This window comes from Pseudomonas sp. B392_1p (assembly GCF_052245235.1).
In the GTDB taxonomy this organism is placed as follows: domain Bacteria; phylum Pseudomonadota; class Gammaproteobacteria; order Pseudomonadales; family Pseudomonadaceae; genus Serpens; species Serpens gallinarum.
This window is the reverse complement of sequence record NZ_JBQPXM010000002.1, coordinates 113,234-168,858: the sequence shown is the minus strand read 5'-3', so window position 1 is coordinate 168,858 and position 55,625 is coordinate 113,234. Positions and strand designations below refer to the sequence as shown.

Genomic DNA, 55,625 nt, shown 5'->3' with positions numbered 1-55,625 from the left:
ATGGCGCGTCCTTGTTCAGGCGATTGGCGGCCCAGGTGAACACCAGCACGAAGAAGAAGTAGGAGATCACCAGCGCGCTGTTGAAGTGGCCACTGCTGTTGCGCATGTTGTTCAGGTACACCTGCAGGGTTTCGTAACGGGTACCCACCAGCAGGTTGGCAAACACGAATTCGCCGAACAAGAAGGAAAACGACAGGAACAGCGCGACCATCACGCCTTTGCGCAGATTCGGTAGCACCACCAGCAATGCGGCTTGCCAGGTGCTGGCACCCAGCATGCGGGCAGCGTCCATCAAGTCGGGCAGGTTCAGCGCCTGCAGGTTATTGGTGATCGCCCGGTACATGAACGGTAGCGCCACGGTGAAATAGCAGCCGATCAGAATCCAGGGCGTACCGACCAGGGGCAGGGGATCGGAACCGTAGATCTGCAGCAGGCCCACCGAGGACACTACCGGTGGGACGGCGAAGGGCAGCAGGATGAGGATGTTCATCAGCCCGTCGAGGCGGGGAAAGTAGTAGTGCACCACGAATAGCAGCGGCAGGATCAGCACCACCGAGAGCAGCAGGGCGCCAAAACACACCAGCAGCGATTGGCCGAACGCGATCAGGAAACGTTGCTCGCTCCACAGTGCGTGGTACCACTTGAGCGTGAACCCGTCGGGCAAAATGGTCGCCGACCAGCTGCTGGCCAGGGAATAGACCAGCGTGCCGGCCAGCGGCATCAGCAAAATTAGAAACAGCAGCCACACCACCAGCCGGTGGTAGAGCCGCGCAGGCCGGCGCTCAGCGCGTGACATGATAACTCCGGCGCAACAGCCATTGGTGGACCATAGTGATCAATGCCATCAGCCCCACCAGCAGAATGGCCAGGGCGCTGGCCATAGAGGGGTTGAGCACGATATCGCCGGCCACCAGCGCGGCGATGCGGATCGGCATGATGTTGAAGTTTCCGGTGGTCAGCGCATAGACAGTGGCATAGGCGCCGAGGGCGTTGGCCAGCAAGATGACGAACGTGCCAAGCAGCGCTGGGGTCAGCACCGGCAGGCCGATATACCGCCAGAACTGCCAGGGACCGGCGCCAAGCAGGGCGGCCGACTCGCGCCAGTCCTCACGCAAGGCGTCGAAGGCTGGATAAAGCAGTAGCACGCCGAGGGGAATCTGGAAGTAGGTGTAGATCAGGATCAACCCGGTCTTGGAGTAGATGTTGAAATCCTCGATCCAGCCCAGCTGCTTGAGCAGCAGGGTGAAGGCGCCATTGAAACCGAGCAGGATGATGAAGGCGAAGGCCAGCGGTACGCCGGCGAAGTTGCTGGTCATGGTGGTAAAGGCGCTGACAAAGTCGCGCAGGCGCGAGTCCACCTGATGCAGGGAGTAGCTGCCAAGCACAGCAATGGCCAGGCCGAAGATGCTCGACCAGAACGCCACTTGCAGGCTGTGCTTGATGGCCTGCAGGTAGAACTTCGAGGCGAAGATCTTGCTGAAATTCTCCAGGCTCCAGCCGTCGGCGCTGTGCAGGCTGTTGACCGCCACCCACAGCAACGGGGCGATCTGGAAGGCGAAGAAAAATACCGCGAACGGCAGCAGGCACATCGCTGCCAGCCATTTTCCACGCGGTGCGCTGCTCATTTGAACAGCTCCCGGCACACCGGTTTGTCATGGGGTACGCCGAGCAGCTCGCAGATGCTGCCGCATAGCTCGGTCTGCCGTGGCCTGGCCTGAGCGTTGAGGCTGAAGGCATCACCCATCACGAACAGCGGCACCTCGCGTTCTTCGGGCAGCAGACCATTGTGAGAGCGGTCGCGGGTCATGCCGTGGTCGGCGGTGACCAGCACTTGGTAGCCGACATCCAGCCAGCCTTGCAGGTAATTTCCCAGAAGAATATCGGCGCGGCGGGCGCGGTTGCGGTACTGCGTCGAGTCCAGCCCGTGCTGGTGGCCGGCATCGTCGATGTTCATTGGATGCACCAGCAGGAAATCCGGGGCGTGGCGACGGCGCAGGTGTTCCGCGTCGGCGAACAGGTGCGAGTCGGGATAGTGATCCTCGTAATAGAAGTGGCCGTACTGAATGGGCAGCTCCGGCGCCTCAGTGTGGCGATCCCGCGCGGCGTCGAAGGGTGTTCGGTTGTACAGCTCGCTGACCCAGTGATAGGCCGCTGCCGCGGTGCTGCGCCCGGCGGCGCGGGCGTAGTGGAAGATGCTGCGCTGATTGGACAGGCGCGCTACCTCGTTGTTGACGATGCCGCTGTCCAGCGGTGGCACGCCAGTGAGAATGCATTCGTAAAGCGGACGAGAGAGCGCCGGCAGCTCGCAGTCCAGCTTGTAGAGCGTTGCACGGCCGGCCGCGCAGCACGCCTGCAGGAGGCCCAGGGTGTAGCGGGCCACCTCGAAGTTGAGGCCGTCAAGCACCACCAGAATGACCTTCGAGTTCATTGGGAAATTCTCTACGCCACAGTGCGCACCGAAACGCTGAGCCAAGCAGGGTGGGCAAACGCCCACCCTGCGGTTTCCTTATTGCATCTCGATGATCACGTGTTCCTGCCACAGCTGCGGCAGCGCCTTGGAAGTTGCTTCCCAGGCGTCGGGCTCCTTGATCGGCTGCACCTTGGCGTATTGCTCGTTGGGCAGCAGCTTGGCCTGCACGTCCGCCGGCAGGGTCAGGTGTTCGGCGCGGATCGGCCGGGCGTTCCCCTTGGCCAGGTTGATTTGTCCGGCGTCGCTCAGGATGTATTCACGGGCCAGCTTGGCGGCATTGGGATGCTTGGCGTACTTGTTGATGATGGTGCTGTAGCCGGAGATCACCGAGCCGTCGGAGGGAATCAGTACCTCGAAGCGACTGGGATCGATCTGCTCGCGATAGCCCAGACCGTTGAAATCCCAGACCACGCCGACTTCCACTTCACCTCGTTCGAGGGTCTGGATGGTCGGGTTGGCCAGCGAGAGGCGACCCTGCTTGGCGATGTCGGCGAAGAAGTCCAGGCCGGGCTGGATGTTCTTTTCGTCGCCGCCGTTGGCAATGGCCGCGGCCAGCACGCCGTTGACGGCCTGGGCGGCGGTGCCGACGTCACCGATGGCGACTTTGTAGGTGCCTTTTTTGAGGTCGGCCCAAGATGTGGGGGCTTCCTTGACCAGCTGCTTGTTGACGATGAAAGCGATGGAGCCGGTGTAGGCGAGCATCCAGTGGCCGTCGTCGTCCTTGGCCCAGTCCGGAATCTCGTCCCAGGTGGTGGGTTTGTACGCTTGGGTGACGCCCTGCTGCACGGCGATGGGCCCAAAGGCTGCGCCGACGTCGCCGATGTCGGCGGTGGCGTTGGATTTTTCGGCGGCGAACTTGGCGATTTCCTGCGCCGAGCTCATGTCGGTGTCGCTGTGCTTGAGGCCGTACAAACGCTGCAAATCGGCCCAGGTGTCTTTCCAGTTGGCCCAGCTGTCGGGCATGCCCACGCTGTTCACCTCACCTTCAGCCCGCGCCGCCTGCTCCAGGCTTTTTACATCCTGAGCCATGGCCTGACCGGCCAGGGTGATGGCCGTTCCCAACAGTGAAACCAGTAGCAGTCGTTTCATGTGCAGCTCCTTGGCGAAGTAGTCCGGGTCGTCGCGTCCTTACCCAGACTGCAGGGATTCAATGACAGGCAGATGGCACAGGCGTCGTTGATCGGTGAGCTGCGCCGCATTTCAGCGTAGACCAAGGCCGTGTTGGGTGATTGTTCAAGCGGGAGGGGCTGGTTTGCGTTCATCCTGCCGGCCGCGCATCGCGGACAAGTCCGCTCCTGCAAGACCGCAAGACCGCAAGCCCCGCAAAAGCTGGCCAAAAGCACCCTGTAGGCGCGAATTTAGTCGCCATTGCACGGCCCATCCGACAGCAAATACGCTGCGACGAACGCCTGCGGTTCAGCGGAATTCGCACCACCATGCCTGTCACTGCACCGGAGTAGCACTGCCGCTACAGTGCCAGGCGAATGAATTCGCCCCTACTCGAATTGGCGTCATCCTGCCGGCCGCGCATCGCGGACAAGTCCGCTCCTACAAGACCGCAAGCCCCGCAAAAGCTGGCCAAAAGCACCCTGTAGGGGCGAATTTATTCGCCATTGCACGGCCATCCGACAGCAAATACGCTTCGACGAACCCTGCGGGTCAGTTGAATTCGCACCCGCCGGTTTGCCGGCAAACGGCGGGCTGCCCGATAAACACCGAGCCAACGTCTCGATACCGTCAATGGGCGAGGCCGCCCTACATGGCTTTTGTTAGGCCAGCTGCACGCGATCTTTATCGCCAGCGCTGAATATCCCATCCCTGCGCTTCGGCATGGGCAATCAACACGGCATCCGGATTGATGGCGTGGGGATGGTCGACGGCTTGCAGCAGCGGCAGGTCGTTGCGCGAGTCGGAATAGAAGTGGGTTTCGCCTAGCGCCACGCCGTGACGGGTGCGCCAGTCGGCCAGGGCAGCGATCTTGCCTTCGCGATAGGAGAGGATGCCGCGAGTCTGGCCGGTCAGGCGACCATCGCGTGCTTCCAGTTCGACGCCCACGGCGTGTTCGAGATCCAGCAGTGCGGCCGCGGCCTGCACCAGAAAGCGCGGCGACGCCGATAGCACCAACAGGCGGTCGCCCGCGGCGCGATGTTCGGCCACACAGCGCCGGGCATCCTCGAAGATCAGCGGCTCGATCTTGGCCGCAACAAATGCTTCGGCGACCCCACGCACCTCGTGCAGGGTACGTCCGATCAGCGGCTGCAGGGTGAAGGCCAGGTAGGCCTCCAGCGTCAGGCGCCCGGCTGCGTATACGCGCACGAGATGTTGTTCATGGGCCATGAACGCGTCGCGATCTAGCCAGCCCAGCTCACCCAAGAACTCGCCCCAGAGGCTGGGGCTGTTACCGTCGATCAGGGTGTCGTCGAGGTCGAATACCGCCAGTGCCATCAGGCCAGCTCAGCGCTGGAATAGAAGGCAGTGAGCACCTTGACCAGATGGGTCAGGTCCTGGCTGCCGGCCAATTCGCGGATCGAGTGCATGGCAAACGTCGGCAGGCCGATGTCCACTGTGGGCACGCCGAGGCGGCTGGCGGTGATCGGGCCAATGGTCGAGCCGCAGCCCATGTCGCTGCGGGTGACGAAGCTCTGCACCGGCACTTCGTTGGCCAGGCACAGATGGCGAAAGAACCCGGCGGTTTCGCTGGTGGTGGCGTAGCGCTGGTTGCTGTTGAGCTTGATCACCGGGCCGGCGTTGAGTTTTGGGCCGTGATTGCCGTCGTGCCTGTCCGCATAGTTCGGGTGCACGGCGTGAGCGTTGTCGGCGGAGACCAGCAACGAGCGCTGGATGATGCGCACGAAGTCTTCGCCGGCCGGCAGGGCGCGTTGCAGGACCTGCTCTAGGAACGGGCCGTCCGCGCCGCAGGCCGAGGTGGAGCCGACTTCTTCATGGTCGGTGCATACCAGTACGCAGCTTTCCTCATCGCCGGCGGCCAGCAGCGCTTCCAGCCCGGCGTAGCAGGACAGCAGGTTGTCCAGTCGCGCGCCAGCGATGAACTGGCCGTCCAGGCCGATCACGGCCGCGCTCTGGGTGTCGTAGAAGCTCAGCTCGAAATCCAGGATCACGTCGGGGCTCAAACCGTGTTCGCGGTTCAGCTGCTCGGCGAGCAGGGCGCGGAAGTCGTAAGGTTCGTCGCTGGCGACCTGGGCGAGGATCGGTGGCAGTTCGTTCTGCGCGTTGATCGGCCAGCCCTGGTTGGCCTCGCGGTTGAGGTGGATGGCCAGGTTGGGAATCACGGCGATGGGTTCGCGAAAATCAATCAGCTGGCTTTCCACCTTGCCGTCGCGACGGAACGTCACGCGGCCGGCCAGCGACAGGTCGCGGTCGAACCAGGGTGCCAGCAGAGCACCGCCGTAGACTTCCACGCCCAGTTGCAGGAAGCCTTGGCGCTGCAGTTCCGGCTGTGGCTTGACGCGCAAGCACGGGCTGTCGGTATGCGCGCCGACCAGGCGCAGGCCGCCGTCCAGGGGCAAGCGCTGGCCGAGCTTGAACGCAATCAGCGAGGAATCGTTGCGGGTTACGTAGTAACGGCCGCCAGCTTCGCAGTTCCACGGCTGGCGCTCATCAAGAGGTTCGAAACCGGCCGCTTCGAGGCGTTGGGCAAGGGTGGCGGTGGCGTGGAACGGGGTGGGCGAAGCCTTGAGGAAATCGATCAGACCTTGATTGAGCTCAGCGTACATAAGGGACTCCAGACAGCGATGGGCGGAGTCTATCGGATTTGCGCGGCAGTGGCAGGCGGCAAATGCTCGAGGCGGCGCTGGGCCTGGTGCTTCGGGCCGATCAACCTTTCCCCGGGTCTTCCTCGCGACTGTCTGCCTCGGCCTCGTCTTGCCGGTCGGCCTCGCCCGTCTGCTGGGGTGGGTCCGTCACTTCCGGCATCATTTCCAGTACGGTCTGGCTGGTGCGCAGCATGGTGACGTGGGGGGTATGGCTCTTGGCGTGTTCGCGAACTTGCCCAATGCGTACAAAGGTAAACAGGGTGAGGATGCCCAGCGTAATGGCATGAAACAACGGCAAGCCCTGGGGGCCGAGCCAGCCCATCACCGCACCGGCCACCACGGGGCCAATGGCGGCTCCGAAACCATTGATCACCAGCAGTCCTGTGGTTCCAGACAGCACGTCTTCAGGTGGCAGGCGGTCGATCATGTGCGTGACAGTGACGGAGTACAGCGAAAACGTCAGCCCGCCCCAGATAAAGGCGGCTATCCACAAGGCCGTGGAGGCGGGTAACTGGCTCATGACCAGTGAAACCAGCGTGGCCAGCCCTGCGATCCAGAGCAAGACGACCGGGCGTTCGTGGGTATCGGAAAACAGCCCGATGGGCCACTGCAGCAGCGCGCCGCCTAGAATGGTCACGCTCATCAGACTGGCCACCTCAGAAGCATCAAAGCCACGGTGGCTGGCATACAGCGGTGCCAATCCCCAAAAGGCACTCAGCGCCAGGCCTGCCAGTGCGGCCGAGACGACGGCCAGCCGAGACACCCGAAACAATTGCGGCACATGGATATGGGGCACCTCCGGCAGCGTGGGCTGGGCCTGGCGGGTGAGGGTAATCGGCACCGCCGCCGCGCAGATCAGCATCGCCGCCAGCGCGAACAGTAGGAATGACTGCGCGCTTTCCAAGTGCAGCAGCTGCTGGGCTACGGTCAGCGCGCCCAGGTTGACGAACATGTACACGGCGAATACCTGCCCGCGCTTATCGCCGGTGGCCTTGGCGTTCAGCCAGCTCTCGATAACCATGTACAGCGTGACGACCACGATGCCGAACAGCAGGCGCAGCCCCAGCCAGACCCACGGATTGACCAGCACCACGTGCAACAGGGTGACGATGGTGGCGAGGGCGGCGCAGAGCGCAAAAGCGCGGATGTGCCCGATGCGCCGGATCAGCGGCACCGTCACCCAGGAACCGAGCAGGTAGCCGGCGAAATACCCTGACGTCAGTAAGCCGATCACCGTATCGGAAAACCCCTCCGTTATCGCTCGCAGGGTGATCAGGGTATTGAACAGTCCCGTGCCAAGCAGCAGCAGAGCCACGCCATTGAGCAATGAAAGCAGAGGAGGCAACGTCGCACGCATGGGCAGTACTCCTGGCTAACTAACGAAGGGCCAAAGGAACAGCTTAGACGTGCAACCTGCGCAGGTCGGAAAGGGAGCCGGTTGCATCGGGCAAATGTCGGCGGTCGAGAGGACGCGCCGGAACCGAGCCAATTAATCCTCGGTGGGGCCCCTTCGCCTCCCTTTTTTGAGGTAGGGCGCTAAGATGGCCGATTAAATCTTGCCTGGCATCGTGCCGGGCTCGAAGAGACGGACCTTTCGTAACGCTTTGCGTGGCACATCGCGGGCCGGGTTCGCATTGTTTTAGGATTTCTTGATGTCACATCGAATTGTTGTTGTAGGTGGCGGAGCCGGCGGTCTGGAGCTGGTTACCCGGTTGGGCCGCTCCTTGGGTAAAAAGGGCAAGGCCCGGATCACGCTGGTAGATGCAAACCTCACGCATATCTGGAAGCCGCTGTTACACGAAGTGGCAACAGGTTCGCTGAACAGTACCGATAACGAGCTGAATTACGTAGCCCAGGCTAAGTGGAACCATTTCGAGTTCCAGATCGGCCGGCTGTGCGGCCTGGACCGCCAGGCCCGGCAAATCGAACTGGCAGCCACGCTGGACGAGCAGGGTCAGGTTCTGGTTCCCGCCCGTACTCTGGCCTACGATACCCTGGTGTTGGCAGTGGGCAGTGTCTCGAATGATTTCGGCACGCCAGGCGCCGCGCAGCACTGCATTTTTCTCGACAGTCCTCAGCAGGCGTTGCGTTTTCATCGCCAACTGCTCAGCCATTATCTGAGTGCCCATGCCGGCCAGCGGGACAGCGGGCAGGTGGATGTCGCCATTGTCGGCGCGGGTGCGACGGGCGTGGAGTTGGCGGCCGAGCTGCACAACGCGGCGGCGCAACTGGCGGCCTATGGCCTGACCGGCATCCAGCCGCAGAACATGCGCATCAACCTGATCGAGGCCGGACCCCGTGTCTTGCCGGCGCTGCCCGAGCGCATCGGCACGGCGGTACGCAGCCAGCTGGAAAAGCTCGGCGTAAGCGTGCATACCGGGGTTGCGGTCAGGGAGGTGACCGCCGATGGCATGGTGACCGCCGATGGTCAGCTGATTCCGGCCAGTCTCAAGGTCTGGGCGGCCGGTATTCGGGCGGCGGATTTTCTGCACGAGCTGGATGGCCTGGAAAACAACCGCATCAATCAACTGGTGGTACGCACCACCCTGCAAACCACGCGCGACGACAACGTGTTTGCCTTCGGCGACTGTGCGGCGTGCCCGATGGGAGACGGAAAAAATGTGCCGCCCCGTGCGCAATCAGCCCATCAACAGGCCTCGATGCTGGTGACGGCGATGAAAAGCCGTCTGGAGGGCAAGCCTTTGCCTGAGTTCAGCTACCGGGATTACGGCTCGCTGGTTTCGCTGTCGAAGTACACCGCCGTTGGCAACCTGATGGGCAGCGTCATGCGTGGCAGCATCAAGGTCGAAGGCTGGTTGGCACGGATGTTTTATATCTCGCTGTACCGCATGCACCAGGTGGCGCTGTATGGCGTGATACGCACGGGGTTATTAGTGCTGACCGACCGTATCGGCCGACGCTTGAACCCCCGTATGAAGTTGCATTGATGGTCAGGGTCGTCAGGGCTGCGCGATTTGTTGCATCAGCGCCTGCAGCCTGGTGAAGCAAGCGAGAGGCTTGGAGGCGGGCCAGTAAGCGCCGCCTCGTTGCACATCACGCTTCGGTCTTAGTCAATCCTCGCGCCTTTTTCGATCCAGTCGCCAAGCAAGTCGCGTTCTTCCTGGGTCATTTGCGTCAGGTTGCCCAGCGGCATGACCTGGGTTGCAACGGCCTGCGCATAAATTTTTTCGCTCATCTGCTGGATCTGTTCAGGGGTGTCGAACATGGCGCCCAGCGGCGCACTGGTGAAGATCGGGCTGCTGGGGGTGGCCGAGTGGCATTCCAGACAACGGTCCTCGATGATCTGCTGCACCAAGGCGAGTTCACGGGCAGTTTCCAACGGCGCAACGGGCTCGGTGGGTTCAGCGGGCAGTTCAGGCTCGGTTACCGGCGTCTCTGGCAGGTATTCATCCTGCACGGTAGCCGATGTCTGGGAGGATTCAGCCGTCTTTGCAGGCTCGCGGGTGCTCGTGGGCGCCGGCGTTTGCGTTGCCACGGGCTGGGTTGGGCGAGGGGCGATAGTCGGTGCACTGACGTAGGCCAGGCAGACCATGCCCAGCGCGGCGGCCGGCAAGGCCCAGGCGAACGTCTGGCTGGCGTGGCGGGTATTGAAATAATGACGCACCAGCACGCCAAACGCGGCGATGGCGGCGAGGATCAGCCAGTTGTACGGGGTGCCGTAGGTGCTCGGGAAGTGGTTGCTGATCATGGTGAACAGCACCGGTAGGGTGAAATAATTGTTGTGTCGCGAGCGCAGCAGCCCCTTGGCCGGCAAGGCCGGGTCGGGTTCGCGGCCTTCCTGGATGGCCGCGACCAAGGCACGCTGGGCCGGGATGATGACGCGAAAGACGTTGCCGACCATCAGGGTGCCAATCAAGGCGCCGACGTGAATATAGGCGGCGCGGCCGCTGAACAGCTGGGCATAGCCCCAGGCGGCGTACACCAGCAGAACGAAGAGCACCAGGCCCAGTAAGGCGGGCCTTTTGCCCAGCGCAGAGTCGCACAGCGATTCGTAGATGATCCAACCGGCCAACAACGAGCCTAGGCCGATGCCCACAGCCACGGCAGGATGCAGCGCACTACCTGGCGCAATGAGGTAGTACGTGGGGTTGAGGTAGTACACGAGAGTCAGCAAGGCCACGCCGGACAGCCAGGTGGAATACGCCTCCCACTTAAACCAGTGGAGTTTTTCCGGCATCTGCGGCGGGGCCAGCTGGTATTTTTCCAGGTGGTAGATGCCGCCACCGTGGATCGCCCAAAGATCCCCCGACAGCCCTTCGCGCGGGTTGCCGCGCTCCAAGTTGTTCTCCAGCCAGACGAAATAGAACGAGGCGCCGATCCAGGCGATGCCGACGATCATGTGTATCCAGCGAATACTCAGGTTCAGCCATTCGGTCAGGTGTGCTTCCACGGGTATTCCTCACGCCAGTCGGCTGGCGGGCAGTGATCAGGGGTAAGTGAGTAGAAGCTGTTCTTCCTCGGCAAAGACGTGCTCGTCGCAGTTGTTGCCAGCACCACTGCGGTCGATGACCAGAAAATCGTCCTCGGCCTCGATGCACAGCACCGGGTGGTGCCACACGCCGCGGTGATAGTTCACGCCCTGACGGCCATTGCTGATAAAGGCGCGCACCGCGGCGCTGTCCGGGCTTTCCGCTGGCGGAGCGACGACGATCAGAAAGTGCTTTTCGCGCAACGGCATGAAGGCCTGGCTGCCCAGCGGATGGCGTTCCAGTTGGGTGATGGTCAACGGGCGCGGCAGCGCGGTGGCGCGGAAGATGCTAATGATCGCCTCATCCTCCGGCTGTGCGGTTTGCACAGTGGCAAGCCGGTGGTAGCGGCGCGTTGAGCCGTTGTTGATCAGGAAGAACTCACTGCCGTCGGCTTCGATCACCTCACCAAAGAGGGCGAAGGCGGCTTTGGTCAGCGGCTCGAGGGTCAGGGTGCGCATGGGACTTCCAATCGTGCTGTAGAGCCTGTTGGCTGGCGATCCAGATCTGATCGCCAGCCCGCTGGCTCCTTCAAGATTTATAGAGATTGCCTGGCCAAGGTGCCGAACAGCCGCAGGCGACTCACGCCGCCGTCCGGAAAGATGTTCAGGCGCACGTGGGTGATCGGGCCAAGGTCCTTGATCTGCTCGATGAACGTATGTTCCTGATGCATGGCCAACGTCTGGCTGGGCAGCAGTTCGCGCCAGAACAGGCTCTGGGTTTCGATCTGGCTGTCGGTGCCGCCTTTCACGTAGGCGGCCTGGATGGAGCAGCTGTCCGGGTAGTTGCCCTTGAAGTGCAGGGTGTCGACGACGATGCGCTCGATCTGGCCGGGATGGCCGAGGGCGATAATCACCCAGTCGTTGCCGGGAGTACGGCGCCGGGCGGTTTCCCAGCCGTCGCCCATGTTCTCGCCGCGACCGGGATTGAGCAGATTGCTGATGCTGCCGTAATGCTCGTCGGAACAGGCCAGGGCCCGCCCGCCATTGAGTGCGGCAGCCAGGTCGAGGGATTCCTCGCTGCTGACCGTGGCCCAGTCGCGGTACGGGATGCCGTGCACGCGCAGGCGCGCCACGCCGCCATCCGGGTAGATATTGAATCGCAGGTGCGACACCGGCTGGGTGTAATCAAGCGCGTGGTAGTGGTGGCTGTTGCCCTGTAGGGCGACGGCTGGCAGCACCTCTGTCCAGGCGGTGCTGTCATCCGGATCGCCTTCGGCCAGAAAGCAGGCTTCCAGCGAGGCGGATGGCGGGTAGTTGCCGGTGAAGTAGCGGGTGTCGATATCCACGCCCTTCAGTACACCGGGTACGCCGAGGCGGATCACCGCATGGTCGTAGCCTTCGAACCGCTTGCGGCGCGATTCCCAGCCGTCCATCCACTTGCCGTTGTCGTCGAACACGCCTTCTTTCCACACCGGCTCGCCGGGCTGGAGCATGCGATCGGCGGCGGCGAACCAGTCGTCGGTGACCGAGAGGATCCTGCTGCCGAGGCGGGCGTCGGCCAGGTTGACGTATTTCTCGAAAGGCGCGGCGTAGGTTTTCATGGAAAGTCCTTCCTTGAGGGTCAGAGGGCGTCGAGGCGAAACAGGGCGATCCGGTTGATTTCCGCCAGGGCACGGGCGAACTCTTGCTCGGGCGTGTTGCGCAGGCGTTCTTCAAACGCGGCGAGAATTTGCTGCCGGGTGCTGCCCTTTACCGCCATGATGAACACGAAGCCGAACCGTGCCCTGTAGGCCTCGTTGAGGGCGGTGAAGCGGGCAAATTCTGCCGGGGTGCACGCCTGAATGCCGGCGCCGGCTTGCTCTGATGTCGAGGCAACGGTCAACTCGCCGCGCACAGCAGCCTTGCCGGCCAGATCCGGGTGGGCGTTGATCAGGGTCAGTTGGCGCTCATGGTCGACATTCAGCACAACGGTCGCCATGCGCGCATGCAGATGCTCGATGTGATCGTCGGCAGCAAAGATGCCTTGCTCGAATACGTGCTCCGCCACCCACGGCGAGTGTTCGTAAACCTCGGCGAAGGCCTGCACGAAGCCGGCGCGATCCAGGGCCGAGGGCGTGAGCGTGGCAAAGAGGGTCATTGCCCGGCTCCCGTCAGCGGGTGGATGGCGTGCCAATGGCGGGCGATGTCTACGCGACGGGCGAACCAGACTTTGTCGTGGCTTTTTGCGTAGTCGATGAAGCGGCGCAGCGCGGCCAGACGTGCCGGGCGACCCAGCAGCCGGCAGTGCATGCCGATGCTGAGCATCTTTGGCGCGCCGGCCGCGCCTTCGGCGTAGAGCACATCGAAGGCGTCTTTCAGGTAGGTGAAAAAGTCATCACCGCTGTTAAAGCCCTGTGCCTGGGTGAAGCGCATGTCATTGGTGTCCAAGGTGTAGGGAATCACCAGGTGCGGTTTTTCCGGCGTGGACTGCGGGTCCCAGTAGGGCAGGTCGTCATCGTAGGTGTCCGAGTCGTAGAGGAAACCGCCGTCCTCGCGCACCAGGCGCCGGGTATTCGGCCCGGTGCGCCCGGTGTACCAGCCCAGCGGGCGCTGGCCGGTCAGTTCGGTAAGAATGGCGAGGGCCTTGTCCATGTGTTCGCGCTCTTCGGCTTCGTCCATGTGCTGGTAGTCGATCCAACGATAGCCGTGGCTGCAGATTTCGTGGTCGTCGGCGACCATCGCTCGAATGACGTCCGGGTTGCGCTGGGCCGCCATCGCCACGGCGAACACGGTCAGCGGAATTTGCTGTTCGCGAAACAGCGCAAGCAAACGCCAGACACCGGCCCGGCTGCCGTATTCATACAGCGACTCCATGCTCATGTGCCGCACGCCGGGCAGGGGCTGAGCTGCAACCATCTCTGAAAGAAAGGCCTCGGATTCCGTGTCGCCATGCAGAATGCAGCGCTCGCCGCCTTCCTCGTAATTGAGCACAAAGGACAGCGCGATATTCGCCTCGCCCGGCCAGTGCGGATGGGGCGGATGGTTGGCGTAGCCGATCAGGTCTCTGGGGTAGTCGGGGCGCACGGAGGGTTTCCTGTTGAACGTTCGGTCTCCTACAGCGTAGGGCAGCCCGGCGAATAGGAACGGTAGTGAGCATTCGTTAAAACCGTGCTCATAGGCATCTGTAGGGGCGATTCGCCTGGCACCGAGTGTTCCCTCATCAGCATGGATTCGACGAACTACAGGGGTGGGAGCTCTGGATGGCTGTGTCAGCGGCGGTGTGGTCTGAAGGTCCTGAACCCAGGCGAATGAATTCGCCCCTACCGGAGCGCAGGCTGCGCCATTTATGCCACGAGGCAAGGTCGGGTGAAACTGCCACGCAAGGCAGAAGTGGTGGGGTGGCCCCGTCCGCATGACTAAACCGTGACTTCATCTGTAGGAGCGCAGGCCGCGCCATTTATGCCGCGAGGCAAGGCCGGATGAAACTGCCACGCAAGGCAGCAACGGTGGGTAATCCCGTCCGCATGATTAAACCGTGACTTCATCTGTAGGGGCGAATTTATTCGCCTGGCACCGAGTGTTCCCTCATCAGCGTGGATTCGACGAACTACACGGGTGGGAGCTCTAGATGGCTGTGTCAGGGGCGGTGTGGTCTGAAGTCCTGCGCCAGGCGAATGAATTCGCCCCTACCGGAGCGCAGGCCGCGCCATTTATGCCGCGAGGCAAGGTCGGGTGTAACCGCCACGCAAGGCAGCAACGGTGGGTGGCCCCGTCCGCATGACTAAACTTTGACTTCATCTGTAGGGGCGAATTTATTCGCCTGGCACCGAGTGTCCCCTCAACAACGGGGATTCGACGAACTACACGGGTGGGAGCTCTAGATGGTTGTGTCAGCGGCGGTGTGATCTGAAGGGCCTGCGCCAGGCGAATGAATTCGCCCCTACCGGAGCGCAGACCGCGCCATTTATGCCGCGAGGCAAGGCCGGGTGAAACTGCCACGCAAGGCAGCAGTGGTGGGTGGCCCCGTCCGCATGACTAAACCGTGACTTCACCTGTAGGGGCAAATTTATTCGCCTGGCACGGAGTGTTCCCTCATCAGCATGGATCGACGAACTACACGAGTCGGGTGCTCTTGATGGCTGTGTCAGCGGCGGTGTGGTCTGAAAGTCCTGCGCCAGGCGAATAAATTCGCCCCTACCGGAGCGCAGGCTGCGCCATTTATGCCGCGAGGCAAGGTCTCGCAAGGCAGCAACGGTGGGTAATCCCGTCCGCATGAAGCCGTGACTTCATCTGTAGGGGCGAATTTATTCGCCTGGCACCGAACGTCCCCTCAACAGCGGGGGTTCGACGAACTACAGGGGTGGGAGCTCTTGATGGCTGTGTCATCGACGGTGTGGTCTGAAGGTCCTGCGCCAGGCGAATGAATTCGCCCCTACCGGAGCGCAGGCCGCGCTATTTATGCCGCGAGGCAAGGTCGGGTGACGCTGCCACGCAAGGCAGCAGTGGTGGGGTTGCAGGCGAATGATTTCACGCCTACCGGAACGCACCTACCCTATATTCAGGCTCGCCGCGAGCCGCGACTTGTCCACACACAGCCCAAAAGCTGCTCGGGCTGGATTCATTCAACAACGGAGAGGGCATCATGGGACGTTTGACCACCCATGTGCTGGACACCACCCATGGTTGTCCGGGCAGAGGGATTAACGTGGAGTTGTACCGACTTGAGAATGGGCAGCTCTCGCTGATAGCCGGTGCGCAGACCAACGAGGACGGCCGCTGCAATGCGCCGTTGCTGGAGGGCGAGGGCTATCGCAGCGGGGTTTACCAGTTGCACTTTCATGCCGGCGACTACTTCCGTGCCCGCGGCTTTGGCCTGGGCGAGCCGCCTTTTTTCGATGTCGTCGTGCTGCGCTTCGGTATCGACGGCGCGCAGGATCACTACCATGTGCCGCTGCTGATTTCGCCGTACAGCTATTCGACTTATCGCGGCAGCTAGGTGATCGTCGTTTTCACCTGGCCCCACCCGGTGGATCGCCACCCAGTGGATCGATGAAGCGCGATCCATCCTACGGTTAGCACCGCCACTGCACGTCAATTCACCAGACGCGCCATGCCCATTGTCAGGGAGACCATGCCAATCCCCACCAAGACGAAGCCCGGCAGCAGGTCAAGCAATCGCGACAATCCCAGAGAGCCGGCAATTCGTCTGGCGATCAGACTGTAGGCGATCAGAATGGTGATATCGATGGCCGCCCAGATCAGCAACAGCGCGAGGGCTTGGGGCGCGAAGGGGGCTGAGGGCTGGATGAAGCCGGGAAGAAAAGCCAGAAAGAACAGGATGTCCTTGGGGTTGGATAACCCCACGCCCATCGCTTTCCAGAAGCTATGGGCATTGCGGGTGCGCACTTCGCGTTGTTCAGAGTTGCTGCCCAGGGTCTTGAGACCCAGCAACGTGAGATAAAAGCCCCCCAGCACCTGTCCCCAATTAAGTACTGAAGGGCTGAAGTCCAGGGCCAGGTAAATGGCTATCAGGGCCGCGACCAACAGCAGTTGTGCAGATAGCACGCCGCCGGCAATGGTCCACGCGGGCCAGGCCCGTCTGCCTTCGGCCAGGACCAGCGCGATAACCGGGCCGGGCGATGCGATCAGCACCGCCACAGCCGCTGCGAACGAGAGATACGCAGCAATCACAAGGCAGTGACCAGGTCGAATACGCGGGATTGCTTGCCGAGCTTGGCGGTATAGAAGCGCTGATTGCTGATGGCGAAGGCTCGCTGGATCCAGCGATCAGTACCGTCGAACCGGGCGGTGAAGGGGCTGCGCGCATGGGCCGTTTTACGGTTATCGATGATCAGCATGTCCCGCGCTTTGAGCAGCACCGGCTGTGCGACATCCCAGGCAATCGTCCGGAGTTTGTCCAGCTGCGCCTGACCCCGAGCACTGCTGGCCACCATGAAATAAGGATCGAAGCGGAACATGGGTGCTGATCTGTCGCCATACAGGACCGTCTGTTCCTGGCCCACATCGATCCGGCAGTTTTTCTCGGTATGGCTGTAGTCGGACAGGAAGTTGTACGGCTCGGTAAAGAAGAAGGAAATATCATCATCGGTCAGGTGGGGCAGAATCCTGTCGATCGATGTGATGTAGGTCACGGCTTCCTTGAGCGGGTCCTGCCGAAGGCAGAGCAGAACCAGGTGTTCAGGCTGAACCGCATGGAAGGCATTTTCCGTGTGCAGGTCCAGTTCAGTGTCATAGCTGTCGGAAGTGGCCGACTTCGACTGGCTTTGATGGGGAAAGAAATTATTGATCAGATCGCCATTGGATTCCTGGGTGTATCCGATGGGTTCGCCCAGCAGTGAAGTCGTTTGTAGCAGCAGCTTTTCACTGGTGATGTCGCGCTTTAACAGCTGATTTCGGCTGATGGGCGTCGAGGGGATCTGGCCGATGCGCAAATTTTCAAAATGCAAAAAACCATTTTTATTGCCGAAAATTCTGAACATCACGATCTGGGCAATCTGTTTTTGATTCAGGCCACCCTTGGTGACTGCTTCGGCCAACAGGTGTTCGATGATTTCCGACATCTTGTTTTCCTTCCTGGGGTGATTATTCCGAGGCGCGAAAAAGGCCTGTGTGCATTGATTGCGAAAAATCATGGTGGTGTGGGCAGACCTGGAAGCAAAACAGAAAAACATGCTATGAAGGATGACTATTACTCATGATAAGGATGGCTGTTCGCCGTGCGCTTACCCCCTCTTTATGCGTTGCGCGCCTTTGAAGTCGCTGCGCGCCATGGCTCTTTCACTCAGGCCGCCAAATCGCTGTGCATCACGCAAAGCGCGGTCAGCCGCCACGTCAAGACGCTTGAGGAGCACCTGGGCTGCACGCTTTTCGAGCGCAAAGGACCCCGGCTGTCATTGACCGATGCCGGGCAGTTGCTGGCCCAGGAATTGGAGCGGGGGTTCGCCACCATCGAGCACGCCTGCAGCGCCATCTTTTGTCAGAAAGGCGTACTCCGTCTCAAAGCGCCTTCAACGCTGACCATGCGCTGGTTGTTGCATGCCTTGGAAGAATTTCAGGGCAAAGAACAGGGCCCGCGGGTGCAATTGACCAGTGCCTGGATGGACGTGGATTTTGTCGACTTTCGTACCGAGCCGTTCGACTGCGCCGTGTTGCTGAGCCGAGGCAATTTCCCGGCGCAGTGGAACAGCATCAAGCTGTTTGACGAATGGCTGGTGCCCGTTTGCTCACCGGAGCTGTTGGGCAAGCCCACCTGGCCTCTCGACAAGCTGGCGGCCAACAAGCTGATCCATCCCTCGCGGGACTGCCGGGACTGGCGGCGCTGGTTGGAGCGACAGGGGCTGCAGGATGCTGTTGCGTGGCGAGAGGGCAAGCGTTTCGACACCCTCGAACTGGGAATTTCGGCCGCCGCGCAAGGGTTCGGCGTATCCATCGGCGATCTCGCCCTGGTTGAAAAGGAGCTGCGCAAGGGCACCTTGACCGTACCGTTCAAGACTGCCGTCAGGTCCGGAGACAGCTATTTTCTGGTCTGGCCGCAGAACGGCGCCAAGCACAGGATGCTGGCCTCCATGCAGGAATTTCTGCTCGAGCATCTGCCGGTTATTCAGAGACGGGATCTGACGTTTCTGGAGTGAGCGCAAGGGCCAACAAGCCGCGCCGAGTAATTAGGCGTCGGCTTGCACATGCCCGGTAGGGACGTTATTGATCCACAAGCATCTCGAAGCCGCCATAGATCATGCGCTGCCCATCGAACGGCATCGGATTCTGATCGGGCTGCACACGTGGGTCGGCCATGACTTTCTGCATGCCGCTGTCACGCACCTGTCGCGAAGGCCAGATGATCCAGGAAACCACCACGGTTTCATCGGGCTTGCACTTCACCGCCATGGGGAATGAAGTGACCTTTCCTTCCGGCACATCATCGCCCCAGCACTCGACCAGCTTTATGGCGCCATGCTCCTTGAACACAGCGGCGGCGGATTCTGCGTGTTGTCTGTACGCTTCCTTGTTAGCAGTTGGCACGGCAACGACAAACCCATCGACATAAGACATTTCAGTTCTCCTCTGGCTGTGGAGCCTTGATTGCTGCGGGACATGCAGCTTAGGTCGATGCCTGCGCTTGGCGCAAAGCGCAGCCGGGATGGCTTGGCAGACCGTTGAACTGTTACGCCCCTTTGGTTGAGGGCAAAAGGATCGTCAGCAAGCCGAGCAGCGGCAGGTAGGAGCATATTTTGTACACCTGCTCGATGCCCTGGATGTCCGCCAGGTAACCCAGCAAGGCACCGCCAATACCGCCAAAGCCGAACATGAGGCCGAAGAACACGCCGGCGATCATGCCCACGTTGCCCGGGACCAGCTCCTGGGCGAAAACCACGATGGCAGAAAACGCCGAGGCGAGGATAAAGCCGATGATCATGCTCAGCACGCCCGTCCAGAACAGGTCGACGTAGGGCAATGCCAGGGTGAAGGGCGCGACGCCGAGGATGGAGAACCAGATGACTGTCCTGCGGCCGATCTTGTCGCCGATCGGGCCACCCAGGAACGTGCCTGCGGCGACGGCGCCAAGGAATAGGAACAGATGCACTTGTGAGCTGGCAACCGAGAGGTCGAATTTCTCCATCAGGTAAAAGGTGAAATAGCTGGTAATGCTGGTCATGTAGAAATATTTCGAAAAAACCAGCAGTGCCAGCACCGCCAGGGCAAAGGTCACGCGCCTGCGGGACAGTCCGTGGGTGGCTTGGCTACCCTGCTTGAGCGTGAACAGGCTCAGATGGTTGCGGTACCAGCGGCTCAGGCCATACAGCACACCAATGGCAAATACCGCGAACAGGCCGAACCAGGCGACGTTGCCCTGACCGTACGGAATGACGATGGCCGCCGCCAGCAGCGGGCCGAAGGCGCTGCCGGCATTGCCACCGACCTGGAAGGTCGATTGCGCCAAGCCGTAGCGACCGCCCGAGGCCAGGCGCGCGACGCGTGAGGTTTCCGGGTGGAAGGTTGACGAGCCGATGCCCACGAGCGCCGACGCGATGAGGATCGCCGAAAAACTGCCGACGAAGGCCAGCATGAAGATGCCGAGCAGGGTGCAGACCATGCCGGCCGGCAGTAGCCAGGGCTTGGGATGGCGGTCGGTGTAGTAGCCGACCCAGGGCTGCAGCAGCGAGGCGGTGAGCTGGTAGGTCAGGGTGATCATGCCGACTTGAGTGAACGTCAGGCCGTAATTGGCCTTGAGCATGGGGTAAATCGCCGGTATCACGGCCTGGATCAGATCGTTGACCAGGTGCGCCAACGCGCAGGCACCAATCACGCGCATGACCAAGGGACTGGCTTGGCGGGCAGTCGAAGCGATGGCTGAGGGCGAATGGGTAGAGCTGATAGACATGACTGACATCCCGGGCAGAAACAGCATGCGCACCCGGACAACTCGTCCTTGCTTGAGCAATGCGCGCCAACGTACGGCGCTATCCTAGATCCCGCAGAGGGCTTTGTCTCGCAAGCTGCCTGGATAGACAACGGCGGGGATTACGTAGGAGCGGACTCGTCCGCGGTCAAAGCCATACGATGCTGCGATTCGATCGCGGTCAAGACCGTCCTACGGTGCGTTGAGTTGGCACGCGCCTTGTGTGTTTCCCTGGCGATTTATCCTGGGCTCGTAGTTTCGGAAGGCGACTTGATTGCAGCCTCGGTGCCCACACGCGGTCGGCTGTCGCCGAACAAGGTTTGCAGGTACGCCTCCTGCTGGCGCAGACCATGGTTGACCAGATACTCACGACCCTTAGGCAGACAGCGCAACAGGGTCTGCCAGGCAAAGCGCGGCGGTGCGGTGAACAGGGGATACCAAGGCAGTGTCCCACGCGGCAGGCCCAGCGCCTCTCGGCCGTTGCGGTCGATAAAGGTGCGCGCAATGCTCAGGTGAATCGCCCTGTTCAGGCGCCCACGCAACCAGGGCAGATTGCGGTAGTGGCGCTGCAGCGGCTCATCGATCAGGGCCATGCCCAGGCGGCGACTGCTTTCATCGGCGGGCGCCTGAGCCAGGAGATTGTGGTACAGCGCCCGACGCCCCTGGTTTTCGTCAGCGTGCAACCAGCGCTCGTCGACACCCATCAGCCAGGCGATATACCGCCAGAGGTGGGTGATGGCCGCGCTTTCGCGGCGAGAGAGCGGTACGCCGAGCATGCGCTGGCCGATCAAAAAGATTGTGGAAAACGCCAGGTAGGTGGCGTGCATGTCGCCCTGGTTAATGGGCAGGCCGTAGTAACTCGCGTCCCAGTTTTCCATGGCCGCGACATGGCGGCGCACCAGGCCGTGGATCAGGCGTACCTGAAGCGTGCCGCAATAGCCGGGAGCCCCGCGTTGCATCCCGCCAGGACGGGTGCAGTCAATCCACCATTTGGTGGTTTCCGCCACCCGCCGTTGCGCCCCTTCTTCCAGGGCGCCAGTAACCACCAGCGTGCGGTTGATGGCCGAGGCCTGATAACCGGCCAGCAGGCCCAGGTCACGCAGGACACGCATGCCCGTCAGTCCGGACAGCCCACAGGCGCGAGCGCCTTCCTGAGCCCGTTCGGCGTCGAACCAGTCGGGCGCTGTTTCGATGCGGGAGAAGAACGTTCGCAATGGCTGCGGGGCGCCTTCCACGGCGTTGATTCCATGGCGCACCGCGCGCTCGTAAAGTGGCCGGGTTCGAGACAGACCGCTTTTCATCATCCAGCCGATCAGCTCGTCCATCGGCGCATCGCCCACCAGCAGGGATTCGCCAATCGCCTGCCATTCCTCGGCGCTGGGCTCCGCCGTACCACGCACCCAGAGGCGGATGGGCGCGGCGGTGCGTCGTGCGCGCACCGGGTCGACACCGTGGCGATCGGGAATACGAACGGGGCGTGTCAGCATGTTCATACCTCGGTTGGGCTGTGCGGCAGGCGGGTGTCACTAGACTATTGCGAGTAATTACTCGCAAACAACTCGTATGGATGGAGCCGATATGAGGAAGCAGCCGAGACAGAAGCGTTCAGGGAAGATGGTCGCGGCACTGTTGGAGGCCACAGCGCTGGAGCTGGGCGATCGCGGCCTGGATGGGCTTACCACCAACCATGTGGCCAGGCGTGCCGGGGCCAGCATTGGCTCGCTTTATCAGTATTTCGACAGCAAGGAAGCGCTGATCGAGGCGCTGCTGCAACAGCAGGGCGGACGTCTGATGGCCGTGGTCCACGAGCGCCTGCTGCCGCTGCTGGATGCGGATATCAAAACGGTCACGCGGGCGATCCTGCAAGGCATTTTCGAGCAGGTTGAGCAGGACAAGGGACAGCGCGAGTTGGTGCGCAATTGGCATCGGCTGCGTTCGGAACAACTGTTCCAGACACTGGAGCGGGATATGAGCGAGGTGTGCCAGCAGTATCTGCTGCGCCATGTGGACGAATACCGCTTGGACAACCTGCCGGCCACCTTGTTCGTGCTGATCAATTCGGTGCAGTTCACCACAGCGCGTTATTTCAGTCAGGACTCGGTGCTGTTCAGCCGCGATGAGGTAATCGAGGCCCTGGCCAAGATGGTCGAATCGTTCTGCTTGCCGCAGGACAGTCGAGACAATCATCACCAGCGGTAGAAAGTCGCCAAGTGTTTCCACCTGGCGTTCCGCCAACCCAGCTAGCCTGCAGCGCCCTCCGGCAGCTTGGCGATCACCTTGATCTCGAACTCAAAGCCATACAGCCAGGTCACGCCCACGCCAGTCAACGTCGGGTGCGGTGCCTCGCCCCAGTACTCGGGAATGATCTTCCAGATGGTCTCGAATTTGGATTCCGGATCGACGATGAACACGGTCACGTCGATCACGTCCTCGAAGCTGCAGCCGGCTTCCGCCAAGATCGCGTTGAGGTTGTCGAAAGCGCGACGCACCTGCATTTCCAGGTCAGGCTCCGGCGAGCCGTCTTCGCGACTGCCGACTTGCCCCGACACGAATAGAAAACCATTGGAACGGATTGCCGGTGAGTAGCGATTGCGTTCGTACAGCGCCTGGCGTCCGGGCGGGAAAACAACGTCACGTGTGGCCATAACTACCTCTTCTAAGGGCCGGTACCGACCCGTAATCAAGTTGAAGACACTCTAGAAAGACACGCGCTGCGGATAAACCAGCAACGCTGGTCAGCATTGTTTGTAAAATCCGAACAATCCCGACTAGCTGGAGCTGAGATGGACCGTTTCGATGCAATGCAGGCGTTTGCCCGAGTCGTGGAAACCGGCAGCTTCACCAAGGCGGCCGAGACCCTGCACATGAGCAAGACCAGCGTGACGCAGCTCGTGCAGCAGCTAGAGGCGCGGCTGCGGGTCAGACTGCTCAACCGCACCACGCGCAAGGTCAATGTCACCGCCGACGGCGCCGCCTATTACGAGCGCGTCCTACGCCTGCTGGCCGACATGGACGACGCCGAGACCAGCCTGTCCAACGCTTCGACCGCGCCCCGAGGGCGGCTGCGGGTGGACGTTCCCAGCCCGCTGGCGCGTCTGATCCTTATTCCGGCATTACCGGCTTTTCATGCCCGCTACCCCGAAATCCAACTTGACATGGGCGTCAGCGACCGCGTCGTCGACATCATCGACGAGAGCGTGGACTGCGTAGTGCGTGGCGGCCCAATCACCGACTTGTCGCTGGTGGCGCGCCACGTGGGGGATTTGCCGTTCGGCGTATATGCGGCGCCCAGCTATCTGCAGCGCGCCGGCATTCCCACGCACCCGAGTGAAGTAGAAGACAGCCACCACCGTGTCGTGAATTACATCGGCTCGCGCACTCGCAAGGTATTGCCCTATCAGATGCGACGTGGAGCAGAGCAGATCAACCTGCAGGGCCGCCATGTATTGGCAGTCGATGACGGCAACGCCTACCTCGCGGCTGGCCTGGCCGGCCTGGGCATACTCGGGCTGCCGGACTATATGGCCCGGATGCACCTGGCCAGTGGCGAACTGGTGCGCCTGTTCGAGGATTGGCAATTCGAACCGATGCCGCTTTCCGTGGCCTTTCCGCCGAATCGGCATGTGAGCGCCAAGCTGCGAGTATTTATTGAGTGGATCGTGGAGTTGATGGCGCAGCATGCGCCGGTAGAAAGTAGAAAGTGATGCGGCTAGGCGACCGATGCGCAAGCGCGATCAGAGCGTGACGACAGGGCCGGGATGGCTGGCCGAGCGGATTGGCGAGTCAGTACACTCTGTGCATCGTCATCAGCAGTACACGAGAGCCGCCATGACAGCCTATCCCGCAGCGAACCGCCGTCTCGCACGCGCCCGGAGTTGAGTACATGATCGAAGTCACCGAAGTTTCCATCGCCGAGCTGCGTGCTGCGCTCGAAACCGGCCGGACCACTGCCGTAGAGCTGGTGCGTGCCTATCTGGCCCGCATCGATGCTTATGATGGCCCTGAGACGCCGACCCGGCTCAATGCCGTGGTGGTGCACAATCCCGATGCGCTCAAGGAGGCCGAGGCCTCCGACGCCCGCCGCGCCCGGGGCGAGACGCTGGGTCCGCTGGACGGCATTCCTTACACGGCCAAGGACAGTTACCTGGTCAAGGGACTCACCGCCGCCTCCGGCAGCCCGGCATTCAAGGACCTGATCGCTTATCGCGACGCCTTTACCATCGAGCGCTTGCGTGCCGCTGGTGCCATCTGCCTGGGCAAGACCAATATGCCGCCCATGGCCAACGGCGGCATGCAGCGCGGCGTTTACGGTCGCGCCGAAAGCCCCTACAACGCCGACTACCTGACCGCGCCCTTTGCCTCTGGCTCCTCCAATGGCGCCGGCACCGCCACCGCTGCCAGCTTTGCGGCGTTCGGCCTGGCCGAGGAAACCTGGTCCAGCGGCCGTGGCCCGGCCTCCAACAATGGCTTGTGCGCTTACACGCCGTCGCGTGGGGTGATTTCGGTGCGCGGCAACTGGCCGCTGACGCCGACCATGGACGTGGTGGTGCCCTTTGCACGCACCATGGCCGATCTGCTTGAAGTGCTCGACGTGGTGGTGGCCGACGATCCCGATACACGCGGCGATCTCTGGCGCCTGCAGCCCTGGGTGCCGATCCCGAAGGCCTCCGACGTGCGTCCGGCGTCCTATGCGGCCCTCGCCGCCCAGGCCGATGCGCTCAAGGGCAAACGCTTCGGCGTGCCGCGCATGTTCATCAACAAAGACCCGGACATGGGGACCAGTGATAAGCCCGGTATCGGGGGGCCGACGGGCCAGCGTATCCAGACGCGGGACTCGGTGATCGCGCTCTGGGAGCAGACGCGTCTGGCTCTGGAAGCGGCTGGCGCCGAGGTGGTGGAGGTGGATTTCCCGCTGGTGTCCAACTGCGAAGGCGACCGTCCTGGCGCGCCGACCGTGTTCAATCGCGGCATCGTGTCGCCGGAATTTCTCCACGATGAGTTGTGGGAGCTCAGTGGCTGGGCCTTCGACGATTTTCTGCGTGCCAACGGCGACCCCACGCTGAACCGCCTGGCCGATGTCGATGGATCGCTGATCTTCCCCCATGACCCCGGCACCCTGCCGAACCGGGAAGACGACCTCGCCGCCGGCATGGACGAGTACGTGAACATGGCCAAGCGCGGCATCAAGTCCTGGGACCAGATCGCCACGCCGCCCGATGGCCTGCGCGGCCTGGAGAAGACCCGCAAGTTGGACCTTGAAGACTGGATGGATCAGTTGGGCCTGGACGCCGTGATTTTCCCCACCGTGGCCGACGTCGCGCCGGCCGATGCCGATATCAACCCGGCCTCGGCGGACATCGCCTGGAGCAACGGCATCTGGGTGGCCAACGGCAACCTCGCCATTCGCCACCTCGGCGTGCCCACCGTCACCGTGCCCATGGGTGTGATGGCGGATATCGGCATGCCCGTGGGGCTGACCTTCGCCGGTCGCGCCTACGACGACTCCAACCTGCTGCGCCTGGCTTCGGCCTATGAGTCCACCGACAGCAAGCGCCGTGTTCCGCCGCGCACGCCACCGTTGGCGCGCTGACGGTCATACAAAAAGGCGCCGCTGGCGCCTTTTTTGTACCTGCCCATCGGCCCGTTTGGGCTGCGGTGCCTGCCGGTAAAGTAGGATGGCTGGAGCACAGCGATACCCATGCCGCCCGGCCAAACACGTGGCTTCACCTGAAAACACGATGGGTATCGTTTCACTCAACCCATCCTACGAGTCAGCGTGCTGCCTCTGGGGTTCACTGTGCGGAGGAGGGTGCCTGCGCCGGCGGCGTCTGCGCAGGGCTGGGACGCTCCCGCTGCTCCACACCCGCGCTACTGCGCCCGGCCTGAAAGGCCGCCAGCATGTTAGAAGTCAGGGCGGAGTTGAATGAGGCGATGCCGAAGACAATGGCCAGGACCGTGCTGATCGCAGTGACGATCATGGTGGTCTTGATGGCATTGAGGCTGGCCTTGAGCTCCGCCGTGGACCTTTCCAGCCGCTGGATGGACGTCTCAAAGCCGGAATTGCGAATGCCCTGGGCCGAATCCCGGGCCGCCTGAGACGCAAGAAAAGCGTCGATCTTGCTCTCGATCGCGGCGACACGCGCATCCATGCGGGTCTCGAGGAGTTCCAGCTTTGCGTCCAGTTCGGGGCGGGGCATGTCGTCGTTCATGGTCTGAGTATGGAAGCAGAACACGGATTGTCAGTGGTACACGACAGGTGTTTTTTTCGCTTGCGCGGGGAGCAAGCGCACCTGCCCCACGATGCGTTGACGCAGGTATCACATGAGCGTTGCGCCATCGAATACGTCAAACGGAAGAGCGAAGGTATCAACGCCCTCCAGACAACCCAGGTTGATGCGATAGTGCCCTGGCTTTACGACTGTTTGGTGGAAGGGATAGATACCGCACTGGCTGCAAAAGTGGTGCTTGGCAGTACCGCTCCCAAACTCGTACGTGGAGAGGGCGCCATCCGCGGCAACGATGGTCAGGTCTGATGGGGCGACGGTGAAGACACTCATCAGTGCGCCTTTTCGTGCACAGATCGAGCAGTTGCAACGCATGCCCCTATCGATGGCAGGGCCCTGAAATTGGAACTGTATCGCTCCGCAATGGCAGCTTCCTTTGTGCTCGAGCATATAGCCTCCGGTTAATGGTTAACCCCAAGGTAGCTCAAGTCCTGCGTATCAGTCGGCGGCGTGGATATCTCGCTTTTAATCTCCACCATGGCCCCGCCTGGTGGATCGATAGAACGCGATTCACCCCAGGTTTCGGGGTGCTCGTTAGGTAGGGTATTAGTTTTACGCCGGTTAGGATGGCGCTGTTGGAGCGCCAGGCTATCTGTAGGGTGGATGTCGTATTTTTACATCCACCAGGGCCCCGCTTGGTGGGCCGCCGCTTGGTGGGCCGCCGCTCGGTGGATCGCCACCCGGAGGATCGCCCCCCGGTGGATTGATGAAGCGCGTGTCGGCGATGCCGCACTGTGTAGGGCGGCGTCGCTCATTGCAGGTTACTGGGATAGCGCAGGCATGTCTTTTTACACGCCCCGTTCGTTGTTCCAGATCAGCACGTGCAGCTGCGGCAGCACGCGGGGCCGGTACCAGCGGTCGGCGGAGATGCACTCGACCAGCCAACGCAATTGCGCATTGAGTGTCTGGATATCGGCCTCGCGCTCCGGCTGCTCGGGCGTGGCCGGCGTCGGGTTGCAGGGTTGCAGGAACAGCGGCAGGTCGGGGTAGTCGGCGGCGAGGGTTTTGGCCCATTGGTAATCCGCTTCATCGGCGATCACCAGCTTGAGGCTGACCTGGGTATCGGCCCCAGCAGCGGCCAGGCAGGCCTCAAAACGCTCGCGGCGAAACGGCATGCGCGAAGACGGCGGCTTGGGGCTGAGGGTCAGGTAGTCCAGCTCGGCAAACCACGGCTGGGCCGTGCTGCCCTGGGTTTCCATGGCGAAGCGGTGGCCTTGCGCGTGGCCAAGCTTGAGCAGATCTTCGAGCGGCTGCAGCGCCGGGTTGCCACCGGACAGCGTGACCAGAATCGGCTCGCCGCCGCTCAGCCGGTTCACCTCGACGAGGATCGCCTCGGCGTCCATGGCCTGCCAATCAGCGCGAAAGGCGGGGTCCACCGCGTAGCGCGTATCGCACCAGCTGCAGCGAAAGTCGCAGCCGCCGGTGCGCACGAACACGGTGGGCATGCCGATCAATGCGCCCTCGCCCTGGATGGTGGGGCCGAAGATTTCGCTGATGGCGATCATGGCCGGTACTCCGCCCAGGTCTTGGACGTTTCCGACACCGACACCGCGCTCACCTCGGGCCAACGGGCCTGGGCCCACTCGTACAGGTGGCGGGCCAGGCGCTCGGCGGTGGTGCACGCGTCGCCCAGCACCTCGTTGAGATGACGGTGATCCAGCTCGACGTCGATGTAGTCCTTGAACGCCTTGAGCTCCAGGTAATCACGCACGAAACCGTACTGATCGAGACCCTCGCTCTGCAATTCGATTTCCACCACATAGTTATGACCATGCAGACGGGCACAGGGGTGCCAGTCGGGCATTTGCTTGAGCTGGTGGGAGGCGGAAAAGTGAAACTCTTTTCTTATCGTGTACATGCGTTCGCCCTCGCCACCGCGTCGCGCCAGTACTGCTGGTCCTGGTAGGGCGTGGGGTCGGGTACACCGGCCAGGGCCATGGCTTCGATGCGCTCCACGCAGGTACCGCAGCGGCCGCAGTGAGTCTCGCCACCCTCGTAGCAGGACCAGGTATCGGCCACCGGCACGCCAAACCGCGCCGCGTCGCGGGCGATTTCGGTCTTGTCGGTGTTCACGTAGGGCGCCATCAGCGCCACTTCGGCCACGCCGTCCAGCGCCTTGGCCTGCATCTGGGCGAACAGGTCGATAAAGTCCGGGCGGCAGTCAGGGTAGATGAAGTGATCGCCGCCGTGGACCGCCAGCGCCACGGTGTCGAGGCTGCGGGCAGCGGCCACGCCGAAGGCAATGGTGAGCATGATGGCGTTGCGGTTAGGCACCACCGTCACCTTCATGTTCTCTTCGCTGTAGTGGCCGTGGGGCACAGCGATGTCGTCGGTCAGGGCCGAGCCTGACAGCTGGCGGCCAATCTGGCCGATGTCCATCACCAGGTGGGGAACGGCGAGCCGTTGGGCGGTAAGGCGGGCGGCATCGATTTCTTTGCGATGGCGCTGACCGTAGTCGAAGGTCAGCAGGGCGCCGAGGGAGTGCTCCGCCGCCAGCCGGTAGGCCAGGGTCACGGAGTCGAATCCGCCGGAGCAGATCAACAGAGCTTTCATAAAGTGTCCTTGTTTTGTCCGGGTAGGCTGCGACCGGGTAACGCGGCGGCCATTTTAACGACCGGGGCCGCCTTGTCCAACAACAAGGTGCGGAGCCAGTGTGGCGGCTTTATCGGGTAGCGCAGGCCGCTGAACACATGTCATGCCGGATCAGTCTCAACTTCACGCTCCGCGTGGATTTTCGCCATGTACCTGATCCAGCTCCTCCTGCCGCTCTACGACAACCACGGCCAAGGCTTTCCTGGCCACTTCTTTCGCGAGGTCGGCGAGACCCTGATCACCCGCTTCGGCGGGCTCACCGCCTTTACACGCGCCCCGGCCACCGGACTCTGGCGGGAGGATGGGGTGCATACCGAGCGCGACGAGGTGGTCGTCTACGAAGTGATGACCGAGACGCTGGACCGCAACTGGTGGGCCGACTACCGCAGCATGCTGGAAGCGCGCTTCGAGCAGGATGAACTGGTGGTGCGTGCCTGGCCGATCGAGAAGCTCTAAATGCCCAATCCCGACGCGGTGATCGTCGGCGCCGGAATTGCCGGGCTGTCGTGTGCCGTGCGGTTGGCGGAGGCCGGGCTAGCGCGACGCATGCTGGCGCGCTGATAGCAGCCAGCGTAATCGGCTATTCAGCAGGCCTGTCTCGGCTTCACCCTGTATCGTGGAGGGCCTGTTTTGCCAGTAATTAATTGACCGAGCGTTACAGAACGATTATTGTCCGGCTTTGATTCATTCAAGAGCCCCAAAATATGCGTAAGGAGAAGCTGCCAAGCCAAGGTCGCCCTCGGCAATTCGAGGATGAAGAAGTCATCGATGCTGCTGTGGCGGTTTTCAGTGAGAATGGCTTTGCTGGCACCTCTGCTCAGGACTTATGCGATGGTACCGGTTTAGGTCGGGGCAGCCTCTATAACGCCTTTGGTAGTAAACAAGGGTTATACGAGCAAGCATTATTGCGTAGCCATGAAAAAAGCATGTCTGCACAGTTGACCATTCTAAGAAAACCAGGCTCTGCTAAAGAGCGGCTGCGCACCTTGTTGCTTTGGGGGATTGCTGAAGATCTGGAGCAAGCAGAACAACATAATGCAATGGTTCTGTTCTCTGCCTTGGAGCGCGGTAGTAAAGATGAAGCCGTAGCAAGGCTGAATAAGGAATATAGAGAGCGCTTGGAAAACGCCCTGGTTTCTGTATTTGAAGAAGGCCAGAAAAATAAAGAATTTGGCAAGAAGGCTTCCGCTATTGAAATGGCAAGAGGTTTTTTGGCTGGATACTATGGATTGCGTGTTCTGAATAAAAACATCACGGATAAGAGTGTCCTTGATGATGTTGTGGCTGGACTGCTGGCTAACTTCTAGGCTCTCAATCATCGTTACTTCGTTTTTGTAATAAACATACCTGTAAATAGATAACGCATCATGAGGCGGTCAGATGATGCGTGCTTCTTTATCCGTTTTTGTAATGTTTGTTAAATAATTGAGGAAAGTAAGGAATGCCTTTGGTTGTGTATATTCTAGGATTGGCCATCTTCTCGATTGGTACCTCTGAGCTTATGGTGGCAGGGATGATGACCACCCTGTCGGACGATTTTGATATCACCATTGGTGAGGTTGGTCATCTGATTTCATACTTTGCTTTTGGAGTAATGCTGGGAGGCCCGGTGCTCACCTATGCGTTTCTCAAACTGAAAATACCTTACCGTCCAAGCCTGTTGGTATTACTCGCATTGTATGTGGTGGTCCAAGGTTTCAGTGCCTTTATTTCGGAACACTCCATTTTAATTGCTGTGCGCGTAATTACCGGTGTGCTATGTGCCGGTTGTCTCAGTTTGTCATTGGCGACCAGTATGGCGCTGGTGTCCGCTGAAAACAGGCCCCGTGCTGCTGCCGTGATTATTGGTGGCTTCATGGTTTCCACCGTGTTTGGTGTCCCGCTGGCGACGATCATCAACCAGCACTGGGGCTGGCGTATCAGTTTTGGGCTGGTCGCGGTGTTGGTACTGCTCTGTTTGCTGGTGTTGATTCGTGTACTGCCAAACTCGGGTGACCAGAGCAGTCTGAAAATGAAGGAAGAGTTCAAGGCATTTAAAAATATGGCGTACTGGAAGGCCTGCGCAACCAGTTGTTTGATTTTAGGTGCCAGTTTTGCGGCCTTCAGTTACTTTGTGCCGGTTTTAACCACAGTGACTGGTATGACGATGGGGGTAATTCCCTTCATATTGATGCTCTATGGAGCGGCAAACATAATAGGGAACATCGTCACCGGGTATTTTGCCTTTCGGCATAGTTTAATCATTATGGTTGTCGGGCTAACGGTGCTGAGCATGTCATTAACTGGTATGGCATTGCTGGCGCAATATCAGTGGTTCGCTGTGGCCTTTGTCATTTTGATTGGGTTGTCCGGTGTGCCCATGAACCCTGCGATGATGGCACGCATCATTAGTGTGGCCCACCCCGGTCCCATGGTAAATGCTGTACATACCTCCGTTATCAATATCGGCCTGGGCGGAGGGACTTTTCTTGCCGGCTTGGCGATCTCCGCAGGCTATGATGTTCGTGCTGCATTATGGATAGGTGCCGGCCTGGCCGTGCTGGGGTTATGCTCCGTGCTGCCTTACCTGCGACGTGGAAGAATAGGTTGGAATTGAAGTCAGCCGGCTCCGGTCCCTACCGGTAATATTTATTGCAGTGAAACCGGATATCTCCTGAGAGGTCGCGCGGGGGCGTCACACTCTTTGCGGCTTACCTTCGGTACCGACTCAAGGACGAGTGAGCATCGAGCGTGAACTGGAACGGCAGGGCAAAGCCGACGCCGGTTGATTTCCGTTTCGATCACCGCGATCTCGAACTCGAAGCCAGGATTTATTTGAGTAAATAAATCTGTTCGGAAGTAGTCGCACTGAGAAGCTAGAAAAGCCAGGCATTGCCTGGCTTTTCTTTTTGGCCGTTCAGCCAGAAGCCGTAAACGGTTCCGATAGCGACCGGGCCAGCGCGGCGCCGGGCTCGTTTCCACTGGCCTGATGAGCCTGATTTCCCTGCTCGGCCTTCAGTACCCGGTCGAGCCTGAATGACTGGGCCAGCTCGAGATAAGCGCGTTCCCTGAAGTGTTCTTCATCCAGGCCATCACCGCTGCCACCAGCGGCTCGCGCTGCGCTGCAGCGATTGCCGATTGCCAAGGCCTTCTAGACGTGGCGTCGAAGTTACGGGGATGTCCGCTCTGGCTGCTCGCAGATCTGTGCGTCTGCGTAAAACCGGTCGTTCCTCAGGTTGGGTTTCCTCTTCAACGCAAGAAACATAAGCGCCATGAATGGCCGCTCATCAGTTGACATTAAGATTATCCCCGGAGCAGTCGATAGCTGATTGATATATAGGACAAGTTCAGAGGCAGGAGCCACCAAAGGAATCGGTTTGTATGCGGGGGTCCCACTCATGTTCAGTCGTCTCAAGTTCAGCCAGAAAATCCTTCTGGCGGCGTGCCTGGTCGTAACCACCGCATTCGCGTTGTTCACGCTCTACAACGACTACCAGCAGCGCAATACCATTCGTGCAGGTCTTCAGAGTGACCTGAAGGCGATGGGCGAAATCACTGCCGATAACATCCAAAATTGGCTAAGCGGCCGCATCCTGCTGATCGAGGGTGCGGCGCAAGCTGTCGGTAATGACAGTGACCCTGAGCGTGTACTCCGCCTGCTGCAGCAGAAAGTCTTCGCCGAAACCTTCATGTTCACCTACTACGGCAGTGCCGACGGTACCTACCTGCTCTATCCGCCGGACGACATGCCGGACGATTACGATGCCCGAACCCGCCCCTGGTATCAGGATGCGGTCGCAGCGGGTGGCTCGACCCTGACCGAGCCGTACCTCGATGTGGGCGCGGGTGGGCTGGTCATGACGCTGGCCACGCCGGTGCGCGGCAATGGCCGGACGCAGGGCGTGGTAGGGGGTGATTTGGCCCTGGGTGTACTGATCGAAATCATCAACTCACTGGATTTCGGCGGTCTGGGTCATGCGTTTCTCATCAGTGCCGACGGGAAGGTTCTGGTGCACCCTGACCAAGACAGGGTGGGCAAGAGCCTGAGCGAACTGTATCCGCGCAACACGCCGAGGCTGGACAGCCGCTACAGCGAAGCCAGTCTGGACGGAAACACCCGTATTCTCAGCTTCAGTCCGATCACCGGCCTGCCATCGGTGAGGTGGCATGTCGGTATTTCTCTGGATCGCGACAAGGCCTACGCCAGCTTGACGAGTTTTCGCACCTCGGCGCTGATCGTGACCGTGATGGCCGTGGTCTTCATCCTGATACTGCTGGGCATGCTCATCCGTGTGCTGATGCGCCCGCTCACCGATATGGGCCGGGCGATGGCCAATATCGCCGAAGGCGAGGGCGACCTCACCCGCCGGCTCGATGTGCAAACGCGCGATGAATTCGGCGAACTGGCGACCTCTTTCAATCGTTTCGTCGAGCGGATTCACGGCTCGATTCGCGAGGTTTCGTCCGCGACCGAGGCGGCTCATGAAGTGGCGCAGCGCGTGCTGAACGCCTCCAACGCCTCCATGATCAACTCCGACGAACAGGCCAGCCGCACCAACAGCGTGGCGGCGGCCATCAACGAGTTGGGCGCCGCCGCCCAGGAAATCGCGCGTAACGCGGCCGACGCTTCGGATCAGGCCAGCGGCGCACGGAACGATGCGGAGGGCGCGCGCGCGGTCGTTCAGCAGAATATCGCCGCAATGCGCGAGCTGTCCGAGAAGATCCAGGCCTCCAGCGCCGAGCTTGAAAAGCTGGATGCCAGGACCGTGGGCATTGGCCACATTCTCGAAGTCATCCAGGGGATCTCCGAGCAGACCAATCTGTTGGCCCTGAACGCCGCCATCGAAGCCGCACGGGCAGGTGAAGCCGGCCGGGGCTTCGCGGTAGTGGCGGACGAAGTGCGCAACCTTGCCCATCGGACCCAAAGTTCGGCGCAGGACATCCACCAGATGATCGAAGAGCTGCAGGCCGGCGCACGCGCCTCGGTGGAACACATGGCCGCCAGCCAGCGGCAGAGCGAGGACAGCGTGACCATTGCCGATCAGGCCGGCGATCGCCTGGGCGAAGTCACCCAGCGAATCGGCGAAATCGACGGCATGAACCAGTCGGTGGCGACGGCAACCGAAGAGCAGACCTCGGTGATCGAGTCGTTGAACATGGACATCACCGAGATCAACACCCTCAACCAGGAAGGCGTAGAGAATCTGCAATCCACCCTGCGTGCCTGCAGCGATCTGGAGCAACAGGCCGAGCGGCTCAAGCAACTGGTGGGCAGCTTCCGCATCTGAGTGCGGCCGCATTAAGGAGCTGCAGCCTTTTCAGGGGATGTTGACCGCTGAGCATTGCGTGCGTGGCGGACCGTCGCCTGCGCCGGAGAGCATGCCCCGCGCCTCGGCGTGGCACTGTGCAGCGGGATGTTGCCTTTGCCATGGGCAGGATAGGGGAGCGGCGCCTCTAAAGTTAGACGCCGTTCGTTGCGGCGCCCCCAGTGTTCCGATACATCTACGGCCCCGTTGGAAGAATCAAGAGAAGGACTCTCGATGTCAGGCAAACGCGCTGCTCGCCAGGGCGACCCCACCACCTGCCCCCTACCGGGACATGGCAAACCGCCTATCCAGTCCGGTTCCCCCGATGTGCAGATCAACAGCCTACCCGCGGCGCGCGTGGGAGACCCCGCCAGCTGCGGTCAGGCTATCAGCGGTGCTTACTCCAGCACTGTATTCATCAACGGCAAGAATGCCGCCACGCTCGGCAGCACCCTGAGCCATGGCGGGGTGATCGTCGGGGGATCGGGCGATGTGCTGATCGGCGACACGGTTGTTGCGGCACCCTGACGAACTCGAGGAATTCTCCAAGTGGGACGTGTTTTGACGCACGATGAGCGCATTCGGTTGTGGTCAGCGCTATCGGATGTCTTCGTCGACAACCACGTCGACTACGCAGCCATCGCTCGACAGTTGGTGGGTCTCGATAGCGCTACGGTAAAGGCTACGTTCTTCGAGGAAGTGGCTCCCGTTTGCTATTCAAACCTGCAAGCACCCATCCCGCCGATCTGGACGGCTTTCGACACCACCTGGCTCGCCGAAACGATCAGAAGCACCCAGGAAGCCCGCCGTACCTCGGCCTTTCGCCGCCTACGCGACCAGGCCTTCGTGGCTTACCTTCGTTATCGACTCAAGGATGAGTGGCAGTGCATCGAGCGCGAACTGGAACGGCAGAGAGACGCCGACGCCGGTTGAGGAAATGAATAAATCCGTCCCCTTTTACAGTTAGGGCAGAATGAGGCTGAGGGCTGCATCGGGTAGGGTGGATGTCGTTTTTTTAACATCCACCATGGCCCCGCTCGGTGGGGCGCCACCCGGTGGATCGCCACCCGGTGGATCGATGAAGCGCGATCCACCCTACGTTCACGGAAGCCTGCCGGACAGGCATGGGTATCACGCCATCCTGCGAGCGTGATTAGTCCGGCAACTTGGCGATCACCTTGATCTCGAACTCAAAGCCATACAGCCAGGTCACGCCCACAGCGGTCAACGTCGGGTGCGGGGCCTCGCCCCAGTACTCGGGGACGACGTTCCAGATGGTCTCGAACTTGGATTCTGGGTCGACGATGAACACCGTTACGTCGATCACATCATCGAAGCTGCAGCCGGCTTCCGCGAGGATCGCGTTGAGGTTGTCGAACGCGCGGCGCACCTGGGTTTGCAGATCGGGCTCCGGCGAGCCGTCTTCGCGACTGCCGACTTGCCCCGAGACGAACAAAAAGCCGTTGGAACGAATCGCCGGCGAATAGCGGTTGCGCTCGTACAGCGCCTGGCGTCCGGGTGGGAAAACAACGTCACGTGTGGTCATTTCAATCTCCATCAGGGGCCGCTGCCGGCCCGTCATCAACGATGGAGACACTCTAGAAAGGCGCGCGATTCGGATAAACCAGCAACTCTGGCCATGACTGTTTGTAGAATCCAAACAATCACACGCCGCTGGAGTCACGATGGACCGTTTCGATGCAATGCAGGCCTTTGCCCGAGTGGTGGAAACCGGCAGCTTCACCAAGGCCGCCGACACCTTGCACATGAGCAAAACCACCGTGACGCAGCTCGTGCAGCAGTTGGAGGCGCGGCTGCGCGTCAGGCTGCTCAACCGCACAACGCGCAAGGTCAACGTCACGGCCGATGGCGCGGCTTACTACGAGCGCGTCATACGCCTGCTGGCCGACCTGGACGACGCCGAGACCAGCCTGTCCAACGCCTCGACCTCGCCCCGAGGGCGGCTGCGGGTGGACGTTCCCAGCCCGCTGGCGCGCCTGATCATGATCCCGGCACTGCCGGCCTTCTATGCGCGTTATCCCGAAATCCAGCTCGACATGGGCGTCAGCGACCGCGTCGTCGACATCATCGACGAGAACGTGGATTGCGTAGTGCGCGGCGGCGAAATCACCGACCTGTCGCTGGTGGCACGGCACGTCGGCGACCTGACGATCAGCGTCTACGCCGCGCCCAGCTACCTGCAGCGCGCCGGTATTCCCGCACACCCGAGCGAGGTGGAAGACAGCCAGCACCGCGTCGTGAGCTTCATTGGGCGCACTCGCACGGTGATGCCCTACGAGCTGCAGCGTGGGGGAGAGGAGATCAACATCTAGGGCCGTCATGCGCTGGCGGTCGACGATGGCAACGCCTTGGCCGGCCTGGGCATACTCCCGCTACCCGATTACATGGCCAACGCCCACCTGGCCAGCGGCGAACTGGTGCGCCTGTTCGATGGCTAACGACTGGAACCGATGCCGCTCTACCTAGCCTTCCCGCCGAACCGGCATGTCAGCGCCAAGCTGCGGGTGTTTATGGAGTGGGTTGTGGGGTTGATGGAGGTGCATGCGCCGGTGGGGAAGAGGGGGTAATTTGAAGTTGATTACGACCCGAGACGCCGGTTACGAACGGCAGAAAACGGCCAAAAGCGGCCAACTATAATTAGCCGTATCGTAGTCTGCTCCAAATGGTTACAAACCACGCACTCTGCCAGCCAACTAGGTTTCAACTGCCGTTTTGTCGATAGGCTCTCCTGACTCATTAGTTTCAGGCAGACCTTCCTGCAACTCGCCCTCCTGCGTTTCCTTGGACGGCGGCTTGCCTAGCCACTCATTGGTTGACTGCTGTACTTCATTCAGTTGCTTATTGAGTTGTTGCAGGGTCCCATCGACCGTTTCGCGGGCTACGTCTTGCATTGCCTGCTCAGCCTTCTCGGCCAGTTTCTGCGCCGATTGCTCGGCTGCGTCGCAGCCGGCCAAGCCCACCAGTAACAGCCCCATAGCTGTCAATTGCAGCGTTTTTTTCATTACCGCCTCCAGTGTTGAAAGTTGCCAATTCGACAGTAGGCAGCCGACTAGCTACCTCTACCTGTTTTGATTTACACCTGAGGGCCAGCCGGGGCCGGCTGGCCACGGGTTTTCCAAAGGGACAGCAGCACGCCGCCCAGCAGCAGCAGACTCAGGGTCACACTCAGGGAGATTACCGATGGAATCTTGCCAATGAACTTTCACGAATGCCAATTTCGCGATGCTCGCGGTGAAGCACCCCTAGGTCGAAGACCAACAGGCCAATCACTATGCTGATAAAAACGAGCCACAACCAAGTGGCAGTGCCGAGAAATTCGGCCAGGAAGAACGGTTCTAGGGCAGTCATGAGCCCCTCCTCTAAGTGTCGAAGTTGTGCAAACTGCAACTCCGACATGGCAGCGGTTAGCTGTCAGAGGGGCCCGGCGTTGCGGAGGCAACTCTAGAGGTGCATTTGTGGCTTCTCAATCGAGGAAAGGTCGCAAGGTGTTTCAAGCGGATTGACTGATACTGTGAGTAGACCTTCTTTTCGTAGACGGCTTCGGGCGGCTGCTTTTGGCCGGTTAGCGACGGTCTGACTTCGACCGTCGCTATACATGGTCAAACCTCGGTCTGCTCCGCCATTTCCAAGGCGTCATCGACCTCAATCCCGAGGTATCGGACAGTGCTCTCAAGCTTCGTATGGCCGAGCAGCAATTGAACCGCACGCAGGTTCTTCGTCCTGCGATAGATCAGTGATGCCTTCGTACGTCTCATTGTGTGAGTGCCATACATGGCTGGATCAAGGCCAATGGCTTTCACCCAGCCTTTGACGATACGGGCGTATTGACGAGTGGAGAGATGGTCAGAGGTATGCAGCCGGCTCGGAAAAAGGCAGTCCTCGCTGCGGAGCTGGGCTTGATGTATCCAGGCCGCGAGAGCAGACCGTGTTTGCTCAGTGATCTCGAACTGCACTGGCCGCTGCGTTTTCTGCTGCATCACCATGGCTCGTGATGACAGGTTTTCGCCATGGGCAACGTCGCGCACACGGAGCTTGGTTAAATCGCAGGCTCGCAGCTTGCTGTCGATGGCTAAATCGAAGAGCGCTAGATCTCGACTTCTCTCGGCGATTTGCAGCCTCACCCGGATTGCCCAGATATCTCTCAGGCGGAGCGGGGCCTTCTGTCCGACTAATTTTCCTTTGTTCCAGGGCTGATGGCTGTAGGTAGCAATGGTGTTCATGGCAAGTCCTCCTGGTGTGGGAGGACAAGGATGGTTGGCCGGAGCAATGGTCGCTAACCGGCCAGAAGTTGCTGTATACGACTGGTAGGGATCTGCCATTTTGCTCGTTTCGAGCGGGAAGAAGAAAACTCTCCACTCCTCTCACACTTTCTCTCTTGTGAGGGGTAGATAGACGTCAAGCGAATACGCAGCAGGTAATGGGCGCGGTTGTAGCCCTTTTATTTATAAAGGATTATGATTTTTGATCTTGTAGGTAGGAGCAGATTTATGTAGAACGCTACCGTTATGCAATAGCATAGAATTCTATTAATCACTGTTAGGACTCAGATGAGTTTCGATCGCATCACTGAAGAAGATTTCGCAAACCCTGACTTCAAGGAAGACTCGGTGCGTGAGCTAATCATTGCACCACTACTGGCAGAGCTAGGGTTCTCTCATTCCGGAAAAATGCGCGTTACTCGCAGCAAATCCCTCGCACATCCTTTTATCCGAGTTGGCACACGCAATCACCCTGTCAAAACAATTCCAGACTACACGCTCGTTTTTGAAGAGAAGCCAATTCTTGTCTTGGATGCAAAAGCTCCCGACGAGGACGTCCACGCAGACGCGCATGTCCAGCAAGCGTATAGCTATGCAATTCACCCAGAAGTTAAATGCCAGGAATTTGCAATATGTAATGGTCGTGCAATTGCGTTTTATAGCATCTATCAGCGCGAACCATTGGCCACACTGAATTACGAAGATTTCAGGGCAAAATGGAACGTTTTGGAAAAGCACTTACATCCAAAATACGTTCTAGAACCAGTAAGGCGCAAGTTCGCGCCAGACTTCGGCCTTGCATTGCATCGCTTGGGAATGGGGGCTACGCAAGATCTCTACATGATCGGCACGCGACTGAATCTCTATGCTCGCTTAAGCGACGAGTTGTTCACCGCTACAGCGAACTTGGAGCATGCCGGAACACCTCATGCTGTCAGCTTTGACTTTGAGCGAGTAATGCTTCCACAGGTGCTGTCATCCCTTCCAGTTGAACTCGCCAGCCAATTTGAGCGGGCCCTTTCAAATGCACCCTTCCAAGCTTCAGCCGGGCTGGCAATTGAGCTCGACCTTAAATGTCACGTAGGAGCAATTATTGAAAATCCAGACGAAACCTTTGCCTCGCTGATCGTTGAAGAAGTTCTTGGTTCTCGTTTTTTGCCTGACCCTGGCGTTCCTACGCCAACTGACATTCCACCGCATATCTTCCAGCTGCGTAATGCATACAAAATATGAGCAAGGGCTGATGCGTAGCAATTCATTTAAGCCGCCGCCGCTTCGCGGCGCGGCTTAATTCAGAAGTTAGGCCTTGCAATGAACATGTGGCTATAAATGTAGGAATAAAAAACGATATGCAATTCCACCTTCTCCCGGGGTTCCTAATCTTCTTAGGCTCATACCTCCCACTTGCGATTATTCTTTCCATTCAGGACATTCCTTCAAGTTGGTGGGCTCGGCCGGTTTGCATGCCAGAGGTAATAGTCAGCGGTACATGCGATTTCAACCCATTCACGAATCCCGGTCTATCCGTAACGTTTCTGGCAGTATCGGCGGCGGCAATTCTTCTTGTATGGTCTTCGCTTCGGAAGATTTCCTATCCGTTCAGTATCGAAGTAAAACGGGCAAAGGCCATTCCGAACGAGATCATTAACTACACCTTTCCTTATGTGGTCTCCTTCATGGGGATTACTTATGGCGATCCTCAGAAGTTACTAGGTTTTGGTGTATTCCTCCTGTGGATGTTCGCGATTACGTACAAGTCGGGTCAAATACTTATGAATCCGCTGCTACTGGTTTTTGGTTGGCGTTTGTACGAAGCAACAATCGTCATAAATGGCGTTGAGAAAGATGTTCGAGTCCTCAAAGCCGGCCCACTAACTCCTGGGCTGGCATCGGCGCAGACCATACAAGAATTCTACGTAATCAAGGGATAAGTATATGCAGGCTACGTTTGCATCATTACGCGCGTTTGACTTTGCCAACAGCACAGTTCACCTGTGGGTCTTCAAAAGGAGTACAACAGCTGCTCGATTCTCCGCCTGGTATGCACAGACAGATGATGCACTTAACGCCATGCTCGTCCGCGTGGTTCTGTCCGAGATGGGCCGGATAACTGAGTTCGCAAACTACACACACTTATCGCAGACAAATGAAAACAGTTGCTTGGCAACCCTCATTCAGGGTAGCGATTTCGAGCATTTAAAAGCACTTGTAGATCGGCCTGAGCCTGATTTTCGGGTCCGCTCGGTTAAGGATCTGAGGAATGCCAGCGGATATTTGGTTAAATTTACTCACAACGGACGTATAGTCTACGCAGTGAAGAGGTCGGCTACCAACTGGAAGGCCTCGTACCTAAAGACTCACATAAATATAGTCTTCAGTAATGGAGAGCTATCTGCTGCAGAGGATAATGGCTTCGTTATTGAGAAGTCTTTTGATTTCTATGCTCATGACGCTGCTGTATTTATTGCAAGCAAGGGTGCGTTTGAATCAGCCATGGAGCATCGCGCCTCATATACACAGGCCTTTGCAGCACTAAAGCTCATGCCAGAATTCTCGAGTCTCTTTACTAACATTCAGCCCCTGGCAAATTATGTCGGGACGAACTCCATTCAAGTCCGGCGCATGGCACGCATTGAGGAGCGGGCTCTGTTCTCTCGTCCAGGGTTTCTTGCTGCGGTTCAACTGGTAAACGGGCGACGTAATTGGGGGTTAAATTTTGATCCCGCCTCCGGATGCATTATCCCTTGCGATCAGACAGTAAGGACAATCATGCAAATTCTTCTAGATCATCGCCTTCTGAGCGAGGTTACGGATTTGATCTATGACGTCCCTGATGCCACACAGTTGTAAATCCTAACAATTCATTCAGGCCGATTTCGCTTCGCGGCGCGGCTTAATTCAAGCTTTACAGAAAAAAAGGGGACAGATTTATTGAAAAATAAATCTTTCCCCTTTAGGTCGGGGCGCTTACTAAAGTATGGAAAAGCAAAACATCCAAGCCGATAAAATTACGAAACCGATCCAACTGCTCGGAGCCTGGCTCGTCGGATTATTAGCAACTGATGCGGCATTTCTATTTACAGCTTCTAGCATGGGGGCTGAATCGTGGCAATCTGGGGCGCTGACGATTGCAGCAATAATAAATGTACCGGTTTTTATTGCTGCTCTTTTCGTACTGCAAACTAAATTTCGACCCGAGCTACAAGAAGACTCTTACTATGCGACCTATCTAAATAATCGAACAAATCAAATAGTGAAAATACCAAAGAAAGAACTCCGCTTTGAAATACTCGAAGACAGAATAAAGCAACTAGAAGAGAGTGCCCGGGAACAACCCATACAATCAAGAAACTCCCTGCTGACAGATCTATCATTTGGCATCAATGTGCATCTGGCAAACAATGCAAAAATCCAAGAAACTCTATTTAACGCAGGGATTCGAGTGGCTAGAGAGTTTGGTTACGGTGCAGATGCGCCAGACCAAATAAAAGTAGCTGTCGTAGCAGGTCTGCCAGAACACATAAAGAACGAAGTGTTTAAGCTTGCAACCTCCCTTGGCATTGATTACTACGCATTCATAGAGCCCTGGGAAGAAATTGATGAAGATGTTTTGTTTGGTGCTTATGGCGAAACAGAAGGCCGAATTATGCACAAATCAGCATAGCAAGTGGTTCAAATCGTTCGTTTCGCTCTCCGGGACGGGCTGAAGCCCGCCCCTTAACCAAACGTTAAACGGTAAAGCATGGAAAGCAGAGCTCGCAGAAAATATGCTTCGATGATGTGGGAGTGCCGCTATCGGGTAAAAACGCTGCGTGACTTCACGTCCGGAAAAACTCACTGCACCTATCTCCAGACCACGATTGAATCGGAAGCCCTTCAGTTGCGGAAATTGCTTGAGCTAATAGCGTTCTCCTCGCTTGTGTCATACCAAGAGGCCTATCGCTCTGTGAGAAGCGATATTGCGAAGGATTGGCACGCAGCGAGGATCTTGCGCAAAATTGAGAGCATTAATCCTGAGTTCTATCCAGTACCAATAGACGGCTTTAATAGGCAAGGCTGGAATAGAGTGCAAGGTGGGTACCTCACGAGAAAGCAGTTCGAACGGTTATACGATAAATGTGGAGCTCTGCTTCACTCCCGGAATCCGTTTTCCAAAGGGAAGAGTTCATTGGCCTTCCATAAAAAAGTGCCTGAATATTTGGGCAGGATTGAGACCCTATTGTCGGAGCATTTGGTAGAGCTTGCTGGATCACGAGAGCTCATTCATGTAATCGCTCCGATGGAAGAAAATGCACCAATCCAGGTCCGGCATTTAGTGCGAGAAACGAACCACGTTTAACAAGTTGCGTAAGGCGCACGGCTTTCAGCCGCCGCTTCGCTCGGCGTTAATCATGGGGATATCAAGGCAGCTTCGCAGCATTCCGCGGCCCACCCCCTCACACCCACCAATCCTCCACCTCCCACCACCCAGGCAGCAGCCCCTTCACCTTGGGCCTGCCAAAGCGATCATCCAGCAAATACACCACGCCATGGTCGTCGGTGGTGCGAATCACCCGGCCGGCGGCCTGCACGACTTTCTGCATCCCCGGGTAGAGGTAGGCGTAGTCGTAGCCGTTGGCCTCGCCGAACATCTCTTGCACGCGGGCTTTGATTTCTTCGTTGACCACGTTGAGCTGGGGCAGGCCGAGGGTGGCGATGAAGGCGCCGATCAGGCGTCTGCCCGGCAGGTCGATGCCTTCGCCGAACGCGCCGCCCAGTACGGCAAAGCCAATACCTTCCGAGTGCTGGGTGAAGCGGTCGAGAAAGGCCTGCCGCTCGCCTTCGTGCATGTTGCGGGTCTGCACGCTGGTGGGGATGTCCGGGTGCAGGACCCTGAACAGCTCGCGCACTTGCTCCAGGTAGGCGTAGCTGCTGAAGAAGGCCAGGTAGTTGCCGGGCTCGCGTTGGTACTGCTCAGCCATCAGTTGGCAAATGGGCGCCAGGCTGCTTTCACGGTGCTGGTAGCGGGTGGACAGATTGCGCACCACGCGAACGCTCAGTTGCTCGGCGGCAAAGGGCGAGGCCACGTCGATCCACTGGGTTTCCTCCGGCAGGCCCAGCAGGTCGCGGTAGTAGTTGGCCGGGCGCAAGGTGGCCGAGAACAGCGTGGTGGTGTGGGCCTCGTCGAAGCGCGCGGCGAGGAAGGGCGCCGGCACCACGTTGCGCAGGCACAGGGTGGTGTCCAGGCTCAGCGCGCTGCTGGTCTGGCGGGTGATGTCGCACAGCGAATGGGGGCCGTAGGCCTCGCTCAGGCGACAGAACAGCATGGCGTCCAGGTAGAACTGCAGCAGGCTGCGGTCGTTGCCGTCGGGCTGCTCGCTCAGGTGGTCGGTGATGGCGGTCACCGCTTTTTGCAGGGCGGCGACGAACAGGTCCGGCACGCTGGGGTAAATCTGGTAGTCGTGCTCCTGCACCCGGTTGAGCTGTTCCCAATGCCGACCCACGCGCTGCAATTCGCTGCGGATGCGCGCCGGCGCGCGGCGGAGCAGGTCGTGGAAGACGGCCTGGTCCAGTTCGGCGCTGTACATGCTGCGCGCGCGGTCGACCAGGTTGTGCGCCTCGTCCACCAGCACGGCGATGCGCCACTCGTTGAGGGTGGTCAGGCTGTAGAGCAGGGCGCCCATGTCGAAGTAGTAGTTGTAATCGCCGACCACCACGTCCGCCCAACGGCACAATTCCTGGCTCAGGTAGTAGGGGCAAATCTGGTGTTCCAGGGCGATGCGGCGCACCTCCTGTTGGGTCAGCCAGCCGTGTTGCAGGGCGGCGTGCCGCGCGGCCGGCAGGCGGTCGTAAAATCCCTTGGCCAGCGGGCAGGACTGCCCATGGCAGCTTTTGTCCGGGTGCTCGCAGGACTTGTCCCGCGCCACGTGCTCCAGCACCCGCAGCGGTGTGGCCCGATCCTCATGGCGCAGGCTGTGCAGCGCGTCCAGGGCCAGGCGGCGGCCGGGTGTTTTTGCGGTGAGGAAGAACAGCCGATCCAGTTCCTGACCGGGCATGGCCTTGAGCTGGGGAAACAGCGTGCCCAGGGTCTTGCCGATGCCCGTGGTGGCCTGGGCCATCAGCGTATGGCCATCGCGGGCGCTGCGATAGACCGCTTCGGCCAGTTGCCGCTGGCCATGGCGAAAGGCGGGAAAGGGGAAGGTCAGGGCGTCCAGATAGTCGTCACGCTTTATACGGTGGGCTTGCTCCTGCTCGGCAAAGCGCAAAAAGCGCAGGCACTGTTGATCGAAGAAGGCTTTCAGGTCAGATGCGCAGTAACGCTCGGTGAAGGCGTGCTCGACCTGGGTCATCACCTCGAAATACACCACGGCCAGTTCCAGTTCCTCCAGCCCGAGCTGCTCGCAGAGCAGCCAGCCGTAGACCTTGACCTGCGCCCAGTGCAGCAGCCGGTGGTTGGCAGGGATGCGGCTGATGTCGCCGCGGTGGGTCTTGATCTCTTCCAGGCGGTTGGCCTCGGGGTCGTACCCGTCAGCGCGGCCGCTGACCAACAGCCCCGGATAGGTGCCACTCAACGGCAGTTCCGCGAGGTAGTGCCCGCCACGCCGGCTGACCACGGTCTGATGCCCGGCGATGCCTTCCTGGGCGGTGGGCGAGGGCGTAAAACGCAGGTCGAGGTCGCCCTCTTTGGCGGTGAATTCGCACAGCGCCCGCACCGCGACCCGATAGCTCATGCCGCTGCCCAGGTCACGTAACACACCTCAACGGCAATGCCCTGTTCGGCGGCGAAGGTCAGCCAGCGTTTCTGGTTGTCCTGCAGGCGATCGCCGGGGCCTTTCACTTCGATCATGCGGTAGCGCCGCTCCTGCGGGTAGAACTGGATCAGGTCGGGCATGCCGGCGCGGTTGGCTTTCAGGTCCTGCAGCAGGCGGGTGAAACAGGCCTGCAGGTGCTGCGGCGGAATGCAGTGCAGGGCCATTTCCAGGAGCGGCTCATCGAGCATCGCCCAGAACACGAAGGGCGACTGGATGCCGTACTTTTCCCGGTAGCGCGCGCGCAGCAGTTGCGGGTAGTCGGGGTGTTCAAGGCGCGCCAGGCACTGCTCGAACAGTGCCTGGCGCCGAGGGTGGAAGTCCGGGCTGTACAGGTCCACCGGGCCGCTGTGGAACGGGTGGAAGAACGCGCCCGGCAGCGGGGCGAAGATGGCGTCCCAGCACAGCAGGCCGAACAGGCTGCAGAGCAGGGAATTTTCCACGTAGAACACTGGCGCCGCGTCCTGATGCAGGTGATCGCGCACGGCGATTTCCACGCTGCTCTCGGCAGGCGCAAGGGCCAGGTCGAGGCGCGCCTCCGCAAGGGTTTTGGGCCGCTTGCTCAGCGGTAAGCCGAGCCGGCGGCGCAGGCGGGTCAGGGCGCGCTCCAGGCGCTGGCTTTCCTCGTCACTGCCGGGCTGTTGGCTGAAGAGTTGGGCGTACTCAAGGGCTTCGGCATTGCGGCCCAGGTTTTCCAGCACGCGAATCTGCCGCCAGCGTGCCTCGCCGTGGCTGCTGTGCCGGTAGAGCGTCAGGGCCTGTTCCAGCTCACCGCAGCGTTCCAGTTGCTGAGCGATCTGGAACAGCAGCCGTGACTGGCGGGTGCGCAGGTGGGGGTTCTGCGAAGAGAAGGCCAGCAACGCCGGCAGTATCGCCTCCACGGCGAGGCCCTCGTCGCAGTGCTGGCGCAGCCCGCGCAGGTGCAGGTAATCCTCAATATCCTGGCGACACTGGAAGCCACGCGAGTGCGGGCTGATGTCCACCGGCTCGTAGCGGTATATGCCCAGGTCGGCCAGCACGAACTCGGACCAGTCCTGGCTCAGGTTGCCGAAAAACATCAGGCGCAGGCGGTCGCAGAGTTCGCCCACCTGCAGGCTCAGCAGTCGATCGTCCAGGGTAGGGCACCAACTGTTGAAGGTCTGTGCCGGCAGGTCATGCGCCTGTAATTGTTCAAGTAGCTCGCTTTTCTTTTGCGTGGCGCGGCGATCCGGCAGTGGCAGGTGGGCGAGCACTTCATCCTTGCGCAACAGCTCGGCCACTTCGGCGGCGCTCAGCAGTGCATGCTCGCTGATCCAGCCAAGCGCCAGCAGCGGACGGGCCGCGGCCAGGCTGTCGCCAATCTCCGCATAGTCGAGTTTGCTCAGGCGAAAGTGACAGCCACGGCGCATGACCATCCGCACCAGCAATGCCTGGGCGGGCAGTGCCAAGGTGTGGAAGCGCTCGATAAAGGCGCGTTCCTCAAGCGTCAGCAGATCGGCATAGCGCTCGCGCACCCAGGCCAGGGCGGTGCGAAAGTTGTCGAGGTAGTAAAACTCGGGGGCAAGCGAGGAGGGCATGGCGCGGCAATCACTGGGTTTTCATACAGGATTGTCCGGCCTGGAGCGGGATTGAGCAACCGCAGGTGACGACGGGGTTGCGAGCGTTATTCGGGCCCGCCCGCTTACTGAGTCGTTCCGGTCCCCTGGCCACTTGCCGGGTCGATGACCTCTCCGCCTTCACTGCCGTGTTCGGTACCAAGGCCCGTGCCTTGTTCCGCGGGGGGAGCTGTTTGGTCATTGCGATCAGGGTCCATCGAGTCGTCCGACCCGCTGGAAGGCTGCTCGTGGCTGGGCGCAGGTGTCGGCTCGGGTGCGCTGCGTTCGCTTTCATCCACATCGCAACCGACCAGCGCCAGGGCAAGCAGAGCCGTAACTAGATAGCCAGACTGCATAATGCTGTCCTCTTGGAAACTGTTGTTCGTGGCAGGCTGCCTTCTCGACGCCCATTACCTTCTGCGCCGTCCGCGCCGCATGAGCGCCACGAGCACGATAAGCAGCACGATGACGCCAACGACCATGGCCACGCGTGCAAACAGAACCAGGTCAGGCGCTGAGGTCTTCCCGGCGCGCAGGTTCTCGACCTGGCCCACCGTGACTTCGGCCTGGGGATTTCCGTAGGTCTGGATCAGGTAATTGGACAGGGTTGCGATCTGCTGATCGGAAAGTTCATGGGCGAAGCCCGGCATGCGGATCTCATGGCCTTCGGACACTCGATGAATTCCCTGGAGGATCACCATCGCCAGGTTGTTGGTCTCAGGCCTTCCGGTCGCGGTGTTTTGATACAGGGCCGGAAGCAGGGTGTCGAAGGTGCCTTCGCCGTGGGCCTGGTGACACGCGGCGCAGTAGCCGTCATAGAGCTGGGCTCCGGTCATCTCGTCAGGGTTTTCAGGCCAGGCGGCGCTGCGTGAGCGGTGGACCGCATTGGCCGCGCTACCCCAGGCGTACACGGGCTTTTCAATGCCCTCTTCAACGACTGCGGGCACCGTCTTGAGATAGACGGCGATCGCTTGCAGGTCCGCGTCGGTCAGGTACTGCAAGCTATGGTCGATTGCTTCCGCCATGGGGCCCGAGGCCTGGCCTTTGGCGATATTGCCGGTTTTCATGTAGCGCACCAGTTCTTCGTTACTCCAGCCGCCGATGCCGCTGTTGACGTCGGAAGTGATGTTTGGCGCGTACCAGACGCTGACTTCGCCACCGGCCAGGTCTTTGGACGACATTTCGGCCATCAGGAAATTGCGTGGCGAGTGACAGGTGCTGCAGTGGGTCAGGCCCTGCGCCAGGTAGGCCCCCCGATTCCATTCAGCGTTCTGGCTGGGGTCGGGCTGGTAGGGCTCGTCATCCAGAAACAATGCATTCCATACAGCCATGGACAGCCGAATGTTGAATGGAAAGGGCAGTTCCGTTGCCGGTGGGCGGGTTTCCACCGGCGCCACGCCGCTCATGAAGTACGCGTACATCGCTTCGATGTCTTCGTCTGTTGTCTTGGCGTATGAGGTATAGGGCATCGCGGGGTAGAGGTATTTGCCGTCAGCGCGAATGCCTTTGCGCACCGCGTCGTCGAACTGCTCCAGGGTGTAGTTGCCGATTCCCGCTGTTTTCGACGAGGTGATATTGGTGGCGATGACATCGCCCAGCGGCGTCGACAGGCGCAATCCGCCGGCAAAGAGCTCTCCGCCTTCGAGGGTGTGACAGGCGACGCAGTCGCCCGCCCTGGCCAGGTACTCACCGCGCTTGACCTGTTCATCGTCAAACGGAGCAGCATGAGCTCCCAGGCTGAGGACCACCGCGATGCTCGCCAGGAGGTGCTGACCAATGCTCTGCTTCGTTCTTTCAATGGTCATGAAAACTTCCTTCACGCTTACGCGATGGGCGCGTCATGGTTAGCAGTCCATGCGCTCGAGGAGCCAGGCAGCATGTGCTCGACGCTTCGCAGCGCCACGGCCACGGCAGCCAGCGTCGAATTGCACGTGCCCGCAGTCGGCAATACACCCGTGCCGACCAGATACAGGTTTTCGTGGTCGTGGGCGCGTCCGTACTGGTCACACACGGACGTATGCGGGTCGCTGCCCATGGTTAGCGTCCCGCAGATGTGCTGGTTGTTGGCGAAATAATCATCCTTGGTATACCGAAGGTTACTGCCGCCCATCAATTCTGCGATCCGGGCGAAATCCGCCTTGCCGGCGATGGCGCCACCACGGGTGTAGTCGTCAATCCTGTAGTGGGCCTGCGGTTTCGGGATGCCCAGGGCGTCTTTCTGATCGCTCAGGCTGATGCGGTTTTCCGGGTTGGGCAGCACTTCCAGCACGGTCTTGACGTTCATTTCATGGGCGGCGCTATAGCGCAGGCGCTTTTCGAACTCGGGCCCATAGACGCCTTCCAGCAGGAGCCGTTGAGTGGTGCTGTCGACGCGTGAAATGTTGGTGAAATCCAGCCGGTATGCGGAATATTCCGAACGGAACGGGCCGTCGCGCAGGGTATTGATCGAGCTTGGGCTCTGCGGTCCGCGCCCAAGCCAGACCTCTTCATCGGCATCGAAGGTCAGTGACGTGCTCGGATGGTCCATCAGGTTGCGGCCCACCATTCCCGAGCTGTTTGCCACTCCGTTGGGGTATTTATCACTGGTGGAGAGCAGCAAGAGCTTGGGACTTTCGATGCCGTTGGCGGCAACGATGAATGTTTTGCCCGTAACGCGGTGGGAAGTCTTGTCCGGATCGTAGTAATGCGCGGCCACGATTCGGTCCTGGGCATCATGTTCGAGTTGATAGACCACGGCATTGGCAATCAGCTTGGCGCCAGCCGCTTCGGCGGCGTCCACAGACAGCCCTCCGTGGTACTGCGCATCCACCGGGCAGATCGGCTGACAGTTGTTGCTGCCGCAGCAGGCGGGGCGGCCGTCGAAGGTGCGGCTGTTGCGTGCAACGGTATTGCCCACCACGGGGTAGACGCCAGCCAGGCGTTCGCGCAAGCGGCGCATCGCGTAGGGTTCGGCCACGGGCTCCAGTGGGAACGGCTTGCTACGAGGCGATTCCGGATGCTCTTCCAGAGAGCCGGCGACCCCCATGATTTCCTCGGCTTCCTGATAGAAGGGCTCGAGCTCGTCATAACTGAACGGCCAATCCACGCCCACGCCGTAAAGGCTTTGCATGAGCATGTCATTGGGGACATAGCGCCAGGCATGCGCAGCCCAGTGCCAGGTGGTGCCGCCCACCATGCGGATGTATTCGGCGGGATACGGATACGGCCCGGCCTGGACCAGGTAACCATTATCCTTGGGCGCATACACCGGGTGGGGCGCCCAGGGCGAGAACGGATACGGCGACATCCAGTCGCTTCGGCGCGTCGAATTACGGAAATTGGCCACCAGTTGGGCGCGACCCACGCGAGGGCCGGCTTCCAAAATCAGCACCGAGGCGCCGCGCCTGGCCAACTTGAGAGCGGTCAGCGCACCGCAAATACCGGAGCCAATCACAACGAAATCAGCAGACAACTCTTCGGACACGTGGCGACCCTCTCAAACCGGTTTACTGGCCCAACTGCCATACGCGCCATAGCAATAGCTGGGCGCCTTTAGCACATCGCTGACGATCACTGCATTCAAGGCGTTTTCATACGCGAGGCAACGCACCTGCCCACCGTCGCTCACGACGCCGAGAAACCAGGCCGTGGCAATTTTGCGCGGCACTGGCGCGAGCGAGGGATAGTCGCTTTCGAGTACCGCCTGCAGTTGGAGGGGATCGATCTGGCGATCGTTGATCAACTTCAACAGTTCGCTGGTTGCCGCTGGAAAATTGGGGTCCGCCTCGGTCAGCGCATCGAAGAGAGTCGCCGAGAGCTCAGCGTCCAGGGACTGGCGACCGGCGATGATTGCCGAAACGGCCATGAAGGCGCCGCGCTCGGCGTCCGGGGCAGTTTGTGCGACGGCCCAAGGAATCAGGGATGCCGTATAGAGGGTGAGCATGCCCATCAGCAGGCCCCGGCGCGACGGATCTTCGGGGGCGTGAGGTGAGAGGCTGACGACTTTTTTTCTTACCAAGGACATGGCAATACCAGAGTCAGATCAGTCCGGCTTTAGCGTCGAGGCCGATAACGAAGGAGTGTTTGTTATAGGCCAGCACGAATTCGTAGAGTTCAGAGTCGCTCCACATTTTCCCCGTGAGGCACGACTAGGATCCGTGGACATTTGCAGCGAGCCGCGTAGTGGCTCCATTGCGCTAGCAAGGCGACACCCGCTCCCGGCGGGCTTGTCGTAGCCTATGGATTGCTCGTCCTGCTTTCTCTGAAGATTGGCGCCACCCGGCTGCACCGGTTCGGTTAACCCGCAGTAGCGCTCTGGCGGTTTATCGATTGGTTGCGCCTATCGGAGGCTGGGTGAGGGGGCATGCTGCGTTTGACCTAAAGCGGCCCCGTCGCATTAGGCAAAAATACGGCCTGGGTTTTTCGGGCCCGAAACATAATTCGTTCCCTTTTCTCTCTCTTCCTCAAGTTCCGGCCTGACGAACCTGATTTTCCAGTTCGGTCTTGAGGGCCGGATCGAGCCTGAGCTGCTTGGCCAGCTCATCAAGATAGGCGCGTTCCATGAAGTGCTCTTCATCCACGAGCATGACGCTGGCGATGTACATTTCGGCCGCCATTTCCGGAGTGCTGGCGGCGCGCGCGACATCGGCCGGGTCGAGGGGCTTGTTCAGTTCGGCGTGCAGCCACTGTTGCAGTTCCTGATCGTTGTCGAGCTTGACGAACTCGCCCTCGATCAGCGCTTTTTCGCGCTCGTCCACATGCCCATCGGCCTTGGCCGCCGCCACCAGCGCCTTGAGGATTGCTTGGCTGTGCAGTTCGACTTGGGCCGGCGGCAATCGATCAAGGGTTTGCGGCTCGCCTTGTGGCGCGCTGCCCTGCTGGGCTTGCCAGTTGCCGTAGGCCTTGTAAGCAATCACGCCGAGGGCCGCCAGGCCGCCGTAGGTCAAGGCCTTGCCACCGAACTTGCGCGCCTTCTTGTTACCGAGCAGCAGGCCCATTGCGCCCGCCGCCACGGCACCGCCGCCCGCGCCAGAAAGCAGGCTGCCCAGATTCCCGCCGCCCGCACCGCCTAACATCCCACCCAACCCGCCAGTGGCGACGGGTTTGCCGGTGGTGTTCTTGCTGCCCTGTTTCTGCAGCAGATCCTGGCCAGATCTGAGCAACTGGTCGAGTAAACCTCGGGTGTTCATCTGAGCGTCCTCAATAAGTAAATAACGGCTGCAGGGTAAAGCTTGCCTTGCGCCTCGATGTGGCGCATTTGCATCCGGATGTTGCATTTTACGAACGCACTGCACGAGTAAACGGGATGCGGAGTGCTGATATCCCGGCGGGGAGCGCGACTGCCCAGCAGCACGCTCCAAAAACGCAGGGTGCGGCATGCCTCGATTACGCTCGCACCCGTCGCGCGGCTCAGGTCGTGCGGGGCAGCACGGTGAGGACGCGCACGATGAAGGCGTGCAACTCGGTCATGTAGTTGCGCAGGAACTCCCGAGTACTCTCGTTGGTAACCTCGCCGTCGGCCGTGATCAGCCCTTCCTTGAAGTGGATGTAGGCCTCAACGGTGTTCATCAGTGGCGAGTTGCAATAGCACAGCACGCCACGCAATTGGCTCTGGGCCACCGCAGTGCCAATAGCCCCAGGTGACGTGCCGATCACGCCGGAGGGTTTGTGCGCCAAGGAGTTTTGGCCCCATGGACGGCTGGCCCAGTCGATCGCGTTTTTTAGGCCGCCGGGGATCGAACGGTTGAACTCAGGGGTGACGAACAGGAGAGCATCGCAGTCGGCGATGGCCTGCTTGAAGGTCCGGGCCACTGGAGGGTAGTCGGCATCATAGTCTTGGCTGTAGACAGGCAGATCCTTGATCGGGATCTCGACGAGTTGCAATTCGGGGGGTGCCAATCGAGTCAGTGCCTGGGCAAGCCGACGGTTGATCGACGTCGAAGACAGGCTGCCAACAAAATACCCAACCTTGTAACTGGCCATATTCGTTTCCTCCTAAGTGAGATTTCCCGTGGATCCTTGGCCTTTGACCCAACTCCTGGCAAGAACGCGCAGGCATGTCGTCGGCCAATGATGCCGGCCGGCGTTGTGCCGCAATAAGGCTGGTGGGTTAGCGGTTGATGCCGCCTTGCATGCCGGAGCGCTTGTCAGCGGGCGGAGGCCCGGATTCGCTTACGGGTAGGACACGGTTTCCACCCAATTGGCACCTTTACCCGAAGGCGCGTTGCCGGCGCGGGTGAGCGTACCTTTCTCGTGATCGATGGCGTAGACCCCGATCTCATCGCTCTTCTCGCCGGTCACGAGGAGCCATTTACCACTCGGATCGACCGCGATGCCCCGTGGTTGCTTCTCGACTGCAATGTTTTGCAGGTAGGTCAGCGTACCGGTCTGGCCGTCGACGGCAAAGACGCTGACGCTGCTGCCGGTGCGTTCGCTCGTATAGAGGAAACGGCCGTTGGGCGTGAGGCGAATGTCCGCACACCAGATCAGGTTGTCCGGCAGCGTTGGCGCAGGCTGACCGGGCTTGGCGGCAGGCCGCGGTTGGCCGTGCACCAGGCCGGCGCTGGCTGGAACCGATTGCACGCTGGCGACTTCGGTCAGGGCGCCGGTGGTCTGATCGATCGAGTAGCTGGTGACGGTGCCGGCCATTTCGCCGAGCAGGTACAGGAAGCGGTTGTCCGTGGAGATCACGGCATGGCGTGGGCCGGCGTTTTTCGGCAATTTGACCGAACTGCTCTGGGTCAGCCGGCCCGTTTTTTCGTCGAATGTGAACACCAGAAGCTGGTCAGAGCCCAGGTTCGTGGCGTAAGCAAAGCGGTTGCTGTGGTCGACGATGATGGCGTGGGCGTTGAGCCCAGTCTCAACCACTTGCTGCGAACCGTCCTGAACCATGCCCTGGGCGTCAATCGCGTTGACCATGACCTGATTGTTGCCGTAGGAGGCACCCAGCAGATAGTGGCCGGTGCGGTCGACGGAAATGTAGGCCTGACTGTCTGCCACGGCGGCCTTGCTCAGCAGTTTGAGCGAGCCATCCGCCGGATCCACGACAAACGTTGCGACACTGAAGGGCTCCGAGCGGATGGAGGCATACAGCTTGCGATGATCCGGACTGAGTGCCAGGGGCATCACGTTGTCACCGGCTTGTGTGGACGTGAGTAGGGTCAGAGTGCCGTTATCGGCCAGGCGATAGCTGCCGATTGTGCCATCGACGGCGTTGGACACAAAGGCGTAGGTCTGGGCCTGTAACAGCGGGCTGGCGAGGGCCATTGCAGCGGATAGCGAGAGGGCCTTCAGGGTGTTGAGCGGGGTCATGTTGTGCCTCCACTCCGGTGCGACGGGGCGCGACCGGCATTGGCTGGGTGAGGAGCTTTTTTGACCGTCCGCCACTCTGTTCTGCTTAATGCGCCAGCCGCTGTTGCCCAGCCTAAACGGACGAATATGGTCGGTTCCTCATCGCTCAGGCAATGCTTTGCTCCTCTTTGTGTCGATGCAGCCAGCATTCACCCAGCGCCAGCAGAAGAAAGCTGGCGTCTGGCACGCCATGGCTGCTGACCCACCAGCCATCCCTGCAACCCAGCCTATCGACTCTCCAGCGTCGCAATCCGATTGATGCCGATGATTTGGTTGCTCCAGATCATTTCGTAATGTCCGGTCTGAATGATCGAGGTAACGGGTCGGGGCGTCATCAATGCCCAGCAAATGTTGCCGGGGGAGCGGACCGAGTTGTAGCGCAAGCCCGGGCAGCCGGTTCGTTTCAATTCATGTCCCCATTGGCGCGAATGGCTGTAATCCTCGGGCGCGTAGATGGGGTCGGTCAGCGGCACTGCAGTGGCGTCTTTCATGCCGGTATCGGTGAAGCGGCACGTGAGCCCGCGAAAGGTAAAGCGTTCGTAGCTGAGCCCTGGCACGTTCGACCAGTAGCGCGCCTGGTGGTAGCGCACTTCGGCGATCGCGGTGCCCATGCTGTCGGCCAGGTAGAGCACGCCAAAACTGCCATCGCTAAAACGCGAGCCCTCAGGGTTCACATGGGTGAAGGGCGCCGTGGCATAGGCGCAGCCGGTAATACCGAAAGGAATCTCATCGCGGGCCACCAGCTCCAGCCGGCCGATTTCGTTCTGCAGGCGAGGATTGGTCAGGGACTGGAGCTGGAAGAGCGCCTCGAAGTCCTTGGCGTCGGCCACATCATCGAACAGGGCGATGGGGGGAAACTTGGAGTTGACCAACCGGTAGGCCCGGAGGTTCTCGCCAGTTGAAATGGCCAGGCTGCCAAGCCTTACCACTGGGCGCCCCGCAGCGCGTCGATGCGCCGAAAGGTCTCGTACAGGGAGATCATGTCGCCCTGGGCCATGATGTCGAGCGGCGTGCGGCCATTGAAGAACGCGTTGTGGTTCTCCATCGCGGGGAAGCCGTAAACATTTTCGGGGTTGTCGAAAATCAGGCGAAGCGCGGCGTGGATGTTCAGCACCATGCTGATGCGTTGCAATTGATCGGCGTCCAGCGCTACGGACCAGGCCGGGTCCTGTTGCCGGGCGCGGGTGTAAGTGCTACGTGAGATGCGCAGGATGCGGCAGGCCTGTTCGGACGAAGCCTGCCACTTGTCGAGGATATTCAGCGCCGCCCGCAGACCTGCTACGCATTGCTCCCGTGAAAAGTCTCGGGCTGGAGCAGCGGTTGCCAGGGTTCCCATAGCAAAAGCTCCTTTGCTTGATTCTGTAGACTCAATACTAGCTAGGTTGCGTCTATAGATCAAAGTGGGTTGGAGTAAATGCACCTGT

The 55,625-nt window shown here is 60.2% G+C and carries 54 protein-coding genes and 4 pseudogenes (2 of these 58 running past the window's edge); 19 read left to right on the top strand and 39 right to left on the bottom strand.

Annotated elements, in window-relative coordinates:
• Positions 1-2, bottom strand: partial view of an ABC transporter ATP-binding protein gene (locus ACTV8E_RS03090; protein WP_443198445.1) — a 2-nt sliver only. It extends 988 nt beyond the left edge of the window; just 2 of its 990 coding nucleotides fall inside the window; its start codon straddles the left edge of the window (only 2 of its three bases are visible, at positions 1-2); the stop codon falls past the left edge of the window.
• Positions 1-796, bottom strand: the 5' portion of a protein-coding gene (locus tag ACTV8E_RS03085; protein ID WP_443198444.1) for an ABC transporter permease. The gene continues 2 nt to the left of window position 1, outside the view; 796 of the gene's 798 nt are visible here — the first part of the coding sequence; it begins with the start codon at positions 794-796; only part of the stop codon is in view: it crosses the left edge, with 1 base visible at position 1. Before ACTV8E_RS03085 ends, ACTV8E_RS03090 begins: the two co-directional genes overlap by 4 nt.
• Positions 783-1,625: an ABC transporter permease gene (locus tag ACTV8E_RS03080; RefSeq protein ID WP_443198443.1), complete on the bottom strand. Its 843-nt coding sequence runs from the start codon at positions 1,623-1,625 to the stop codon at positions 783-785. Before ACTV8E_RS03080 ends, ACTV8E_RS03085 begins: the two co-directional genes overlap by 14 nt.
• Entirely contained in the window at positions 1,622-2,428 is an 807-nt protein-coding gene (locus ACTV8E_RS03075; RefSeq protein ID WP_443198442.1) for an alkaline phosphatase family protein, read from the bottom strand. Before ACTV8E_RS03075 ends, ACTV8E_RS03080 begins: the two co-directional genes overlap by 4 nt.
• A gap of 78 nt (positions 2,429-2,506) precedes the next feature.
• On the bottom strand, positions 2,507-3,559 hold the full coding sequence (locus tag ACTV8E_RS03070) for an ABC transporter substrate-binding protein (RefSeq protein WP_443198441.1): 1,053 nt from the start codon (positions 3,557-3,559) through the stop codon (positions 2,507-2,509).
• Positions 3,560-4,261: 702 nt separating this feature from the next.
• Entirely contained in the window at positions 4,262-4,915 is a 654-nt protein-coding gene (locus ACTV8E_RS03065; RefSeq protein WP_443198440.1) for an HAD family hydrolase, read from the bottom strand.
• Positions 4,915-6,204 (bottom strand): M18 family aminopeptidase, encoded by a 1,290-nt coding sequence (locus ACTV8E_RS03060; protein ID WP_443198439.1) that lies wholly within the window; start codon positions 6,202-6,204, stop codon positions 4,915-4,917. The genes ACTV8E_RS03065 and ACTV8E_RS03060 overlap by 1 nt, the downstream gene beginning before the upstream one ends.
• A 100-nt stretch (positions 6,205-6,304) precedes the next feature.
• Positions 6,305-7,600: an MFS transporter gene (locus tag ACTV8E_RS03055; RefSeq protein WP_443198438.1), complete on the bottom strand. Its 1,296-nt coding sequence runs from the start codon at positions 7,598-7,600 to the stop codon at positions 6,305-6,307.
• A 295-nt stretch (positions 7,601-7,895) separates the two neighbouring features.
• Between ACTV8E_RS03055 and ACTV8E_RS03050 the strand changes: the two genes are divergently transcribed.
• Positions 7,896-9,191 (top strand): NAD(P)/FAD-dependent oxidoreductase, encoded by a 1,296-nt coding sequence (locus tag ACTV8E_RS03050; RefSeq protein ID WP_443198437.1) that lies wholly within the window; start codon positions 7,896-7,898, stop codon positions 9,189-9,191.
• A 119-nt stretch (positions 9,192-9,310) separates the two neighbouring features.
• On the opposite strand, the gene ACTV8E_RS03045 is transcribed toward ACTV8E_RS03050, so the two are convergent.
• The 5 genes from ACTV8E_RS03045 to puuE form a co-directional block, all read right to left on the bottom strand.
• On the bottom strand, positions 9,311-10,654 hold the full coding sequence (locus ACTV8E_RS03045) for a urate hydroxylase PuuD (RefSeq protein ID WP_443198436.1): 1,344 nt from the start codon (positions 10,652-10,654) through the stop codon (positions 9,311-9,313).
• Positions 10,655-10,690: 36 nt separating this feature from the next.
• A complete protein-coding gene (locus tag ACTV8E_RS03040; protein WP_273537452.1) occupies positions 10,691-11,191 on the bottom strand; it encodes an ureidoglycolate lyase in 501 nt (166 codons plus the stop codon).
• 77 nt (positions 11,192-11,268) lie between these two features.
• The gene (alc, locus tag ACTV8E_RS03035) at positions 11,269-12,273 is read right to left on the bottom strand and encodes an allantoicase (protein ID WP_443198435.1); all 1,005 of its coding nucleotides are present in this window, start codon (positions 12,271-12,273) and stop codon (positions 11,269-11,271) included.
• 20 nt (positions 12,274-12,293) lie between these two features.
• Positions 12,294-12,809: a 2-oxo-4-hydroxy-4-carboxy-5-ureidoimidazoline decarboxylase gene (uraD, locus tag ACTV8E_RS03030; RefSeq protein WP_443198434.1), complete on the bottom strand. Its 516-nt coding sequence runs from the start codon at positions 12,807-12,809 to the stop codon at positions 12,294-12,296.
• Positions 12,806-13,735, bottom strand: coding sequence for an allantoinase PuuE (puuE, locus tag ACTV8E_RS03025; RefSeq protein ID WP_443198433.1), 930 nt, complete (start codon positions 13,733-13,735; stop codon positions 12,806-12,808). Before puuE ends, uraD begins: the two co-directional genes overlap by 4 nt.
• 1,558 nt (positions 13,736-15,293) lie before the next feature.
• On the opposite strand from puuE, the gene uraH reads away from it, so the two are divergent.
• Positions 15,294-15,647, top strand: coding sequence for a hydroxyisourate hydrolase (gene uraH, locus ACTV8E_RS03020; RefSeq protein ID WP_443198432.1), 354 nt, complete (start codon positions 15,294-15,296; stop codon positions 15,645-15,647).
• Between the two features lie 95 nt (positions 15,648-15,742).
• On the opposite strand, the gene ACTV8E_RS03015 is transcribed toward uraH, so the two are convergent.
• Both ACTV8E_RS03015 and ACTV8E_RS03010 read right to left on the bottom strand, forming a co-directional pair.
• Complete coding sequence (locus tag ACTV8E_RS03015) at positions 15,743-16,342, bottom strand: LysE family translocator (RefSeq protein WP_273537441.1); 600 nt, start codon at positions 16,340-16,342, stop codon at positions 15,743-15,745.
• Positions 16,339-17,232, bottom strand: a complete 894-nt coding sequence (locus tag ACTV8E_RS03010; protein ID WP_273537600.1) for a TauD/TfdA family dioxygenase — start codon at positions 17,230-17,232, stop codon at positions 16,339-16,341. Before ACTV8E_RS03010 ends, ACTV8E_RS03015 begins: the two co-directional genes overlap by 4 nt.
• 147 nt (positions 17,233-17,379) lie before the next feature.
• On the opposite strand from ACTV8E_RS03010, the gene ACTV8E_RS03005 reads away from it, so the two are divergent.
• On the top strand, positions 17,380-18,303 hold the full coding sequence (locus tag ACTV8E_RS03005; RefSeq protein WP_273537599.1) for a LysR substrate-binding domain-containing protein: 924 nt from the start codon (positions 17,380-17,382) through the stop codon (positions 18,301-18,303).
• A 64-nt stretch (positions 18,304-18,367) separates the two neighbouring features.
• Here ACTV8E_RS03005 and ACTV8E_RS03000 read toward each other — a convergent pair whose 3' ends face one another.
• From ACTV8E_RS03000 to ACTV8E_RS02990, 3 genes are all read right to left on the bottom strand, one after another.
• The gene (locus ACTV8E_RS03000) at positions 18,368-18,721 is read right to left on the bottom strand and encodes a DUF1428 domain-containing protein (protein WP_443198431.1); all 354 of its coding nucleotides are present in this window, start codon (positions 18,719-18,721) and stop codon (positions 18,368-18,370) included.
• A gap of 112 nt (positions 18,722-18,833) precedes the next feature.
• Positions 18,834-20,051, bottom strand: coding sequence for an MFS transporter (locus tag ACTV8E_RS02995; RefSeq protein WP_443198430.1), 1,218 nt, complete (start codon positions 20,049-20,051; stop codon positions 18,834-18,836).
• Between the two features lie 257 nt (positions 20,052-20,308).
• On the bottom strand, positions 20,309-21,556 hold the full coding sequence (locus ACTV8E_RS02990) for an oxygenase MpaB family protein (protein ID WP_443198429.1): 1,248 nt from the start codon (positions 21,554-21,556) through the stop codon (positions 20,309-20,311).
• A gap of 91 nt (positions 21,557-21,647) precedes the next feature.
• Here ACTV8E_RS02990 and ACTV8E_RS02985 point away from each other — a divergent pair, with 91 nt between their 5' ends.
• Positions 21,648-22,268 (top strand): helix-turn-helix domain-containing protein, encoded by a 621-nt coding sequence (locus tag ACTV8E_RS02985; RefSeq protein WP_443198428.1) that lies wholly within the window; start codon positions 21,648-21,650, stop codon positions 22,266-22,268.
• A gap of 41 nt (positions 22,269-22,309) precedes the next feature.
• Here ACTV8E_RS02985 and ACTV8E_RS02980 read toward each other — a convergent pair whose 3' ends face one another.
• Entirely contained in the window at positions 22,310-22,714 is a 405-nt protein-coding gene (locus ACTV8E_RS02980) for a RidA family protein (protein ID WP_251837321.1), read from the bottom strand.
• A gap of 138 nt (positions 22,715-22,852) precedes the next feature.
• Between ACTV8E_RS02980 and ACTV8E_RS02975 the strand changes: the two genes are divergently transcribed.
• The gene (locus ACTV8E_RS02975; protein ID WP_443198427.1) at positions 22,853-23,773 is read left to right on the top strand and encodes a LysR family transcriptional regulator; all 921 of its coding nucleotides are present in this window, start codon (positions 22,853-22,855) and stop codon (positions 23,771-23,773) included.
• A 179-nt stretch (positions 23,774-23,952) separates the two neighbouring features.
• Positions 23,953-25,659, top strand: a complete 1,707-nt coding sequence (locus tag ACTV8E_RS02970) for an amidase (RefSeq protein ID WP_443198426.1) — start codon at positions 23,953-23,955, stop codon at positions 25,657-25,659.
• A gap of 202 nt (positions 25,660-25,861) precedes the next feature.
• On the opposite strand, the gene ACTV8E_RS02965 is transcribed toward ACTV8E_RS02970, so the two are convergent.
• The 5 genes from ACTV8E_RS02965 to queC form a co-directional block, all read right to left on the bottom strand.
• Positions 25,862-26,266 carry a hypothetical protein gene (locus ACTV8E_RS02965; RefSeq protein ID WP_443198425.1) on the bottom strand — a complete coding sequence of 135 codons (405 nt, stop codon included), beginning with the start codon at positions 26,264-26,266 and terminating at the stop codon, positions 25,862-25,864.
• A gap of 120 nt (positions 26,267-26,386) precedes the next feature.
• Positions 26,387-26,743, bottom strand: coding sequence for a GFA family protein (locus tag ACTV8E_RS02960; protein WP_443198424.1), 357 nt, complete (start codon positions 26,741-26,743; stop codon positions 26,387-26,389).
• 398 nt (positions 26,744-27,141) lie between these two features.
• The gene (queE, locus tag ACTV8E_RS02955; protein ID WP_443198423.1) at positions 27,142-27,858 is read right to left on the bottom strand and encodes a 7-carboxy-7-deazaguanine synthase QueE; all 717 of its coding nucleotides are present in this window, start codon (positions 27,856-27,858) and stop codon (positions 27,142-27,144) included.
• A complete protein-coding gene (gene queD / locus ACTV8E_RS02950) occupies positions 27,855-28,211 on the bottom strand; it encodes a 6-carboxytetrahydropterin synthase QueD (protein ID WP_443198422.1) in 357 nt (118 codons plus the stop codon). The genes queE and queD overlap by 4 nt, the downstream gene beginning before the upstream one ends.
• Complete coding sequence (gene queC, locus ACTV8E_RS02945; protein WP_251837314.1) at positions 28,199-28,906, bottom strand: 7-cyano-7-deazaguanine synthase QueC; 708 nt, start codon at positions 28,904-28,906, stop codon at positions 28,199-28,201. Before queC ends, queD begins: the two co-directional genes overlap by 13 nt.
• A gap of 186 nt (positions 28,907-29,092) precedes the next feature.
• Here queC and ACTV8E_RS02940 point away from each other — a divergent pair, with 186 nt between their 5' ends.
• The 8 genes and pseudogenes from ACTV8E_RS02940 (at position 29,093) to ACTV8E_RS02905 (ending at position 35,163) form a co-directional block, all read left to right on the top strand.
• On the top strand, positions 29,093-29,401 hold the full coding sequence (locus ACTV8E_RS02940; protein WP_443198421.1) for a hypothetical protein: 309 nt from the start codon (positions 29,093-29,095) through the stop codon (positions 29,399-29,401).
• A complete protein-coding gene (locus tag ACTV8E_RS02935) occupies positions 29,402-29,506 on the top strand; it encodes an FAD-binding protein (RefSeq protein WP_443198420.1) in 105 nt (34 codons plus the stop codon). It abuts the gene before it with no gap.
• A gap of 143 nt (positions 29,507-29,649) precedes the next feature.
• The gene (locus ACTV8E_RS02930) at positions 29,650-30,252 is read left to right on the top strand and encodes a TetR/AcrR family transcriptional regulator (protein WP_251837312.1); all 603 of its coding nucleotides are present in this window, start codon (positions 29,650-29,652) and stop codon (positions 30,250-30,252) included.
• Positions 30,253-30,386: 134 nt separating this feature from the next.
• Positions 30,387-31,541: an MFS transporter gene (locus tag ACTV8E_RS02925; RefSeq protein ID WP_443198419.1), complete on the top strand. Its 1,155-nt coding sequence runs from the start codon at positions 30,387-30,389 to the stop codon at positions 31,539-31,541.
• 781 nt (positions 31,542-32,322) lie between these two features.
• Positions 32,323-33,354 (top strand): annotated as a pseudogene (locus ACTV8E_RS02920) (cache domain-containing protein); the annotation flags it as partial.
• Between the two features lie 93 nt (positions 33,355-33,447).
• A complete protein-coding gene (locus ACTV8E_RS02915; RefSeq protein WP_443198659.1) occupies positions 33,448-34,212 on the top strand; it encodes a methyl-accepting chemotaxis protein in 765 nt (254 codons plus the stop codon).
• 252 nt (positions 34,213-34,464) lie between these two features.
• Positions 34,465-34,755 (top strand): annotated as a pseudogene (locus ACTV8E_RS02910) (PAAR domain-containing protein); the annotation flags it as partial.
• A gap of 36 nt (positions 34,756-34,791) precedes the next feature.
• Positions 34,792-35,163 (top strand): DUF7079 family protein, encoded by a 372-nt coding sequence (locus ACTV8E_RS02905; RefSeq protein ID WP_443198658.1) that lies wholly within the window; start codon positions 34,792-34,794, stop codon positions 35,161-35,163.
• Positions 35,164-35,383: 220 nt separating this feature from the next.
• Here the strand turns inward: ACTV8E_RS02905 and ACTV8E_RS02900 are convergent, their stop codons facing one another.
• Positions 35,384-35,776, bottom strand: a complete 393-nt coding sequence (locus ACTV8E_RS02900; protein WP_443198418.1) for a RidA family protein — start codon at positions 35,774-35,776, stop codon at positions 35,384-35,386.
• Positions 35,777-35,915: 139 nt separating this feature from the next.
• On the opposite strand from ACTV8E_RS02900, the pseudogene ACTV8E_RS02895 reads away from it, so the two are divergent.
• A pseudogene (locus tag ACTV8E_RS02895) lies at positions 35,916-36,818 on the top strand (LysR substrate-binding domain-containing protein).
• A gap of 126 nt (positions 36,819-36,944) precedes the next feature.
• Here ACTV8E_RS02895 and ACTV8E_RS02890 read toward each other — a convergent pair.
• From ACTV8E_RS02890 to ACTV8E_RS02880, 3 genes and pseudogenes are all read right to left on the bottom strand, one after another.
• Positions 36,945-37,253 carry a hypothetical protein gene (locus ACTV8E_RS02890; protein WP_015278135.1) on the bottom strand — a complete coding sequence of 103 codons (309 nt, stop codon included), beginning with the start codon at positions 37,251-37,253 and terminating at the stop codon, positions 36,945-36,947.
• Between the two features lie 190 nt (positions 37,254-37,443).
• Positions 37,444-37,599, bottom strand: a pseudogene (locus ACTV8E_RS02885) (TerC family protein); the annotation flags it as partial.
• 251 nt (positions 37,600-37,850) lie between these two features.
• Entirely contained in the window at positions 37,851-38,471 is a 621-nt protein-coding gene (locus tag ACTV8E_RS02880; protein WP_015278136.1) for a tyrosine-type recombinase/integrase, read from the bottom strand.
• A 327-nt stretch (positions 38,472-38,798) separates the two neighbouring features.
• Between ACTV8E_RS02880 and ACTV8E_RS02875 the strand changes: the two genes are divergently transcribed.
• The 4 genes from ACTV8E_RS02875 to ACTV8E_RS02860 all read left to right on the top strand — a co-directional run bounded on the left by ACTV8E_RS02875 (position 38,799) and on the right by ACTV8E_RS02860 (position 42,174).
• Complete coding sequence (locus ACTV8E_RS02875) at positions 38,799-39,743, top strand: hypothetical protein (RefSeq protein ID WP_443198417.1); 945 nt, start codon at positions 38,799-38,801, stop codon at positions 39,741-39,743.
• A 116-nt stretch (positions 39,744-39,859) separates the two neighbouring features.
• Positions 39,860-40,441 (top strand): hypothetical protein, encoded by a 582-nt coding sequence (locus tag ACTV8E_RS02870; protein WP_443198416.1) that lies wholly within the window; start codon positions 39,860-39,862, stop codon positions 40,439-40,441.
• 4 nt (positions 40,442-40,445) lie between these two features.
• Positions 40,446-41,360: a DUF4868 domain-containing protein gene (locus tag ACTV8E_RS02865; RefSeq protein ID WP_443198415.1), complete on the top strand. Its 915-nt coding sequence runs from the start codon at positions 40,446-40,448 to the stop codon at positions 41,358-41,360.
• A gap of 127 nt (positions 41,361-41,487) precedes the next feature.
• Entirely contained in the window at positions 41,488-42,174 is a 687-nt protein-coding gene (locus tag ACTV8E_RS02860; RefSeq protein ID WP_443198414.1) for a hypothetical protein, read from the top strand.
• A gap of 772 nt (positions 42,175-42,946) precedes the next feature.
• Here ACTV8E_RS02860 and ACTV8E_RS02855 read toward each other — a convergent pair.
• From ACTV8E_RS02855 to ACTV8E_RS02805, 11 genes are all read right to left on the bottom strand, one after another.
• On the bottom strand, positions 42,947-45,220 hold the full coding sequence (locus ACTV8E_RS02855; protein WP_443198413.1) for an ATP-dependent DNA helicase: 2,274 nt from the start codon (positions 45,218-45,220) through the stop codon (positions 42,947-42,949).
• Entirely contained in the window at positions 45,217-46,854 is a 1,638-nt protein-coding gene (locus ACTV8E_RS02850) for a VRR-NUC domain-containing protein (protein ID WP_443198412.1), read from the bottom strand. Before ACTV8E_RS02850 ends, ACTV8E_RS02855 begins: the two co-directional genes overlap by 4 nt.
• A 104-nt stretch (positions 46,855-46,958) precedes the next feature.
• Positions 46,959-47,228, bottom strand: a complete 270-nt coding sequence (locus ACTV8E_RS02845) for a hypothetical protein (protein WP_443198411.1) — start codon at positions 47,226-47,228, stop codon at positions 46,959-46,961.
• 54 nt (positions 47,229-47,282) lie between these two features.
• Positions 47,283-48,677, bottom strand: a complete 1,395-nt coding sequence (locus ACTV8E_RS02840) for a c-type cytochrome (RefSeq protein ID WP_443198410.1) — start codon at positions 48,675-48,677, stop codon at positions 47,283-47,285.
• 17 nt (positions 48,678-48,694) lie between these two features.
• The gene (locus tag ACTV8E_RS02835; RefSeq protein WP_443198409.1) at positions 48,695-50,335 is read right to left on the bottom strand and encodes a GMC family oxidoreductase; all 1,641 of its coding nucleotides are present in this window, start codon (positions 50,333-50,335) and stop codon (positions 48,695-48,697) included.
• A 12-nt stretch (positions 50,336-50,347) separates the two neighbouring features.
• A complete protein-coding gene (locus ACTV8E_RS02830; RefSeq protein WP_443198408.1) occupies positions 50,348-50,875 on the bottom strand; it encodes a sugar dehydrogenase complex small subunit in 528 nt (175 codons plus the stop codon).
• Positions 50,876-51,314: 439 nt separating this feature from the next.
• Entirely contained in the window at positions 51,315-52,040 is a 726-nt protein-coding gene (locus ACTV8E_RS02825) for a tellurite resistance TerB family protein (RefSeq protein WP_443198407.1), read from the bottom strand.
• Between the two features lie 220 nt (positions 52,041-52,260).
• Positions 52,261-52,833, bottom strand: a complete 573-nt coding sequence (locus tag ACTV8E_RS02820) for an NADPH-dependent FMN reductase (RefSeq protein ID WP_251837201.1) — start codon at positions 52,831-52,833, stop codon at positions 52,261-52,263.
• A gap of 189 nt (positions 52,834-53,022) precedes the next feature.
• Positions 53,023-54,162, bottom strand: coding sequence for a lactonase family protein (locus ACTV8E_RS02815; RefSeq protein WP_443198406.1), 1,140 nt, complete (start codon positions 54,160-54,162; stop codon positions 53,023-53,025).
• Positions 54,163-54,428: 266 nt separating this feature from the next.
• Positions 54,429-55,130 carry an RES family NAD+ phosphorylase gene (locus ACTV8E_RS02810; protein WP_443198405.1) on the bottom strand — a complete coding sequence of 234 codons (702 nt, stop codon included), beginning with the start codon at positions 55,128-55,130 and terminating at the stop codon, positions 54,429-54,431.
• Complete coding sequence (locus ACTV8E_RS02805) at positions 55,124-55,537, bottom strand: antitoxin Xre-like helix-turn-helix domain-containing protein (protein WP_251837204.1); 414 nt, start codon at positions 55,535-55,537, stop codon at positions 55,124-55,126. The genes ACTV8E_RS02810 and ACTV8E_RS02805 overlap by 7 nt, the downstream gene beginning before the upstream one ends.
• Positions 55,538-55,625 lie beyond the last annotated feature (88 nt).

What these genes read in the sequence shown, in the direction of transcription:
- ACTV8E_RS02820 (WP_251837201.1), bottom strand. Translation starts at nt 52,833, where the DNA reads ATGGCCAGTTACAAGGTTGGGTATTTTGTTGGCAGCCTGTCTTCGACG.
- ACTV8E_RS02860 (WP_443198414.1), top strand. Translation starts at nt 41,488, where the DNA reads ATGGAAAAGCAAAACATCCAAGCCGATAAAATTACGAAACCGATCCAA.
- ACTV8E_RS02940 (WP_443198421.1), top strand. Translation starts at nt 29,093, where the DNA reads ATGTACCTGATCCAGCTCCTCCTGCCGCTCTACGACAACCACGGCCAA.
- queC (WP_251837314.1), bottom strand. Translation starts at nt 28,906, where the DNA reads ATGAAAGCTCTGTTGATCTGCTCCGGCGGATTCGACTCCGTGACCCTG.
- ACTV8E_RS02930 (WP_251837312.1), top strand. Translation starts at nt 29,650, where the DNA reads ATGCGTAAGGAGAAGCTGCCAAGCCAAGGTCGCCCTCGGCAATTCGAG.
- ACTV8E_RS02935 (WP_443198420.1), top strand. Translation starts at nt 29,402, where the DNA reads ATGCCCAATCCCGACGCGGTGATCGTCGGCGCCGGAATTGCCGGGCTG.
- ACTV8E_RS03040 (WP_273537452.1), bottom strand. Translation starts at nt 11,191, where the DNA reads ATGCGCACCCTGACCCTCGAGCCGCTGACCAAAGCCGCCTTCGCCCTC.
- ACTV8E_RS02890 (WP_015278135.1), bottom strand. Translation starts at nt 37,253, where the DNA reads ATGAAAAAAACGCTGCAATTGACAGCTATGGGGCTGTTACTGGTGGGC.
- ACTV8E_RS02875 (WP_443198417.1), top strand. Translation starts at nt 38,799, where the DNA reads ATGAGTTTCGATCGCATCACTGAAGAAGATTTCGCAAACCCTGACTTC.
- ACTV8E_RS02965 (WP_443198425.1), bottom strand. Translation starts at nt 26,266, where the DNA reads ATGCCCCGCCCCGAACTGGACGCAAAGCTGGAACTCCTCGAGACCCGC.
- ACTV8E_RS03000 (WP_443198431.1), bottom strand. Translation starts at nt 18,721, where the DNA reads ATGTCTTATGTCGATGGGTTTGTCGTTGCCGTGCCAACTGCTAACAAG.
- ACTV8E_RS03070 (WP_443198441.1), bottom strand. Translation starts at nt 3,559, where the DNA reads ATGAAACGACTGCTACTGGTTTCACTGTTGGGAACGGCCATCACCCTG.
- ACTV8E_RS02880 (WP_015278136.1), bottom strand. Translation starts at nt 38,471, where the DNA reads ATGAACACCATTGCTACCTACAGCCATCAGCCCTGGAACAAAGGAAAA.
- alc (WP_443198435.1), bottom strand. Translation starts at nt 12,273, where the DNA reads ATGAAAACCTACGCCGCGCCTTTCGAGAAATACGTCAACCTGGCCGAC.
- ACTV8E_RS02830 (WP_443198408.1), bottom strand. Translation starts at nt 50,875, where the DNA reads ATGTCCTTGGTAAGAAAAAAAGTCGTCAGCCTCTCACCTCACGCCCCC.
- ACTV8E_RS03075 (WP_443198442.1), bottom strand. Translation starts at nt 2,428, where the DNA reads ATGAACTCGAAGGTCATTCTGGTGGTGCTTGACGGCCTCAACTTCGAG.
- ACTV8E_RS02915 (WP_443198659.1), top strand. Translation starts at nt 33,448, where the DNA reads ATGATCAACTCCGACGAACAGGCCAGCCGCACCAACAGCGTGGCGGCG.
- ACTV8E_RS02805 (WP_251837204.1), bottom strand. Translation starts at nt 55,537, where the DNA reads ATGGGAACCCTGGCAACCGCTGCTCCAGCCCGAGACTTTTCACGGGAG.
- ACTV8E_RS02825 (WP_443198407.1), bottom strand. Translation starts at nt 52,040, where the DNA reads ATGAACACCCGAGGTTTACTCGACCAGTTGCTCAGATCTGGCCAGGAT.
- ACTV8E_RS02985 (WP_443198428.1), top strand. Translation starts at nt 21,648, where the DNA reads ATGAGGAAGCAGCCGAGACAGAAGCGTTCAGGGAAGATGGTCGCGGCA.
- ACTV8E_RS02990 (WP_443198429.1), bottom strand. Translation starts at nt 21,556, where the DNA reads ATGCTGACACGCCCCGTTCGTATTCCCGATCGCCACGGTGTCGACCCG.
- ACTV8E_RS02960 (WP_443198424.1), bottom strand. Translation starts at nt 26,743, where the DNA reads ATGCTCGAGCACAAAGGAAGCTGCCATTGCGGAGCGATACAGTTCCAA.
- uraH (WP_443198432.1), top strand. Translation starts at nt 15,294, where the DNA reads ATGGGACGTTTGACCACCCATGTGCTGGACACCACCCATGGTTGTCCG.
- ACTV8E_RS02840 (WP_443198410.1), bottom strand. Translation starts at nt 48,677, where the DNA reads ATGACCATTGAAAGAACGAAGCAGAGCATTGGTCAGCACCTCCTGGCG.
- ACTV8E_RS03050 (WP_443198437.1), top strand. Translation starts at nt 7,896, where the DNA reads ATGTCACATCGAATTGTTGTTGTAGGTGGCGGAGCCGGCGGTCTGGAG.
- ACTV8E_RS02970 (WP_443198426.1), top strand. Translation starts at nt 23,953, where the DNA reads ATGATCGAAGTCACCGAAGTTTCCATCGCCGAGCTGCGTGCTGCGCTC.
- ACTV8E_RS02865 (WP_443198415.1), top strand. Translation starts at nt 40,446, where the DNA reads ATGCAGGCTACGTTTGCATCATTACGCGCGTTTGACTTTGCCAACAGC.
- ACTV8E_RS02850 (WP_443198412.1), bottom strand. Translation starts at nt 46,854, where the DNA reads ATGCCCTCCTCGCTTGCCCCCGAGTTTTACTACCTCGACAACTTTCGC.
- queE (WP_443198423.1), bottom strand. Translation starts at nt 27,858, where the DNA reads ATGATCGCCATCAGCGAAATCTTCGGCCCCACCATCCAGGGCGAGGGC.
- ACTV8E_RS03060 (WP_443198439.1), bottom strand. Translation starts at nt 6,204, where the DNA reads ATGTACGCTGAGCTCAATCAAGGTCTGATCGATTTCCTCAAGGCTTCG.
- ACTV8E_RS02995 (WP_443198430.1), bottom strand. Translation starts at nt 20,051, where the DNA reads ATGTCTATCAGCTCTACCCATTCGCCCTCAGCCATCGCTTCGACTGCC.
- ACTV8E_RS02855 (WP_443198413.1), bottom strand. Translation starts at nt 45,220, where the DNA reads ATGAGCTATCGGGTCGCGGTGCGGGCGCTGTGCGAATTCACCGCCAAA.
- ACTV8E_RS03080 (WP_443198443.1), bottom strand. Translation starts at nt 1,625, where the DNA reads ATGAGCAGCGCACCGCGTGGAAAATGGCTGGCAGCGATGTGCCTGCTG.
- ACTV8E_RS03055 (WP_443198438.1), bottom strand. Translation starts at nt 7,600, where the DNA reads ATGCGTGCGACGTTGCCTCCTCTGCTTTCATTGCTCAATGGCGTGGCT.
- ACTV8E_RS02975 (WP_443198427.1), top strand. Translation starts at nt 22,853, where the DNA reads ATGGACCGTTTCGATGCAATGCAGGCGTTTGCCCGAGTCGTGGAAACC.
- ACTV8E_RS02980 (WP_251837321.1), bottom strand. Translation starts at nt 22,714, where the DNA reads ATGGCCACACGTGACGTTGTTTTCCCGCCCGGACGCCAGGCGCTGTAC.
- ACTV8E_RS03065 (WP_443198440.1), bottom strand. Translation starts at nt 4,915, where the DNA reads ATGGCACTGGCGGTATTCGACCTCGACGACACCCTGATCGACGGTAAC.
- ACTV8E_RS02925 (WP_443198419.1), top strand. Translation starts at nt 30,387, where the DNA reads ATGCCTTTGGTTGTGTATATTCTAGGATTGGCCATCTTCTCGATTGGT.
- queD (WP_443198422.1), bottom strand. Translation starts at nt 28,211, where the DNA reads ATGTACACGATAAGAAAAGAGTTTCACTTTTCCGCCTCCCACCAGCTC.
- uraD (WP_443198434.1), bottom strand. Translation starts at nt 12,809, where the DNA reads ATGACCCTCTTTGCCACGCTCACGCCCTCGGCCCTGGATCGCGCCGGC.
- ACTV8E_RS02870 (WP_443198416.1), top strand. Translation starts at nt 39,860, where the DNA reads ATGCAATTCCACCTTCTCCCGGGGTTCCTAATCTTCTTAGGCTCATAC.
- ACTV8E_RS02845 (WP_443198411.1), bottom strand. Translation starts at nt 47,228, where the DNA reads ATGCAGTCTGGCTATCTAGTTACGGCTCTGCTTGCCCTGGCGCTGGTC.
- ACTV8E_RS02815 (WP_443198406.1), bottom strand. Translation starts at nt 54,162, where the DNA reads ATGACCCCGCTCAACACCCTGAAGGCCCTCTCGCTATCCGCTGCAATG.
- ACTV8E_RS03010 (WP_273537600.1), bottom strand. Translation starts at nt 17,232, where the DNA reads ATGTCGGAAATCATCGAACACCTGTTGGCCGAAGCAGTCACCAAGGGT.
- ACTV8E_RS02900 (WP_443198418.1), bottom strand. Translation starts at nt 35,776, where the DNA reads ATGACCACACGTGACGTTGTTTTCCCACCCGGACGCCAGGCGCTGTAC.